This is a genomic window from Mucilaginibacter achroorhodeus (assembly GCF_007846095.1).
Lineage (GTDB): Bacteria > Bacteroidota > Bacteroidia > Sphingobacteriales > Sphingobacteriaceae > Mucilaginibacter > Mucilaginibacter achroorhodeus.
Genome location: NZ_VOEI01000008.1, coordinates 1 through 57671, shown reverse-complemented (window position 1 = coordinate 57671; position 57671 = coordinate 1). Strand labels below are relative to the sequence as shown.

The following is a 57671-nucleotide window of genomic DNA, read 5'->3' as shown; positions in this document are numbered from 1 at the left end:
ATTACGAATTTGCAGCGCGGCTTATCAATTTGGGCGTTCACAAAAAAAGGATAAAGATGGTAGCAATATGTTATCATCTGTTTCACAAGCAAACATCAAGGGCTAATTATTATCCAAACGAGGTGATCTATCGCAGAACAGTAGATGAAAAACTGGTTTATTGCGATGATGGTTATGCGCAGGTGTAAAGTGTGATAGCAAAGATTATTACAAATAGTATCAGCTTAATGATCTTCCACCTGTTTAGCCTGTAAGGCTGCGGATTTTGTTTGCGAAAACTGCCGTCTATTCGCTTGCTAAAATCAATAAAATGAAGGTTTAATAGTACCAAGGTAAGCTTGCCTGCTTCCATTACATTTTTATGCCACATCATTTGCAAAGCCACAACCGGATCTAAGGTTTTACCTACTTTAAAAGCTTTATAATAGTTAGTGAGGTATTCTGCCAATACTTGGGCTATAATTGCTGCCAAAAATATTGCGACAGGTAATTTTAAGAACGCACCTGGTATTGCAGCCAAAGCCAAGAGCAGCAGTGTTTCTGTGGTATTAGTGAAGTCGTAAAAAGTGTACAATTTTAAAGGGTACAATCTTGCCGCTTCGGCGGCACCGGCACCGTACCTGAACATTCGCTTGGTTTGCATTTTACCATTATCCCACCACGGATGGTTTACCACAGCAGAGGGTACAGCAATGTATTTTTGTAAATTATTTTCAAACGCGTTCCTGAAAAGCAGCTCCATATCCTCGGTGCTTTTTTTTAACTCCAGTAAAAATCGCCTGGATGCCAATAGCTTCCTGTTGAGCATAATGTTTGCGGTGGCAGACCAATACATTTCCGGCTCATGTAGCGCTAATTGAAAATGTGTGGATACGCCATTGATTTTAAGTGCTTTTGTAACAGCATTAATAACCTGCGGGAAATATGTTACACCTACAAAGCCAAGTGCATCGTTAGTTAGTGAAATAGCATTTGAATAGGCTATAAGCAGATCGTTTTTAGGCGTAACATCATCATCGAGCAACAATATCCAGTGGCCAAATCCTGCATCTATGCCCTTGTTTCGGGTAGCTGAGAACCCGATATTTTGTTGATTGACGATAATATGTACATCATCCCGTTCACTTTCTGCAAGCAGTCTCGGCGTTAGTTGAACATTAGGATTATCAGCTATCAGGTAAAAATTAACTTCAAAACCTGCAGGCTTAATGAGCTGCAGTATAGGTAAAAGATATTGCTCATCCAGTCTGAATGATGGTATAACAACGTCTATACTTTTACTCATAAGGCAAAAGTAGCTTATAAAATACAACAATGAAAGGTGCAATTAATCTGATTATCTTTGCTCTTGCCTATGGAGAAGCATCCGTTGATAAGCATTATAATGCCGTTATTTAATTCCGAAAAAGTTTTAGAGCAGGCTTTAGTGTCAATTGAAACCCAGCAACACAAAAATATAGAGCTGATAGTTGTTGATGGCGGAAGCACCGACGGTACATCATTGATATTGGAACGGTATAAAAGTGTAATTACAGTACTAATTAAAGAACCGGACAATGGTATATATGATGCCATGAACAAGGGCATTAAAAGGTCTTCCGGCAAGTGGTTGTATTTCATGGGCGCAGACGACAGACTTTTACCGGGTTTCAGCGAAATTGCCGGGCAACTGACTGATGCGAATACACTGTACTATGGTGATGCGGAGGCAGAGGGGTATATGCTAAAAGGTACTTTTACAAAGTACAGACTGGCTAAATACAGCATCAACCACCAAACCATTTTCTATCCTGCCAAGATATTCGAAAAGTATACTTATGATTTTCGTTACAAAGTATTTGCCGACTATGCCCTCAATCTTAAGGTTTGGGGCGATGCTACAATTAGAAAAAAATATATCCCTGTAAAAATTGTTAAATATGATCTTACAGGTTTTTCCGCCTCTAACAAAGACGACTTATTTAAAAAGGAAAAACCGCTTATAATTCGTAAAAGTATGGGCTGGTTGATGTATTTAAGGTTTCTTTACAAACGGAATAAAGAACAAAGTAAAGGTGACAGTAATTTCTTTTAACTACTAATGCACATCCAAAATCGCAATTTATTTCGCTTAACTCGTTTTGTTTTATTAAAGCTGCCAAAGCTGTTCGCATTCTTTGCACGTTTTCGTAAACCGGCCACACGGCTGCTCATCATAAAAACAGATGCCATTGGCGATTATATCCTCTTCAGGAATTTTATTGAGTTAACGGCTAAATCTGAGAAATATAAAGGTTATAAGATCGACCTGATAGGTAATCAATTATGGCATGGTGTAACTGCCACGTGGGATGCGCCATTTCTTTATCAAACCTACTTTGTTAAACCCAATTCTTTTTATGAAGCTCCGCTGAAAACGCTTCGTTTTGGCTGGCGATTATTTCTGAATAACTACGATACGGTGTTACAGCCAACTTACACGCGCACCTTTATCACAGACGGTTTTGCAGCTCTGACTGCTGCCAGGGAGATTGTAGGATATATAAGCGATAATGAGGGGATTGTCCCACGATATAAGTCAAAAACCGATAGGTTTTACACAACAAAAATGGTATTACCTACCGGTGTTTACTTCGAGTTTCATCGCAATAAATTCTTTTTCGACACGGTATTGGGCCAGCCTTTGAATGTAAAGCAACCATATATTGATATACAAGCTGTTGCAAAAAAAGGGATTGCCATATTGCCCGGTGCCGGCGAATACCGCAGGGGTTGGGAGAGGCAAAAGTTTCTGCAATTAATTGAAAGGCTTATTGCAGTTGCAGATGAACCGATCTACTTAATTGGAGGCCCCGGCGAAAAAGATAATGGCGATTACCTGCACGCAAATTTGCCTGCTGGTAGTGTAGTTAATCTTATTAACACTACAACCTTGCCACAACTGATAGAAAGCATTGCAGCTTGCAGGTTACTTATCTCTAATGAAACAGGGGCTACCCATATCGCGGTAGCTACAAAAACACCTTCGGTTTGTATATTGGGGGGTGGGCATTTCGAACGCTTTGCTCCCTATCCGCAAGATGTTCATCCCGCTCCGGCATGCGTTTTTGAAAAAATGCCTTGTTACTATTGTAATTGGGATTGTATCTACAAGCCGCAGAAGCCTGATAATTATCCTTGCATTGCTGCCATTGAAGTAGAAAAGGTATGGCAGGCCGTAAAGCCGTTTTTAGCCCTATAATAGTTATTGGCTAATAACCGTTAACTTTGTATTTATTAATTTTTTGAATGAAGACATATTTCAGGTTGTTATCCTTTGCAAAACCAATTGAAAAATTTGCAATACCTTATATTATAACAACCGTACTTTCTATCATATTCAGCACACTTAATATTGCATTGCTGGCACCGTTACTTACCACGTTATTTGCAGAACACAGCAGCGTTGCTAAAGAAGTAAAGGTAGAACCTCACTGGTACGATATAATGGCAAGCTTTCGCTATTATATTGGCTATGCCATAAATACTTATGGCACCTGGGTAGCCTTGCAATTTGTATGCGGTACTATCGTAGTTTCGGCTTTGTTAGGCAACTTGTTCCGTTATCTATCGCAACGCACAATGGAAAACCTGCGTGTGCATACCTTACTAAATTTACGCCGCACAGTTTTCGATAATGTAATGAACCTTCACCTTGGCTTTTTTAGCAATGAACGCAAGGGGGATATCATTTCTAAGATAGCATCAGATGTACAGGTAGTTCAATATTCTGTTACCGGAACTTTGCAAGTGATATTTAAAGAGCCATTAACCTTAATTGCCTACCTGATTACGCTGTTTTTAATATCGCCAAGCTTAACTTTATACTCCTTCCTCGTTATCCCTATTTCGGCGTTTGTGATATCAAAAATAGTAAAGCGGCTTAAAGCCCAGGCTATTGCCTCGCAGCAAACCTATGGTAACATGATCAGTTACCTGGATGAAGCGCTATCAGGTATTAAAATAGTGAAGGCCTTTAACGCAACCGGCTTTATCAAAACAAGGTTCGATCAGGAGAATAAGAAATATTCGCGCATCACACAATCTATGGCTCGCCGGCAGCAACTGGCTTCACCGGTTTCAGAGTTTTTTGGGGTTACCATGGTGGCTTGTATCGTTTTGTACGGCGGTCATTTGGTGCTGAATAAATCATCTGCCTTAACACCTCCCGAGTTTGTAACTTTCATAGCACTGTTCTCGCAGGTTATGCGCCCGGCTAAAGCTATTTCAGATTCTTTTAGCAATATCCACTCGGGTATTGCAGCAGGCGAACGTGTGCTGAGCTTGATTGATGAAAAACCTGCAATCAATGATGCTCCTGATGCTGTTGAACTTAAAAGCTTTAACGACGCTATCAAATTTGAGGATGTGAGCTTTGCCTACCAGGACAAAACAGTACTAAAAAATATAAACCTTACCATACCTAAAGGTAAAACCGTGGCTTTAGTTGGTCCGTCAGGTGGTGGTAAATCAACCATGATGGATCTTATCCCGCGTTTTATGGATCCCAAATCTGGCAAAATAACGGTTGATGATAAAGACATAAAACAAGTCACTGCTACATCGCTAAGGAGCCTGATGGGCATTGTAAACCAGGAATCTATCCTTTTTAACGATACCATATTCAATAATATAGCTTTTGGTAAAACCGGGGTGACCAAACAAGAGGTAGAAGCTGCAGCCCGCATTGCCAATGCCCACAATTTTATCAGCGAAACAGAAAATGGTTACGAAACCAACGTTGGCGACAGGGGTACAAAACTATCGGGCGGGCAACGGCAGCGTATCTGTATTGCCAGGGCAGTACTGAATAATCCGCCATTGATGCTGTTGGACGAGGCTACATCGGCCCTGGATACCGAATCTGAAAAGCTTGTACAGGATGCACTTAACAATTTGATGAAAAACCGTACATCGTTAGTTATAGCGCACCGTTTAAGCACCATCCAAAACGCCGATATTATTGCAGTATTAGAAAGCGGGCAGGTAGTTGAGCAGGGCACCCACCAGCAACTAATGGGTAACAACGGCCTGTACCGTAAACTAATAGATATGCAAACCTTTGGCGAATAAAGTATGGTGCATGTTATTATAACAACAGCCAATATTGCCGATGCGTACCATAAGCGGCGAGGGCAGTATATAGAATCTATTGAGAGATGCCTTTCTTATCGCCATTATTTTGATTCGTATACAGTGCTGGAATGTGTATCAGATCATGAGGATTACCTGGACAACTATAATACCTACTATAGCGAACTTGGTAACCCTTATCATGATAAGGGTCATAACGAAGTGAGCCATCTTAAAGCTTTCTTGCAACAGTCGGGACTGCCGGATAACACTTCTATTATTAAAATATCAGGGAAATACTTGCTTACGGACAGCTACTTTTTTGACAGAGTTATTGAATTTCAGGCAGACTATGAAAGTATGTTTAAGAATGATAACGATGTTTACGTTGGCAACGGATATCATACCTTTTTATATTACGCTAAAAAAGGATTGCTGCTGGATGTAATTGAGAGCATTGATCTTAACGACGCTAATAACCGCCCCATCGAATGGGATTTTAAAGAGTTTTTGATGGTTCGAGATAATCACATCGAGATAGACCGCTTAGGGATTATGGCTCACCAGGGCGCTAATTCCGAAAAAATATTTTACGCATAAAAACTATACCTGCATATGTACCAAACCAGATCAGCAGTATTATTCATTGTCTTTAACCGGCCTGAAACAACAGCCCGGGTATTTGAACGTATTGCGGAAGCGAAGCCGGCCAGATTGTACATAGCTGCAGATGGCCCTCACGCTGATAAAGAAAGAGAGCGTGAGTTATGTGATAACACCCGAGCAATAGCGCAAAACGTCAATTGGCCCTGCGAAGTGAAAACGCTTTACCGTGATCATAACCTTGGTTGTAAAGAAGCGGTATCATCTGCCATTACGTGGTTTTTTGAACAGGAGGAGGAAGGCATTATTCTGGAGGATGACTGCCTACCCAATAACGATTTTTTCAGATTTGCGGACGAAATGCTGGAGCGATATCGTTTTGACGAACGCATTAGGCACATAGGCGGCGCTAATTTACAATTTGGTAAAAAATGGGGAGACGCCGGTTATTATTTCTCCAATATGACCCATGTATGGGGCTGGGCAGGGTGGCGCCGGGTTTGGAAGCATTACGATAAAGAGCTAAGCAGGTACGAGCCCGAAGAGGTAAGATCTCAGTTTGAGAATATTTTTGAGGATACATTTATTGTTGATACCTGGGTTGACATTTTTAAACAGGTAAAGGCGGGTAAAATAGATACCTGGGATTACCAGTTAGGTATCATGAATTTTTTCAATAATAGCCTTTCGGTGATACCTAATGTGAATCTGATAACCAACATCGGCTTCGGTGTTAGCTCAACACATACGCACAACGCTGAAGACAGAAACGCCAACGTACCTGCGCTCCCGTTGGGCGATATCGTCCATCCTAAATACATGGTACCTCAGAAAAAAGCTGATGAGGCTACGCTGATCTACGATTTTAACGTACTGGCGCGAAGAAGAAGGTATAATAAACCCAAGCGCCGTTTTAAACGCTGGGTTAAAAACTTATTTAAAAAACAAGCGCCCTAATATATCTTCAGGGCGCTTTGTTCTTATATAACGGATCGGCAATTAATTAAACTTAAATCCTAACCCCAGTTGAAATACCTGGTTCCTGTAATCTGGCAGTAATGAAACACCATCGGTGCGGTTACGGCTAAGGTCAATATTGTAACGGCCGCGTAGTTCTACATTGCGGTTAAGATCAACACTTATACCTATTACACCGGCAACATAGCTCTTATCGCCGCGGTTGTCATACTCATTTTCTACCACGCGGTTAAAGCCATCATCATAAATGTTTTTGGTTGATGTTTGGAAGGTTAACTGCGGGCCAATCAAAAAGTTAAAGCCGGGCACCACCTTAAACTTTGCCAGCAAAGGGATATCGATGTAGTTGGTGCGCTGCTTAAAGTTGCCATCCGTAGTTTCTGCCTGGTAACCTTTTTGCGAGAACAACAGCTCCGGCGCAAAGGCAAATGAGTAAGAAATAGGGATGTTAGATGTTAAACCTACGTGCCAGCCCGCTATGGTGCTTGTGCTAAAATCGGCATTGTAAGAGTCTACCGTATTTGAGAAGTTGGCACCCACTGCCACACCAATTGATGGGCGCATGTAATCGTTGTAAACCTGGCGGCGCTCGTAGCGCTGTGGTGGCGGCATACGCCTAACAACGCGGCGGCGTGGTTGCGGGTAGTACTGGGCACTTACTTCGCCGGCCATAAAAAGGCATAGTGCAATAAATAGTAGTTTTTTCATGGTTGCATATCTAAAGTTGATGACCTAACGGCTAAATGCCGGTGGGCAGCATATTGTTAATAATATCCTATAGAACGCAAAAGCAACAAAAGGTTTATTTGTTGATGGTTTTATATTTTGTATTGTTTAAAACCATTTAACCTTAATTGGTTTTAAACTACATTTGAACTGTAATGAAACCGAAACACATCTCAGCCTTCGTTTTTTCGCTTTTAATATCGGGTACGGCCTTTGCGCAGCGGCAGGGTTTTATCGAAACCATCACCAGCCAGAACAAATGGGTTGATTCGGTTTACAAAAAAATGAGCCGCAGGGAGCGTATCGGGCAGCTTTTTTATGTGCGTGCGCATACCAATAAGGGCCATGCCTATGAAGATTCGGTAGGCAAAGTGATACAGGACGAGCATATCGGCGGTTTGGTGTTTTTCCAGGGCGGGCCGGTAAGGCACGCCAACCTCATCAACAATTATCAAAAGCTATCTAAAGTGCCTTTGCTTGTGGCAATGGATGGAGAGTGGGGTTTGGGCATGCGGTTAGATTCATCCGTGTCATATCCCTACCAAATGACCTTAGGCGCCATACAAGACAACAATCTCATTTATAAAATGGGGCAGATGGTTGCCTATGATTTTAAACGATTGGGCCTGTACATCAATTTTGCGCCAGATATGGATATCAACAACAATCCAAACAATCCGGTTATCAATTACCGCTCGTTCGGCGATAATAAATACAATGTAGCGCAAAAGGGAATATCTTACGCCAAAGGCATGCAGGATGCAGGTGTTATAGTATTTGCCAAGCACTTCCCCGGGCATGGCGACACCAATGTTGATTCGCATTTTGATCTGCCGCAATTGCCATTCAGCCGCAGCCGTTTAGATTCGTTGGAAGAATATCCATTTAAACAGGCCATAGCTGCTGGGATCAGCGGTGTGATGATAGCACACCTTAACATCCCGGCACTGGACAGTACTAAAAATCTTCCTTCTACTTTATCACGACCGATAGTAACCGGGCTGCTGAAGGATTCGTTAGGTTTTAAAGGCATTGTTGCCTCTGATGCCATGGAGATGAAAGGCGTTACCAAGTACTTCCCAAAAGGAGAGGCGGACTTAAGGGCATTTTTGGCCGGAAATGATCTGATAGAGCTTTCTGAAAACTCACAGTTATCTGCCAAACTTATTCTTAAAGCTATTCGCAAGGGCAAGATCAGCAAGGAAGAATTTGAGGCTAAAATAAAAAAACTGCTGGCCGCAAAATATTGGGCCGGGCTTGATAAATATAAGCCAACATCACCTTATGGTATCATAGGCGATATTAACCGGCCTGCAGCCGCAGAGTTGATACAGCAATTGTGCGATGCTGCCATAACAGTTGTAAAAGGCGATGCGGCGACATTAAGGCAAAACCCTCTGCGTAAAACCGCGATCATTAGCATTGGAGTGGATAGGCCAACGGTTTTTGAGACCGAGCTTTCTAAGTGGTACCCTAACAGTATGATATACTTGGTAGGCAAAAACACACCTGTCGCACAGATACGCCAGGTACTGGCCTCCCTTAAAAAGTTCGACCAAACTTTTGTGAGCATACATGATACGCGTACCCGCCCGCAAAGTAAGCTGGATTACAGCAGCGATGTTAAATTGTTGATTGCGGAGCTCGCAGCCAGGCCTAATGTGGTTACCAGCGTATTTGCCAACCCTTACACCATTGCGGGCTTACCGGGTATTGAAAAAAGTGCAGGCCTACTTGTAGGTTATCAAAAGGATGATGCGATGCAACGGTCTGCAATAAAAGTAATTACAGGTGTGTTGAAGCCTACGGGAAAATTGCCGGTAACCATTAACACGTTTTTTACAACCGGGATGGGAATGAGGTTTTAGTAACTCCTGTTATTGCTTAGCCGCAACTTTAAAAGTTTCGTCGATGCTGTTTACCACTCTAAAGTAGGCGTTATTGCCCCACTTCAAACGGGCTGCCGTAGCTTTCAAAAGGTTTTTAATGGTAACCTTTGATATTAAAAGTTCCCGCGCGTCCATTTTTGGGATGGTTTGGTATGCGTATAAAATAAAATCTGTTAGCTCGTTGTCGCTAATGTTGTATTGTTTGATAAAACTATCCGCAGTGGCATATTTAGCCAGTTTGGGCTGCATCTTATCAAGCACATAGGCGCTAAATAGCAGGTGGTCGCTAAGGTCGCTTACCAACTGATTGCTCTGGATGGTATCTGCCGGTATAAAAATATCAGGCATAATTCCTCCGCGACTAAATACTTTCCGACCCTTAAGCGTGTGGAATGCCGAGCTGCCGATAAAAGCGCTATCACTTAAATTACTTCCTGCGTTTAACAATTCACCTTTGCGTATGCGGTTCGCTAATTCGTCATGATAACTGGCTATGCCGTTCTTGTAAGATTTTTGGATAGACCTGCCCGAGGGTGTATAATACCTTGCCACCGTAAGGTTAATAGCACTTCCATCACCAAACGGATACTGTTGCTGCACTAAACCCTTCCCGAATGAACGGCGGCCAACAATTGTACCCCTGTCCAGGTCCTGCATCGCGCCGGCCAATATTTCGCTTGCCGATGCCGAATACTCATCGATGATAACAGTAAGCTTGCCATTTTGATAACTGCCTGAATCCGTTGCAAAATAATCTGTGCGCGGTTCATGCACGCCTTTAGTGTAAACGATCAGTTTTCCTTTTGGTAAAAATTCATCAGCCAGGGCAGTTGCAGTGTTCAGGTATCCGCCGCCGTTACCTCTTAGGTCTAACACCAGTTTCTCCATGCCATCAACCTTTAAGTTGGTAAGCGCCTTTCTGAAATCAGTGTCTGTAGATGTGCCAAACTTGCTGATCTTGATGTAACCAACGCCATCGGTAACGTAAGCGGCATCAATACTGCTAACGGTAACCCTATCGCGCTTCACCTTAAAATCCTTTAGCCTGGCATTGTTATCGCGTTGGATGTTAAGCGTGATGAAAGTATCCTTTTCGCCACGGAATAATTTGCTGATGCGTGATGTTTTAAGCCTGGTTCCTGCAAAAGGTGCGTTATCTACCTTAACAACCTTATCGCCAACCATTATACCGGCCTTTGCCGATGGCCCGCCTGCGGTAACCTGTGTAACCACCAACGTATCGCGCAGCAGCTGGTATTCCAAACCGATGCCGGTGAAGCCTCCTTCCAGCTTTTCGTTGATATTACGAGCTTGCTGTACAGGCAGGTACAGCGAATGAGGGTCGAGGTTTTGCAGCAGGTCGTTAATGGTAACGCCCTCCATGCTATCAATGTTAACAGAATCTACGTATTGGTTCTGCACCAGATCAAGCACGCGGTTTATCTTGTTGGTACCGCTTAAACCCATCCTGCGGCCGCCAAGGTTGCCATCGCTTAAAAAAATGCCTATTAAAGCGCCGATAGTTAAAAGTAGGATGGTCCGGAAGATGATACCCGCAGTGTGCTTCATTGAAATTTTAACACGCAAATCTAATAATTAGCCGTCATCGGCAATAATTTATCTGCGCTTCTTTCCTTTAATGTTTTTTAATCAATTTTGTGGTGAAATTGTTGGCATAAAAGCCTCACCTAAATCCTCTCCAAAGGAGAGGATTTGGAACGAGCTCTTAAGAACCCTCTCCTTTGGAGAGGGCAGGTTGAGGCCCTCATAAAACATTACAATGGAAATAAGTACCGAGAAAGATTCCAGATATAACGGCTTGGAAAACATGTCTGCAGGCGAGTTGCTGCGCAATATCAATAACGAGGACAAGACCGTGCCACTTGCTGTGGAAAAAGCGTTGCCGCAGATAGAAAAGCTGGTTGACATTGTTGCTGACCGTATGCAAAACGGTGGACGCTTATTTTATATCGGTGCCGGTACCAGCGGCCGCTTAGGTGTAGTGGATGCATCAGAATGCCCGCCCACCTTTGGTGTTCCGTTTGATTGGGTGGTTGGCATTATTGCGGGCGGCGATACCGCCATACGCAAAGCTGTAGAATTTGCAGAGGATGACATTGAACAAGCCTGGAAAGATCTGCAGGCATTTGACACTAACGACGGCGATGTTGTGGTAGGTATTGCGGCATCGGGCACTACGCCTTATGTGATAGGCGGTTTGCAGGCAGCCAATGCCAACGGACTTGCAACCGGTTGTATTGTTTGTAATGCTGGCAGCCCGGTAGCAGCAGAAGCGCAATTCCCGGTTGAGGTGGTAACAGGCCCCGAGTTTGTTACCGGCAGCACACGTATGAAAGCGGGCACGGCTCAAAAACTTGTTTTGAACATGTTAAGCACCAGTGTGATGATCAAACTGGGCCGCGTAAAGGGTAATAAAATGGTGGATATGCAGTTATCAAATAACAAACTGGTTCATCGTGGTACCCGCATGGTAATGGCCGAAACCGGCCTGCCCGAAGCAGAGGCAGCGGAACTATTGAAACAATACGGCAGCGTACGCAAAGCGGTTGATGCGCACAGCCACAAGTAAAATTTGATAGCTAAGCTTTTTGAATTTTTACTTTTTACTTTTGGATATTAACAATGCACGATATAGAACCATATTACCGCTGGCGCGACGATTATATTGCCGCTGAGGACGAGAATTCACCGTTTTACAATACTGAATACAGTGAATTTGAGTTTGATAAGCAGGTGTATAATTATTTGCTGCATCCGCAATGGGACTCGTTTGGGTCGAGCACGCTGTACCTGAAGATATTATTTGTTGACTATGACCGCGGGTATTGTATAATTGAGTTTATAGGCGAATGGAACGACGCTATAAGCAACGACATTATGCTGATGAAGCGTGAGTTATATGACCTGATGGTAGACCAGGGCATTAACAAGTTTGTGCTTATCGGCGAGAATGTGCTCAACTTTCACTACTCTGATGACAGTTATTATGAAGAGTGGTTTCAGGAAGTGGAAGACGGCTGGATAGCCGGAGTAAACTTTAGGGAGCATGTGATCAATGAATTCAGGGATGCTAACATCGACTACTATATTAATTTTGGAGGCGAACTGGACGATTTTAACTGGCGTTCGTTAAAACCGCTGCAGGTATTTAAAAAGGTTGAAGAACAGTTACAACGGCGTTTGAATTAAACGTTTGGCAACAGTTGCATTCTAATAAAAAATTATACATTAGTACAATTAACATATCATTATAAATGGAAACCAAATCAACCGATTACGTTTACGATAACGTTATCCAGATAGAAGATGCAGACGCATCACGTAAGTTTATTGCGAAGGTTTTTGCCTGGATGTTTGTGGCATTGGGTATCTCTGCTGCATTCGCATTTTTATTTGCCGCTAACCCGCAACTGTCGTCTTTGCTACGCGATAGCGAAACACGCCAGAACACCATCTTTGGTACGGTAGCGATGTTTTTACCGCTTGTTTTCGTATTTGTTTCAAGCGCTGTTTTTTCGCGCGGTAGTTATTTCGCCCTTGCCCTGGTATTCATCGGGTTTTCAGCAGCTATGGGTATCAGCCTTAGTAACATATTTTATTTTTACCCAATTACCACTATCAGCGGTGTGTTTATCACTACATCAGTAGTTTTTGGTGCTATGGCCATCGGTGGATACATCACTCATCAGGACCTGACCAAATTTGGCGGGATAATGATCATGCTGCTTATTGGCATTGTGGTAGCATCTGTGCTTAATTTACTTATTTTCCGTAGTAGCGGGATGGATCTGATCATTAGCTACATCGGCGTTGCCGTGTTTACCGGCCTTACAGCATACGACGTGCAAAAGTTAAAACGCATTGGTGCAAGCGGCGAAGTTGATGGCGCTACCAAAAGCAAAGTGGCCTTAATGGGTGCGCTAACACTTTACCTTGATTTTGTAAACCTGTTCCTGATGCTGCTGCGCATATTTGGCGGCAACAGAAGATAACCAAAAGCATATTTAACAAAAAACGCCGGTGTGATTTTCACAGCGGCGTTTTTTGTTTATCGATACTTAGTTGCTTCTCAACTTAAGCAACACAACGTTTTCTACGTGTTGCGTATGCGGGAACATATCTACAGGTTGTATCTTAACGGTATCGTATTTTTCTTTCAGGATAAGCAGGTCGCGTGCCTGGGTGGCGGCGTTGCAGCTTACGTAAACTATCTTCTCGGCCTCAATCTCCATGAGGCGGGCAACTACGTCGGCGTGCATACCGGCGCGTGGCGGGTCGGTGATGATCACATCTGGCTTGCCGTGTTCCGCTACAAATTCTGGCGTTAGCACGTCCTTCATATCACCGGCGTAGAATTTGGTATTGGTGATGTTATTGATCTGTGAGTTTACCTTGGCATCTTCAATTGCAGATGGCACATACTCTACACCAACCACCTCGCGCACATGGCCTGCCACAAAGTTGGCAATGGTACCTGCACCGGTGTAAAGGTCATAGATCAGTTCATCGCCTTTAAAGCCGGCAAAATCGCGTGTTATTTCATAAAGCTTCAGCGCCTGTACAGAGTTGGTTTGATAGAACGATTTAGGACCTACCCTAAAACGTACCACGTTACCGTTTGCCGTTGGCATTTCCTCGTGGATAAACTCCGGGCCGCGCCATGCCTTTACGTCCTGGTCAAAAATGGTATCGTTCATTTTTGTGTTAACGATATACAGCAGGGAGGTGATCTGAGGGAAGGCTGCATCCACATAGTTCATCAGCAGGTCTATCTCATCCTGGGTAGCATGAGCAAACACAACGATAACCATGATCTCGCCGGTTGATGCCGTGCGGATGATGAGGTTACGCAGCGCGCCGGTATGCTGGCGAACATCATAATAGCTGATACAATTTTCTATGGCAAAAGCGTTGATGCTGTTGCGCAGATCGTTTGAGGGCTCGGTCTGCAGGTAGCAGTGATTAATGTTCAGGATCTTATCAAAACGGCCGGGAATGTGAAAGCCCAGGGCGTTCATATCCAATTTTTCGTCATCACGGTTCTCGCCATCAAACAACCAGCGTTTGTTTGAGAAGGTAAATTCCAACTTGTTGCGATAGTAGCGGTCTGCGGGTGAGGGAACGATGGGGTCCATGTGGCCAACTTCAATTTTAGCCAAACGGGTAAGCGCATCGCGCACAGCTTTTTGTTTGAACTGCAGTTGCGCTTCGTAAGTCATGTGTTGCCATTTGCAACCGCCGCAAGTACCAAAGTGCTCGCAAAACGCGGGCGTACGGTGCTTAGATGGCGTAATGAGTTTAGTGATCTTTGCCTCGCCGAAGTTCTTTTTACTGCGGTAGACCTCAACATCGGCAACATCACCTGGTACTGCTTTCTCAATAAACAATACCAACTCGTCGGCTTTGCCCACACCTTTGCCTTCTTCGGCAATATCAATAACGCTAACGTTCTCAAAAAACTTTGGCTTCTTTACAGATCTACTCATGAGGCTGCAAAGGTAAGTATTTTAAGATTTTTGAGCGCGCTTGGTTTCAAATGAACAGATCAAGCAACTTTTGCCAGAAGCTATCCACCTGAATATCCATCTCAATATCGAATTGCCTATCTATCAATTCTGAAAAGTCTTTTAATTCCTTACTCATGGCTGATATAATTTACTATGCAAACATAGTAAATTTATACCAAAAACCAAATTGGTATAGTGATTTAAAAATTAGTTATTGGTTACTTCTGTTTGACTTCCAACGTCAAGTTTATAAATACAAGAACCTAAAACGATGGGAGTGCTATACGAAACCATTATTTGAAACATAGATTCGTCCGTATGAAAAAGAGACCGCATAATCAATAAAAAAGTAGCTATAGTAAGCAGTGCTCCTATAGAGCCGATCAAAAAGCGTAGGTATTTGATTTTAATTAAGGGTATGGCAATAAGCATTTTTATCATGAAGAAAAATATTATCCAAGTGAAAAATGAAAATACTGTACCAAAGAATACGAAAAAGGCATATAGCCCCACCATACCATCGAACAATCTTGGCGAGTTCAATATAGCGCAGTTATTCAGCAAAGTGTTAACACAGAAAAAAATTAAAGGTGCTACAAAAACGCTGGTAAGCCAAACCTTTAGGCTGTAAGCAAAAACATTAAATCGCACTATTCTCATGCAAAAAATCTTTCAAAAGGCGCCCCGCTAATGGCTAACGGGGGCACCTTGGTGATTGGTTTAGGCAAACTCTACAACTAAAGGCGCAGTAATGACCTTTACTGTTTTATAATATTTATAGCGCATCTTGTGCACATAACTTTCAAATGTTAACCCGCCGGCTTTGAACAGGCGCTTGTGGCCGAACCATACCAGCGCCGATACGCCGTAAAAGAACCATCTGTACACCACCTTACGCCATGCTTTTGAAAAAGTACTTTTGTTGTCGAAGATGATGGCCAGCCGCTCGGTTTGGAAAGCAACATGCGGGGCTTCATCTATCAGGATATCGGTACAGATCTGTTTAAGCAGGCGGCATTGGGTAGCATCTTTTAAAGCCTGGTAAAATATCTGGGCGGTGCTCTCCACCACTATCACAGCCAGCGTCCAGATCTCCATGCTCGTGTTTAGGTAACGCACCTTGCGGAACAGCGTATCACCCCAGTCCTTCTTTATCCGATGCTCGCCTATCTTATCAATGTAACGACCAAGGTTATTACCATGCTTCTGCTCTTCCTTGATGAATAGGCGTACGGCGTCCACGTAATCAGGATCGCCCAAAGCATAGGCGTATCTGGTTGATGCCGCAATGAGGTGCTCTCCTTCTGATGTTTCGCCGAGCTGCCAGGCTTGTAACGAGGGCAGTATTTCCGCAATCTCATCCTTATTGATGGTTGGCGTTAAAGCCCAGTTTATTCTTTGGTGGCGGGCGTTTTCCTTGAAATGCCTTATCCAGTAATTGCTTGTATGCATAGGTGTAGTGTGATTTTAATGTTTATCCCAGTTGATCTTCCTTGAGAAATACATCAGCAGGGCAACGATGATAAACAAGGCGATACTGCCGATCATCAACGCAAGGTCTTCTAATTGGATGATCACGAAAATGAACACGTAAATGATTGACAGGATGACTGCGAACAGCGCGGCAGCGGCTTTATTCCTGAGCAGTGACGAAATGAATACCGACACCAGCCCGATGGTGGCGACAGAGGCTATAATGTAAGCCAGGTTATATCCCATTTGCTCAGAAAAAGAAAGCAGTAACGTATAGTATATAACCAATGCTGCACCTATCAAAGCATAATTAAACGGATGGATCCTGTGCTTGCGGATAACTTCGGTGAGGAATAGCGAAACAAAAGTAAGCAGCACAATTAAGATGGCATATTTACTGGTGCGGGTGATCTTCTGGTACTGATCTACCGGCAAGCGAAGCTTTAAACCGAAAGATGCATTGGTCAGCTTGTTCTTATCATTCAAAAGGTTATTATCAACCACCCACTGCTGCGGATAGGGGCGGTTATAATACAGCATCCGCCAGTTGGCCTTAAAGCCGGCGCTATCCATATGGCGCTCATCGGGCAGGTAACGGCCGTCAAAGCTTGGGGTGCTCCAGTTCCCTTTTACAGATACATCGGTAGTTTTACCCAGGTGCATAATGTGAAGTTCCTGGCTGCCTTTAAGATCAAGGGTGAAATCGAAGGTGAAACCGGCCTCCTTAACGGTAGCAAGGTTTAAGTTGGCCTGCAAACCACTATCAAAAACAGGGTGGGCGGTAAAAGAGGGCTCAGCAGTGAGGTGCTGGCCGGCCGCATTGATCACCGGATTATTTTTTAAACCCTTCAGGTCTGAAATGCTGAATTCCAAACGGGCCTTATCCCATAGTAGTTGATCGGGTGTTAAAGATAATGCGGCCAGATCGGGCTTGCCAAAGTTACCGCTCACTTTAACCTGCGAATTGTAAACCACTGCATCAAACATGCCCCGGTGCAGTTTATCGGTTTTTACGGCGGCGTCCATCTTCAGGTTCTCGGGCAGCAGATAAAGGTTTTCCGTTACTTCTTTAGTGACCTCTTTCTTATCATTATCGATGGCCTTGAAATACCTTTTGTACGGCACCACCAGTACCGGACCTTTAATGGTTTGGTCGCCCGACCAGCTATCGGCGATCTCCTTTACCACTTGTGATTGCCTGGCCGAGCGCTCAAATATCAGATCATTTATCAAGGCTGATGGTATCAACAGCACCAGTATCAAAAACCCAATAAAAATTAATTTAACTGTGACCGACTCCTGGAGCCAGTTCATAAATCCCCTAAAAGCGGATGGTTGTTCTTCGTTGATCATGTTTAAAAAGTACTTTGTATTTCAAAGTAAAAGGGCAAAAAAATAATTGCCTTATTTCTGTTGCTTAATAATTTGCTCTAAGGCATCCAAATGCTGCTTAAATGCAAGCTTCCCCTGCTCGCTGGCGGCATAGTTAGTGTTGGGCTTTCGGCCTAAAAATGATTTGTGCACAGTTATATATTGTTCTTTCTCTAAAGCCTTAAGGTGCGATGCCAAGTTACCATCGGTAACGTCCAGCAGCTCTTTAAGCGAGTTAAAGTCGTAGCGCTCGTTAACCACCAGTATGCTCATAATTTGCAAACGCAGGCGGTTCTCAAACGCTTTATCGAGTTTTTCAAATGGAAGTTTCACCGGTCGTATTTAAAGTACATAATGCTGCCGTAAACAATGTGCAGCAAACCAAACCCAATCACCCAAAATATTAAGCCGTATCCCGGCATAATTGCAGCCAGCAAACCTAACAATATATCAGAGATACCTAAATAGTGAATATCCTTGAAAGTGATACTGCTGGCATTTATTAGTGCAAGACCGTAAAAAATAAGCGAAGCAGGTGCAACCACACCAAAGTAGCCCCGCCAGATCAGTATCAGGATCAGCGCCCCGCCGGTAAACAACGGTACACACATGTTATATAGCAATTGCCTGCTGGTGCGCCCCCAAACGTTTTGGCCTTTTTGTTTGGCTTTGCGTAGCGTAAGGATAATTCCTGTTAATATTGATGCAACCAAAACGCCCAGGGCAATGCAGATAAGCTTGATCAAACGCTCCGACGAAGTTGATGCGTTTTCAAATACATATTCCCGGTAACTGAGAAAGCCGCCTGTGCCATAAACAATGGTATAAGCCCAGGCTGCACCTACCAGCGCGTAAATACCCGCCAGCACACCAGAGAGGCCGCTCAGCGAAATAAATTTTGACGAACGCTCCATCATGCTGCGGATAGAGGTCAGGTCGTTTTGAATATCGTTTTCTTTCACTTAAAAGTACTTTGATATTCAAAGTAAGTGTTTAAATAATTAGCTTCCAAATATTTCTTAAAAAATGCGATAAAATCAGCCAAAACATTTCCCCTATTGATTGGCTTAATTAATGCATATGAGCTGGTATGATGTTTTCCTAAAAGACCTCGACTTTACGTTTGCTATCGAGATAGTTGTGCGCACATTGATCATGTTCACACTTATACTGGTTATTCTTCGCTTAACAGGGAAAAAAGGCGTACGGCAGCTTTCGATATTCGAGGTGGCAATTATCATAGGTTTTGGCTCGGCCGCCGGCGACCCGATGTTTGTTAAAGATGTTGCCATTGTGCCCTCAGTTATTGTACTGGTGACTATATTGCTGTTGTACCGTAGTGTAACCTGGTTTGCTGCAAAAAATGAGCGTTTCGAATCTATTTTGGAAGGCGAGCCGCAATATGTGATAGAAGAGGGCATGTTTGTGCTTGATGATGACAACCTGAACTTTGCAAAAGATGAATTCCTGGCAGAACTGCGACAGCAAAGTATTGAGCACCTTGGTCAGGTACGAATTGCTATTTTAGAAACTACCGGCAACGTTAGCCTTTTTTATTACAGCGATGAAGATGTAAAACCCGGTATGCCGGTGCTGCCAAAGGTTTACGCCCAAAAAAGCACCGTAATTAACGCCGAAGGCGAATATGCGTGTACATACTGTGGTAAAGTAGCGTTTATAAAAGGAACAAGCAGCACATGCGGGCGCTGCAATAAGAATGAGTGGCTACAGGCAATTAACACCCTTAGGGTTTCTTAAACCTGTATAGCCGCCTTCACCAGATATGGCAATATCTCTTTTTGGAAAGAAACGAAATTCTTGCGCACGTCGCTATCACTTACAGAGGTGAATGCAAAGCTGAATACGATGTTCTTGCTGCATTTGATAAGGAAACGGATCCGTTGCTGATAGTTTTCACTGGGGCGGATGCCGGGGCCTTCGGTAAAGGAATGTACCAATAGTTCTTCCAGCTCGTTAGACAGGTTCTTCAAAAATTCCTGCGAGTTAGTACTTTCACGAATAAAATCCCAGCCGATAAATTCGTTGCACACAGTATAAGATAAGCGGCAGGTTTTCATGATAAGGTTGCTGAGGTGGGTTTCTTCGTCAACCTCGGCAGTTGTCGCCAAAAGCTCATCAACACTTACCTTAATATAGTCCATTAGCAATACGTGCAATACCGCTTCTTTGCTATCAAAATATTTGTAGATGGTGGCTTTGGCAATTTTTGCCCGCTTGGCAATTTCGTTTACACTTGTTTTATGGTAACCGAACTTACGGAACAGATCCTGCGAGGCGCGCTTAATGCTATCTTTAATTTTGTCTGCTTCCATTAATCAGTTTGAAACAAATATCTCAAATTGCGTGGTATTTACAAGATATGAGCGCAGGTATTTACTCGCGGGGGCCTTTACCGGGCTGCCATCTTCCAAAGAAAATTTAGAACCGCTGCATGGGTCGGTAGCGGTAAGGCCGTTATCATCGAGATTTACTGCACACAATTTTTCGGGCTGATAACTGCTGCAACGGTCATAAGCTACATAGGCGCCATCAAACCTGCGGTAGATAATAATACCGGCCACACCTACGCCGGATATAGTAACCGCCCCTCCGGCGGCAGTAAGCGCCTGCACCCGAGGGTCGGTTTTTGTTATCCTGAAGTTTACCGGTACACTGGGTACCACGCTGCCGGTTTTAGCGCATGAAAACAGAAGTATGCTTGTAAAAACCAGTATCAGCGCTTGCTTCATTTATATTATATCAGTTTGGAATTGTTTCAGGAAACGCACATCGTTCTCAGAGAACAAGCGCAGGTCGCGGATCACATATTTCAAGTTAGTGATACGCTCTATACCCATACCAAAGGCAAAGCCGGTATATTTTTTACTATCGATGCCGCAATTCTCTAACACGTTAGGGTCAACCATGCCGCAACCTAAAATTTCTACCCAACCGGTGTATTTACACATGTTACAGCCGGCGCCCTTGCATATCGTGCAAGAGATGTCCATTTCTGCAGATGGCTCGGTGAACGGGAAGTATGACGGACGGAAACGCACTTTGGTACCCTCGCCGTAAAGCTCCTGCACAAAGTGGAAAAGCGTTTGCTTAAGATCTGCAAAAGAAACGTTCTCATCCACATACAAACCTTCTACCTGGTGGAAGAAACAATGTGCGCGTGCCGAAATAGCCTCGTTTCGGTAAACACGGCCCGGCATAATAGCGCGGAACGGTGGTTTGCCATTCTCCATCATACGCACCTGTACCGATGAGGTATGCGTACGCAAGGCAATATCATCGCTGCCATCACCTTTACGGATAAAGAAGGTATCCTGCATATCGCGCGCAGGATGTTCCTGCGGGAAGTTAAGCGCCGAGAAGTTATGCCAGTCGTCCTCGATCTCAGGGCCTTCAGCCACAACGAAGCCAAGACGTTTAAAGATATCGATGATCTCGTTACGTACCAATGATAGCGGGTGGCGCGAGCCTACTTCGAAACCATCACCGGGCAAAGTAAGATCAAGGCCCAAGTCTTGAGTCTTAAGGCCGGAGTCCAGAGAATCTTTTAGTTCCGCATATTTTGCTTCGGCCATTTGCTTAAACTGGTTAAGCACTTTACCAAAAACGCGTTTTTCTTCGGGGCCAACAGTTTTAAATTCCTCAAAAAGGTCTTTTATCAAACCTTTGGTACCCAAATATTTTATGCGGAAAGCCTCCAGCTCATCGGCGTTAGCCGGCGAAAAAGCTTGAATATCGGCCGTATATTGATCTATTTTTTCTTGCATTATAGTTGTCTCAAAAATTGTTCGGCAGTTAATACCGGTATAGTTGCTTGTTTGTAGTCTTTAATGTTACGGGTGATGATGGCATCACAATTCGCTTTTATTGCGATGTGGTTTTCTATAGCATCTTCAAAATCTGAAAAGGAACCACTTACAGCGTTTTCAATAGCATCAAGTTCAAAAGGAAGAATATCTACCAGCTTTAAAAGCTGACTAACACCTTCTTTCGCAGCTTGTTTTTTAACCAGCTTAGTAAGTATATAATGAACGTTTGCAATTACAAGGGTTGATGTACTTAACCTAATTCCATGCTGCTGTTTTTCTACAATTAACATTTCAGCGTATATAGAAAATGGTTGCCTGTCCACTAACATATCTAATATAACATCACTATCTATAAACAGGTGTTTATAAGCCATGGCGCTCTTTCAAGTACTCCCACTTTAAATCTTTATAATCTACATCATCAGCTACCTTCCCCTTTAGTATACCTCTAAGTGCTTTAAGTTCCTCAGGTATTTCCATTGCTTTATATTTTTCCAGTAAAGGATCTTCTTTCTTTCTTTTCTTCGAGAAATCATTTAGAAGTTGCTTGAAAAGCTTTGACACACTTATGTTATCTTCTGAAGCTATTCTTTTAGCAAGCTCAACAGTTTGCTTATCAGAACTCAAGGTCAATTTTGTAGCTGCCATAACAATTGCTTATGTACGTACAAATATAATAAAACTATACGTAACTATTTCAACACACCCAACTCATTACCCACTTTGGTAAAGGCAGCAATGGCTTTATCCAGGTGAGCTACATCATGTGCGGCAGAGATTTGAACACGTATACGAGCCTTACCCTGCGGAACTACCGGATAATAGAAACCGATCACGTAAATACCTTCATCTAACATTTTAGCGGCAAACTCCTGCGCCAGTTTTGCATCGTAAAGCATTACAGGTACTATAGGATGCACACCGGGTTTGATATCAAAACCTGCAGCGGTCATTTTTTCGCGGAAGTATTTGGTGTTAGTTTCTAATTTGTCGCGCAGGTCGGTTGTTTCGCTCAGCATATCCAGCACAGCAATTGAAGCGCCGGTAATGGCGGGTGCCAATGTATTACTGAACAGGTAAGGCCTTGAGCGCTGGCGCAACATATCGATGATCTCTTTACGGCCCGATGTAAAACCACCGGATGCACCACCCAACGCTTTACCCAAAGTGCCGGTTATGATATCTATCTTACCCATTACGTTATGGTGCTCATGCGTACCGCGGCCTGTTTTACCCATAAAGCCGCTGCAGTGGCTCTCGTCAATCATCACCAAAGCGTTGTATTGCTCTGCCAGTGCGCAAATTTTATCAAGCTGAGCAATGGTACCATCCATAGAGAAAGTACCATCAGTAACTATAATGCGGTGACGAAGTTCCTGCGTAGCATTCAACTGTTCTTCCAGGTCGACCATGTCATCGTGTTTGTAGCGTTTGCGCTGTGCTTTACAAAGGCGTACACCATCTATGATAGAAGCGTGGTTCAACTCATCAGATATAATAGCATCCTGATCGTTAAATAAAGGTTCAAATACGCCGCCGTTGGCATCAAATGCTGCCGCGTAAAGGATGGTGTCTTCGGTGCCTAAAAACTCAGAAATTTTTTGCTCCAGTTGTTTATGAATATCCTGCGTACCGCAGATGAACCTCACTGATGACAGACCGTAACCATGCGTGTCCATAGCATTTTTAGCAGCTTGCACCACTTTGGCATTGCCTGATAAGCCCAGGTAATTGTTAGCACAAAAGTTTATCACTTCTTTACCGCCCTGCACCGTAATGTCGGCACCCTGCGGTGAGGTGATGATACGTTCCTTTTTATATAGCCCAGCCGCTTCAATGTCAGCAAGTTCTTTTTGTAAAACCGGTTGCAGTGTATTGTACATGATAAATGTATTTAAGATAGCAAAATTAGGAAATACGCATCAATTGGCGTTATCTGCATTGCTTTTAATAATTTATGTTGTAAAACAAACATTTAACACGCATTTATTATTATGTAGGAAAACCCCTCTATGAGAAAATACTTACTACTATTGATATTATGCCTAACTGTGGTAATTGCTGATGCTCAGCAATTTATGCTAAATGGCCGCATTACGGGCGATAAAGGTGAGCCGATTGGCTTCACATCAGTATACATCCGCAACTCAACATACGGAACAACTGCTAACGAGTTAGGCCAATATCAATTTAAGTTAGCGCCGGGTAATTACAACATTGTTTACCGTTTTGTAGGCTATCGCGAAAAGGTAGTACCCGTTAGTATAACCGACCACGACGAGCGCCTTAACGTGCAACTGGAGAATGAAGTATTCAGTCGTGATGATACTGCAACTTACAACCGTAAAACCGACCGGGGTATGGCCATCATGAGAGAGGTAATGGCTAACCGCGAGCGCCACATGAACGAATTTAAAAGCTACACCTGCCAGGTTTACATTAAGGGTGTGCAGCGTTTGACAAAGGCACCCAAGTCGCTAATGAGCAGCCCGGTCATCAAACAGCTCGATCTTGATTCGCTGGGCAGGGGAATTTTATACCAGTCGGAATCCTTATCTGAATTTAATTTACAGCGACCGAATAAGTTTAAGGAGATCACCATTGCTGCTAAAAGTACAGGTGGCAGCCCTGCCTTTAATTATAACAAGGCGTCAGACTTACAACTTAACATATACCAGAATATATTTTATATAGACGGCCTGCGTAGCCGTGGTTTTGTATCTCCTGTGGCTGATAATGCTTTTAAGTATTACAGGTTTAGGCTTGCAGGTACAACGGTTTCAAATAACCGTACCATTCATAAAATTGCAATACTGCCAAAGTCAAAGCGTTCATCAACCTTTAGAGGTTTCCTTTACATAGTAGATGGCGATTGGCGGGTTTACAGCGCCGACCTTTACCTTACCGAAGAGAACGATAATATTAACTTAATAGATACGCTATCTATCAGCCAGCAATACATCCCTGTTAAAGACAGCGTTTGGTTGCCGGCATCTATACAGTATGATTACAAAGGATCTGTATTAGGATTCAAATTTGCAGGATACTATGTAGGTATTTATAATAACTACAAGATAGATCAGACTTTTCCAGATGGTTTTTTCAATGGAGAAGTATTAAAAGTTGATACTGCAGCCAACACAAAACCATCGAGCTATTGGAACGCCATAAGGCCCGTGCCGTTAACGCCGCAGGAAATGCGCGATTACCGGAAAAAGGATAGTCTTTTTGCCTTGCAGCATTCCGATCCATACCTTGATTCAGTACAGCTGGAAAACAATAAATTTAGCTTGCCAAGCTATACGATATTTGGTTATGAGGCTAAAAATCGCCGTACCAAAGAATCATTTTACGTAGCGCCCCTGTATCAAAGTATTTATTACAACACGGTTGAAGGTTGGGGAATTGATGCACAGGTTAAATACACCAAGAAGTTTGACGACTTACGGTCTTTTAGTATTTCTCCGGAGTTTAAGTACGGTTTTTCAAGTAAACTGGCAAGCCCAATGATCCATAGCGAGTACCTGTTTGATCAATGGCATCGTGGCCGTGTTTTTACCAACTTTGGTGCAGATGTAATGGATTTAAGTAACGTAGGTACCAGATCATTATGGTTCAATACCCTAAGCTCTTTGCTGTTTGAGAACAACTATGTAAAGTATTATCGTAATCAATACGGTAACATAGGTTATGAGCGGGAACTTGCTAATGGTATTTTGTGGAGTTCGAGCGTTGAGTATTCTAATCGCAGGCAATTATACAATACGTCGTACCAGCACATATTTAATCCAAAGAATAAAGAATATACATCAAACAACCCGTTGGCTCCACCGGGTACACCTGCCGATGACAGATCTTTTTTATTTCCGGAGCATCAGGCATTTACTTTTAAAACATCGCTTGAGTTTACCTTTGGTCAACGTTATATTACCAGGCCTGATGGCCGTACGTTTGTACCGTCAAGATATCCAAAGATCGTGCTTAATTATCGCAAAGGTATAGACGGCGTTTTTGGTTCTGATGTAAATTACGATTTCGTGTCCATTAACATCAGTCAGGATCATATTCCGATCGGATTAACCGGTTATTCATCGTTCAGGATATCAGCAGGCGATTTCCTTAACCGCCGCAACCTTTACTTTATGGATTATAACCATTTTTCGGGCAACCAGGGTTTAACGTTTGACCCTACCGATCTGGCAAGTTTCCATTTCCTGCCGTTCTATCAATTCAGTTCAAACGATGCGTTTCTGGAGGCTCACTACCAACATAATTTTGCAGGTGCGTTCTTTAGCCGCATACCTTTTATGCGTAAGCTTAAACTCGAAGAGATTATAGGGGCCAATTTCCTAACAGAAAAGAATAACATGAACTATTCTGAGTTTTATGTTGGTATACAGCGGTTATTCTTCCGTGTAGACTATGGCGTATCCTTCACCGGCGACAAAAAGTATATCCAGGGTTTCAGGATATTTTATGGGATAAGATAGGGGGTGGTTAATTAGTTGATTTGTGATTGTTTATTAGTTTGCTTTCGATTACATGCATTTTTTATTTTGGATCAACCGATATCTGATCTCTAATTAACTGATCAACTAATCTCCAAAATATTTATCTTTGCGCCTCATTTAACACTGTTTGCAGCAGTATCAATGATCTTATGGCAAAGTATAACACACTACTGTACTATTGTTACTCAACAATAGAAAATGGCGAGCAATTTGCCGCCGACCACCTGAAATTTTGTAATGGATTAGGCCTTACCGGTCGCATAATAGTTGCTGATGAAGGTTTAAACGGCACTGTTTCCGGCACGCCCGAAGCTTGTAAAGCTTATATGGAAGCCGTGTTGGCTGACGAGCGTTTTGCTAAAACAGATTTTAAGGTGGATGAAGTTGATGAACCTTCGTTTGTAAAAATGCACGTTCGTTATAAATCGGAGATCGTCCATTCAGGCCTGCGCGATCCACAGATGATCGACCCCAAGAAACGTACTGGTGTGCACCTGGAGCCTAAGGAGTTTATGGAAATGAAGGATAGGGACGATGTGGTTGTGTTAGACGTAAGGTCTAACTACGAACACTCGCTTGGAAAATTCAAAAATGCCGTAACGCTTGATATTGAGAATTTCCGCGATTTCCCGGCTATGATCAATGAACTGGCGCAGTACAAGGATAAAAAGATATTGACCTATTGTACCGGTGGCATCAAGTGCGAAAAGGCTTCGGCTTTGCTTTTGCACGAGGGTTTTGAAAATGTTTACCAGTTGCATGGCGGTATTATTAAATACGGAAAAGAAGCAGGCGGGAAGGATTTTGAAGGCAAATGTTACGTGTTTGATAATCGCCTGTCGGTAGAAGTGAACAGTGTAAACCCAGTAGTTATATCAACCTGCAGAAATTGCGGTAAAACAACGCCGAAGATGATCAATTGCGCCAACCCCGAGTGCAATGAGCATTTTACCCAATGTGATGAATGCGGTGAGGCTCTGGAAGGCTGCTGCAGCGATGCTTGTAAAGCGCATCCGCGTAAACGTGTGTACGACGGTACCGGTTATTACGTTAAGGTTCCGCAGCCTGTTAATGTGGCAAAGAAAAACAAAGTTCAGCTTGCTGACTGATCATAAAACAGGAAAGGCTGCCCACAAAGGCGGCCTTTTTTCTTAATTGCTGTTAAGGTTTATCTTTGTGTCTTTTTAACGCACAAATTCATGCACAAACGCCTTTTGCTTTTTTGCCTTTCGGTAATGCTCAACGTATCAGCCTTTGCGGCCGATATTAAAAGCATAGGTGTGCCTTATGTGCAAAATTACAGCAAGTTTCAATATCAATCGGGCAATCAGAACTGGTCCATCACCCGCGACGAGCATGGTGTAATGTATTTTGGTAACGAGGGGTTGTTATCTTTTGATGGGCGTTACTGGAAGCGGTACCCTATGCCAAACGGCCTTATTGTACGTGCAGTTGCTGCCGATGGTAAAGGTAGGATATATGCCGGTGGCTTCGGCGAATTCGGTTACTGGCAGGCTGATGATAAAGGCTTTCTTAAATACCATAGCCTAACTGCCCTCATCCCAAAAAATGCCCAGCCTGTAAAGGAGGAGATATGGAAGATATATGTTGATAAAAACAGGGTGCTTTTTGAGGCCTTTGGCGGTATTTACATTTACGCCAACAATAAGGTCACGATTATAAAACCCGAAAAACCTTTCTTATTTCTGCTTAAAGCAGGAAACAGGTTTTTTGCGGAGGAGATAGGCACAGGTTTGTTTGAGCTTATAGATAACAAGTTAAGTTTTGTGAAAGGCAGCAACCTGCTGGCCAGCCGGGTGCTTACCATATTACCGTTTGGTAAAGACGGCAGGCTTTTAATAGGCACCGCAAAGGATGGTCTGTTTATTTACGATGGGCAAACTATAACTCCGTGGCAAAATCAGGCAAACGACTTTCTTAGGAACTATCAGCTTAACAACGGCATTGTGGTAATGGGCAAGTATTTTGCCTTTGGTACCATTTTAAACGGAGTGATTATAGTAGATGCCGCTGGCAACATGCTGCAGCAGATCAACAAATCAAGCGGGCTGCAGAATAATACAGTGCTGAGCCTGTACAGCGATAGTGAGCAGAACCTTTGGGCAGGGCTTGATAACGGCATTGATCGTATTGAGCTTAACTCCCCCATGTACTTTTACTTCGATAAAACCGGGCGGTTTGGTACGGTTTATTCAAGTATCATCTTCAATAACAAAATTTATTTGGGTACCAACCAGGGGCTTTTCTACAGCGATTGGTTGCCCGGAGGCAGCAATCAATTGCTGCACTCATTCAATTTTCAGCTAATCCCGGGTTCGCAGGGGCAGGTATGGGAGCTGTCTTTACACGATGGCCGCTTACTTTGCAGCCATAACGATGGTACATTCCAGGTAAACGGCAGTACCATCAACAAAATATCATCACTAAGCGGCGGCTGGACGATCAAAAAATTTGGTAACGACCAACTGATACAAGGCTGTTATAATGGTTTGATCCTTTTCAAAAAAGATGCTGCCGGCAATTGGGTGCTCGACCATAAAATTGAGGGCTTTACCGAGCCGTCGCGTCTTGTGGAGCAGGATAGCAAGGGCCAGCTTTGGGTTAGTCATGCATACAAGGGTGTTTATAAGGTTATTTTATCTGCCGACAAAAAACGGGTTGTTTCTCAAAAATTTTACGATAAACGCTCCGGCTTACCAAACAGCTATAACGTGGGTGTTTTTAACCTGGATAACAGGATAGTTTTTTCATCAGACTCCGGCTTTTACGTTTATGATGATATCACGGACAGATTTTACAAGTATCAACAGCTCAACAGGAAGCTTAACACCTTTGCATCATCAAATAAAGTTATCGCCGCAATAGGCAAAAAATATTGGTTTATAAACCACGGGCGGGTTGCATTGGCAGATCTGTCGGTACCCGGACAACTACGTATCGACTCAAACAGGTTTAGCATGCTTAACGGGCAGATGGTGCAAAATTATGAGAACATCAGCCTGATCAATAACCTGATCTATCTGATTAGTGTTGACGATGGCTTTGTGATACTGAATGACCGGGACGCGGTTGGTCGCAATACGGAACGTTTACCGGCAGTGTTGGTACGCCAGGTAGAGAACATCACTGATAAAACCGAAGCGATGACAGAGATGGGTACTGAGCAAAATGAAAGTATCACATACGGTAAAAATAATATCCGCATTTCTTACGCGCTGCCTTACTACAGGCAGGCCAGGGTGACTTACCAGTATTTTTTGGAAGGTTATTCAAAGCAGTGGAGCGAATGGAGCGCATCGAGCGCCAAAGAGTTCACTAATCTGAGTCAGGGCACTTACCATTTCAAGGTAAGGGCAAAAATAAATGACGAAAACGTTACCGGCATAACTTCCTACACATTTGACATAGCCGCACCCTGGTACTCCAGTAAACTGGCCTGCTTTATATATGTGCTGCTGGCCGTATTGCTGTACTACCTGGTAAGGCGCTACTACAGCCAGAAACTTCAGCGCCACCAGGCAGAGATACAGGAGAAATTACGGCGGGAACACGAAGAATTTTTACGACGTGAAGCAATTATTAATGAACAGCAAATTGTAACCATTAAAAATGAGCAGCTACAGGCCGATCTTGAAAGCAAAAGCCGTGAGCTGGCTAATTCTGCAATGAATATTGTGTACAAGAATGAATTGCTGCAAAAGATAAGCGAAGAATTGAAAAACCTTAAAGACAAGGAAGGAAAGCGTTTGCCCGAGGACCAGCTTAAAAAGATCAATAAAGTAATTGACGAGGGCATCAATGACAATCGCGATTGGAATATATTTGAGAACAGCTTTAACGAAGCCCATGAGAACTTCTTTAAGAAGCTGAAGCAAGATCATCCTGATCTTGTTCCCAATGATCTTAAACTTTGTGCTTATTTAAGGATGAATATGAGCAGTAAAGAAATGGCATCATTATTAAATATTTCTCTCAGGGGAGTTGAGATCCGCAGGTACCGTTTAAGAAAAAAGCTCAACTTGGAGCACGACAAGAACTTAACAGAGTTTCTCATAGAGCTTTAATACTACATCATTACCACACAAACACTTCTTAAAGCTTATTGTCAGGTCTACAGTCTGTGTAGTACGAGATAGACTATTATGGTATGTTTAAATTGTTGTTTTACAGTGTTTTATATTTTATTGATGTTAGGCATGAGCAAGTGAAAGAGTTTTGATGTATTAATGTGAAGTTAGATTATTTGCTTACCATTATTAATCTACCCAATTTCGACCCTGTACAAAACCAATTAACCAATTCTTAAAATTTTATTTTTCACCATGAAGAGAATTTTTACAATCTCGGGGTTACTCGTATTGTTTACTTTTTTCTCAACCGCCCTTTTTGCGCAAAACGTTACTGTAAGAGGTAAGGTTACAGATGCCAAAACAGGAGAATCTCTTATTGGGGTTACGGTTGCTGTAAAAGGTACTACAACGGGTGCTCAAACAGATGCCAATGGTGCATTTGCCTTAAGTGTGGCTTCCAACGCTACCCTCACCGTATCATATTTAGGCTATACGTCAGTTGATGTGCCTGTCAATGGCCGCAACAATATTAATATTACCTTACAAAGCGCTACTAATGAATTGCAGGGTGTGGTAGTAGTTGGTTACGGTACGCAACGTAAAGTTGACGTAACCGGGTCTATCGCTACTGTTAAAGGTGCTGATGTAGCCAAACAAGCTTCTCAAAACGCTATTAGCGGTTTGCAGGGTAAAGTTGCAGGTGTACAGATCACCAATGCCGGTGCGCCTGGTTCAACCCCTGATATTACAATCCGTGGTTTAGGTACCATCTATGGTAACACTAAACCATTATTTGTGGTAGATGGTGTGTGGTATGATAATATCGACTTCCTTAATCCGCAGGACATAGAGAGCTTTAGCGTGTTAAAAGACGCATCAAGTACTGCTATCTACGGTATACGTGCAGCAAACGGTGTTGTTTTGATCAGCACAAAACGTGGCGCTAAAGGCAAGCCGGTGATCAACTACAATGGTTTTGTGGGTATACAGTCTGTTACCAATCAGGTAAAAATGGCTAATGGTACACAATATGCAACTGCAGTTAATGAGTTATCTGCATTGAACGGTGGCCAGCCTATCTTAGCAAATCCTGCAAGCTATGGTAACGGAACTAACTGGTACAATGAAATACTCCGCAAAGCCTTTATGCAAAACCACCAGGCCTCAATAAGTGGCGGAACTGATGCTTATACTTACAATTATTCTTTCGGTTATCTTAATCAGGATGGTATCGTAAAAAGCAACAACTATGAGCGCTTTACGCTGCACTTGTCTAATGATTTCAAAATTGGCAAAGCGTTAAAGTTAGGTTATACTGCAAGCGGCGTATCCGATAATTCAAAGGATGCAAACGGCGATATATTCCATCAGCTTTATGCGGCAGCTCCAATAATTCCTGTTAAAAATCCTGATGGCAGCTATGGTGACCCTAACCCGCTTGGGCTTGGCGATGGCAACAACTTTAACCCGCAGGCTACTATTGACTTTTTCAACCAGCGTACTAAAAACCAACGCTTTACTTACAGCGCCTACGGCGAAGTAAGCTTCCTGAAACACTTTAAGTTTAAAACCAGCTTTGGCGGCGATATAAGCCAGCGCGAGGTTAGAAACTATACACCTATTTACCAGGCCACATTTAAACAGTTTAGCCAGAAAACTAACCTTAACGTAGATCATACCGAGGTGCGTAACTGGATCTGGGAAAACACTTTAACATACGATGTACAGGTTAAAGATCATAGGCTTACTGCTTTGTTGGGTTACAGCGCTTTGCAAAACAAAACACGCCAGCTAAATGCACAAAGGGATAACGTACCTTATACCGCAAGCGGTAACTTATATAATTCCTTCCCTGCCGATTCTACAGCCACTTACCTGGCAACTCCGGGCAGCCAGATATATACGCGTGCGCTGTCACAATTTGCTCGCGTTAACTACTCTTATAAAGATAAATACCTGTTAAATGCATCGGTTCGTCGCGATGGTGCTTCGCAGTTCTTCGGTAACAACACTTACGGTTATTTCCCATCGGTTGGTGCCGGCTGGGTGGTTACCAATGAGGATTTCATGAAAGATCAAAAGGTATTCAGTAACTTAAAACTTCGCGGTAGCTGGGGTAAAGTGGGTAACTCTGTTGTGCCTATCAATCCATCAGTACAGGTGATCGCAACAGACCCATACTTAACGGCAATATTTGGTAACCCACAGGTGCCATATCCGGGCGCAAGTATCAATACTGTAGTACCGCCTTCCATCGTTTGGGAAAAAACAGTTTCATCTGATTTTGGAGTTGAAGCAGGTTTCCTTGACAACAGGCTGAGCATAGAAGCTGATTACTACAACCGCGAAACACAGGATGCAATATTTGCCATACCGGTAGCCGGTTCGTTAGGTACGGTTAACAGTTCTATCATCGGTAACCAGGCTAACATCCGTAACCGCGGCTTTGAATTCCTGGCAACGTGGAGAGATAAGGGTTCTGAGAGCTTCTCATATAGCATCAGTGCTAACTTAGGTATTAACAACAACAAAGTATTAAACGTTATCACCGGTAATAACCCTATTTATCAGGGTGGCGATGGCATAGCCAACGGATCGCTTGCAACGCGCACGGTACAAGGCCAGCCAATTGGTCAGTTTTACGGTTATAAAGTTATCGGTGTATTCCAAACAGCTGCAGACGTAGCCAAAGGTAAACAGCCAAACGCGGCTCCTGGCGACTTTATTTATCAAGATACAAACGGCGACGGTAAAATTGATGGCAGCGACAGGGTAGCATTAGGTAGCCCGCTGCCTAAATACAACTTCGGCTTAAACACCTCTTTTAACTACAAAAGGTTCGATCTTGCTTTAGACTTCCAGGGTGTAGCTGCTGTAAGTGTGTATAATGCTAATGTTGCATACCGCTTCGGTAACGAAAACTTCACTGCCGATTTCTACAACAACCGCTGGCATGGTGAAGGTACTTCAAATACCTACCCGTCGGTAAATGTTGGTAAAACAGACAACGCCAAGCCAAATTCTTTCTATGTTGAAAGCGGCTCGTATGTGAGATTGCGTAATGCTCAATTAGGTTATACCTTCCCAAGTGCTGCGCTTACCAAATTCGGTGTGTCAAAAGTGCGCCTTTATCTAAATGCGCAAAACGCAGTTAACATATTTGGTTATAAAGGCTTCTCTCCAGAGATCGGCGGCGGCGTAGGCAGTCGTGGCATTGATGCTAACGTATATCCGTTATATGCTATATACAACTTTGGTGTTAACGTTACATTTTAAGTAAAATGATGAACAAGAATATAACAACTATGCGTAACGCCTTAATATTAGGGCTTATCGCTACATCTATAACATTCCAGGGCTGTAAAAAAAGCTTCCTGAATATTGATCCTGCCCAAAACCAGGCAGCAACCCAATTCTTTAAAACCCAGGACGATGCTACCAAGGCTGTGAATGCTATGTATGCTAACCTGCACGAGTGGAATAACATTGCTTTTGCGCCTATCGCGATAGAAAGCATGGGTTCTGACGATGTGGAGAAGGGTAGCAGTGCGAGTGATGCAACCTTCTTTAACAATTACCGCAATTTCACCGTTACGGCTGATGAAGGCCAGTTGGGGGGATTTTGGACAGGTCAGTATCAAACTATCAATTTTGCTAACCAGATATTAACAAACGTGCCGGGTATCACCATGGATGAGAACCTGAAGAACCGTTACCTGGCCGAAGCTAAATTTATCAGGGCGTATGCCTATTTCAGATTAGTGCGTGCATTTGGAGATGTTCCATTGCGCATAACGCTGCCGAAAGATGCATCAGAGTACAACCTTCCGCGCACACCAAAAGACCAGGTGTGGGCGCAAATAGAAAAAGACCTTACCGAAGCTGCTGCAGTACTTCCACAAAGCTATGCTGCTGTTGATATAGGCCATGCTACCAAAGGCGCTGCATTAACCCTGCACGCTAAAGCTGCATTGTACCAGAAAAAATGGGCTGACGTAGTTACCTACACCACCCAGGTAATGGGCATGGGCTATTCGCTGTTCCCTAATTACGAACAAATGTTCCGTACTACACACAAAAATAACCAGGAGTCTATTTTTGAGGTGCAGAATTTGCTTATTCCTAATAACCCGGCTGCCTCTAACTCGCAATATTCGCAGGTACAGGGCGTACGTGGTTCAGTCGGTGGCGGTTGGGGCTTTAACGTTCCAAGTGCTGATCTGGCAAGTTCATACGAAGCTGGCGACCCACGCCGTGATGCAACCATCATCTTCCGTGGAGAGACCACACCAGAGGGTGATGTTATACCGGCACAAGGTGATAACCCTATGTACAACCAAAAGTCGTACGTTCCTTTTAGCCTTTATGTATCCGGCTTTAACGAAGGTGCACAGCAAAATAAGATCGTTTTGCGCTATGCTGATGTATTGCTGATGAATGCCGAAGCCAATAACGAGTTGGGTAATCCATCAGCTGCTTTGGTGCAGCTTGAGCAGGTTCGTGCACGCGCACGCGCCGGCAACAATGCTATTCTGCCTCCGGTTACTACATTAGATCAAACTGCACTTCGTGCTGCTATTTATAAAGAGAGAAGATCTGAGTTTGCTATGGAGTTTGAGCGTTACTTTGACGTTATCCGCCAGGGCCGCGGTGCACAGGTATTTGGTGTACGCGGATGGACTGCGGGTAAGAACGAAGTGTGGCCAATCCCACAAACAGAGATCGATATCAGCGGTGGTACGCTTACACAAAACCCGGGGTATTAATAGCGCCGGATAATTTTTACAGGGCACTGCCCAACATTTGATTGAGTATAGGCTGCCGGTTAACCTGGCAGCCTTTTTTCTGACCGGCTATCAAAATCTCCAAAATGATAAAAAGCTTTTTTAAAGGTTTAGCGCTTGTTTTGTTGCTTTTGCATTTATCCTGCAAAAGCAACAAATCTCAGGCACCTGCGCCGGTCAAAACTTCCGGAATTGATTCAACCGATAAATTCCCGAGAATAAGTGACGAAGAATTGCTCAACCTGGTACAGAAACAAACCTTTAAATACTTTTATGATTTTGCTCACCCCATAAGCGGTCTTGCGCGCGAACGTAATACATCCGGGGATGTAGTTACCACGGGTGGCTCGGGCTTTGGCGTAATGGCATTGGTTGTGGCTGTTGACAGGGGCTTTATCAGTCGTGCCGATGGTTTGCTTAGGATGCAGAAGATAGTCGCTTTTCTCAAAAACAAAGCGGTTACTTTCCATGGGGCGTTCCCGCATTGGCTTAACGGTGCAACAGGGGCGGTGCAGCCATTTAGCGAACAGGACAATGGTGCCGACCTGGTAGAAACATCATTTTTAATGGAAGGCCTGTTAACTGCAAGGCAATACTTTAATGGTAACACGGCCGATGAAACTAATCTTAGGGCTGATATTAACACTTTATGGGGTGCTGTTGAGTGGGACTGGTTCAGACAAAACGGACAAAACGCGTTGTACTGGCATTGGAGTCCTGATAAAAATTGGGCTATCAACTTAAAGATACAGGGCTGGAACGAAGGACTGATCGCTTACGTGCTGGCTGCATCTTCTCCAACGCATAGTATACCAAAGATAGTTTATGACCAGGGCTGGGCCCAAAATGGCGCAATGCGCAATGGTTCTACTTTTTATGATGTTAAGCTTCCGATGGGGCCTGCTCTTGGCGGGCCGTTATTTTTCAGCCATTATTCATTTATGGGTATCAACCCCAACGGTTTAAGCGATGCCTATGCCAATTACCAGGAACAAAACAAAGCGCAAGCCCTTATCAACAATAAGTATTGCATAGCCAATCCTAAGGGGTATAAAGGCTATAGTGCCGATTGCTGGGGGCTTACAGCCAGCGATATTAATAATGGCTATACGGCAAGCTCGCCCACAAATGATGTTGGCGTTATTGCCCCAACTGCAGCCATATCTTCACTGCCTTACACGCCGGATGAATCTATGCGGGCTTTACGGTTCTTTTATTATAAGCTGGGTGATAAACTATGGGGCGCCTATGGCTTTTATGATGCCTTTAACCTTACTACAGGCTGGGTATCTAATTCTTACCTCGCGATTGACCAGGGGCCGATCATTGTGATGATCGAGAATTACCGAAGCCAGCTGCTTTGGAAATTATTTATGAGCTGCCCCGAAATAAAAACCGGGATGAGAAATTTGGGTTTCACCGGGCCTTCGTTATAATTAAACTTTACAATGAAATACAAATTAATTTTACCAATACTTTTGATCGCTGCGCTGAGTGCATCCGCTCAAAAAAAGGCTTCCACAGAACAGACTATCAAGCCGGTTGGCGTTATCAAAAATTTGAGCGACAGCGCTTTGCTGGATGTAGTGCAGCGCCAAACCTTCCGTTACTTCTGGGATTTTGGACACCCGGTGAGCGGTATGGCCCGCGAGCGTAGTAACAAGTCATTTGATTATGGCGATGAGGTGGTTACCACTGGCGGCACCGGCTTCGGCGTTATGGCGCTGATAGCTGCAGACCATCGCAAGTTCATCCCACATGAGCAGGCCGTTGACCGTATGGTTAAGATCGTTAACTTTTTGTTCAAGGCTAAAGCTTATCATGGTGCTTTCCCGCACTGGATGAATGGCGCAACAGGAGAAACCATACCGTTTGGGCGCAGGGATGACGGTGCCGACATTGTAGAGACCGCATACTTGTTCCAGGGCTTGATATGTACCAAACAATACTTTACTGCTGATACTCCAAAAGAGCGCCGCATACGCGACGTTATCAGCTGGATGTGGGGCGAACTGGAGTGGGACTGGTTCACCCGAGAAGGCCGCGACAACATCTACTGGCACTGGAGCCCTAACTACGGCTGGGCCATGAACTTCCCTATCCGTGGCTTTAATGAATGTCTGATCACCTACATATTGGGGGCATCGTCAGAAAACCATGCTGTAAAGCCCGAGGTTTACAGCCGCGGTTGGGCACAAAGCGATTTCTTTAAGAATGGAAAAACTTACTACGGCTACAAGTTGCCGCTTGGTTTCCCTTATGGTGGTCCGTTGTTCTTTTCACAATATTCATTTTTGGGGCTTAATCCGAAAGGCCTTAAAGACCAGTATGCAGATTACTGGGAGCAAAACCGCAACCATACTTTAATAAACCGTGCTTACTGTATCGATAATCCCAAAAAATACAAAGGCTACGGCGAAAACTGCTGGGGATTAACGGCGAGTGATAATTACGAAGGTTACAATGCACACGCGCCGGATAACGACCTTGGCGTTATCACACCTACGGCAGCATTATCTGCGTTCCCTTACACGCCGGAGTATTCTATGCAGGCACTGCGCCATTTTTATTACGATTTGGGTGATAAGATATGGGGTGAGTATGGCTTCACCGATGCTTTCAGCGAATCACATAACTGGTATGCAAAATCATACCTGGCAATAGACCAGGGGCCGATCATCGTGATGATAGAGAATTACCGCAGTGGCTTGTTGTGGAAGCTGTTTATGAGCAGCCCGGATGTGCAACGCGGTTTAGGCAAATTGGGTTTTGAGAGCCCTGCCATTGCTAAAAAGTAAACTGCTCATGGTAAAATTTTAAGCGCGCTTTTAAATATTTTAGGAATATTTAGATAGAAAGGCTTTAATTTACGTTAAGTATAACTTAACTACCTGTACAAATTCTATCTAAATGAGTATCAAAAAAATTAAATTGATAGTAATGCTGGGTATCACGTACCTGGCATTGCCTTTTTATACGCAAGCACAAATAAAGCAGGACCTCTCGGCTTTTGACAAAGGCACTTACGCCAGCAAAACAGATACCCTTCCTTACCGAATACTCTTTCCCCGGCATTTTGATGCTAAAAAGAAATACCCATTACTATTTGTATTGCACGGGGCGGGCGAACGAGGGAATGATAATACCGCCCAGCTCGCTTATGGTACGGGAATGTTATTAAATGATACCTTACGCGATAAATATCCGGCCATTGTAGTTTTGCCGCAATGCCCCAAAGATGGTTATTGGAGCAACGTAGATATCCAAAAAGATGATACCGGCAAACGCACCTTTCATTTTAAAGAAGGCGGTGACCCCACGCCGGCTATGCATGCACTATTAGGATTGGTTGACCAGTTTCTGGACAAACCTTACGTAAACAAAAAACAGGTGTATGTTGGCGGCCTGTCTATGGGCGGCATGGGAACGCTTGAGATATTGAGGCGTAAACCAAAAGTGTTTGCCGCAGCTTTTGCCATGTGTGGTGGCGATAATACCAACAACGTTGAGAAATATGCTAACCGCGTACCGTTATGGATATTCCACGGAGCTAAAGACACTGTTGTACCGATAGATCACTCTGAGGCGGTAGTAGCGGCTCTAAGAACAGCCGGTGCCGAGCCAAAGTTTACTATTTACCCAACGCTCGGTCATAACTGCTGGGACAAGGCATTTAGTGAACCCGATCTGATACCTTGGTTATTTTCAAACGTTAAATAATAACAAAGGCGACCGCTTAGCGGTCGCCTTTGTTATATCATGTCAATCAACTTAAAAGATCTCGTCTTTATCGGCTGTTGAATCAGATTTGCCGTCGTTATTAGTAACGTGGTTATCGGCATTAGAAGCGGTGTCAGGTTCGCTTTCACTCAGGTCGGCTTCATCAGCTTGTGTATCTGCTACTGTGCCATCGTTGTTAGTTACCTGTTCCGATTCCTCATTATTGGTGATCACTTCCCTTTCGGCTGCATTTACTTTAGGATCATTATCTGTGTTCTTTTTCGGAGATTTGTTGCCCGGTGTTGGGCTATCTGGCGTTTTCATAAGCTTAGTTTTAGAGAACAACGCACCGCTTTGGCGGATGTTTGAAAAGAATATTGATCGCATAATTGACTACCTCAGTCTGATCCGCCAGTCGGCGGATTTGATCCCTCCCCCCTGCTACAAGCAAAAGAGATATAGGAAGGATTTTCTTTCCCTCTTTACGCTTGTGTAGAGAGGGTCGACGAGCGTTAGCTAAGTCGGGGTGACTCAACAAAAAAGCCGGGCATATGCCCGGCTCAATAATTTAATTATCCACCGCTCATTACCTTGTGTAGCGGTTAATAATATCGATGATCACTTTATTTTCCTGCAATTGCGGCAGGTAATCGAATAGGATGTATCGTTTCTCCGGGTCTGCAGCCAAAGCCATCTCCAGTTGGTTAAGGGCCTCGTTGTATTCGCCTTTAGCAAACAGGTAAGCAACCATACGGTAATAAAGCTCTGCCGCATCGGGGTTGTTCTTTATTGCCTCTGCAATAACTTCAATGGCATCAACAAGGCGCTGCTGCTCGTATAATATTGATGAGTAATCCAACCACGCATCAACATCAAGCGGGTTAAGTTCAACCACTTTTTCGTACGCATGTTCTGCCTCTGTTAAATGGCCAAGTTTGTATTCCGCATCGGCTATGGCAAACCAGTAATCAGCATTCGCAATGTCCAGGTCGAGCGCTTTTTTGTAAAAGTGCAACGCCTCAAAATAGCGCTCTTCAAAATCAAGCGTAACACCAATACCAAACCATGCGTCAGCAAGTTTCGCATCCATTTTAACCGATTTCTTGTAGAAGGAACGCGCTTCGTCCATTTGCTCCAGCTTCTCGTAGCATTCGCCTATGGCGCAATAAGTATCGGCGTTAGGCTGCTCGTACTCAAAGGTTTGGCGGTAAACCTCAATTGCCTCAGCATATTTCTCCAGGTTAACCAAGGCGTTACCTTTATTAAAGTACGCTGATGCAAAGCTGTCTTTGATGAGGATGGCATAGTCGTAAGCGTCTATAGCTTTCTCAAACAGGCTAAGCTTGGTAAAGGCATTACCGAGGTTATACCAGGCTGCATAGCTGTATGGTTCATTATCGATGTATTGCTGATAAAACTGTACGCTTTCTTCCTGGTTGTCCATCACATCGTAACAGAAAGCCAGCTCATAAAGCGCATCCTGGTTCTCCATGTTCTGCTTAAGGCAAAGCTTAAGGTAGGTTATGGCCGTGTCATAGTCGCCCATGTTTTGATAAACGTAGGCTATGTGCAGTAATATCTCGTCGGTTTCCTCGGCAAGGTCAAGGGCCTTTTCGTAGTTCTCAAGCGCTTCGGTGTTGCGCTCCATACTCTCGTATAAATTACCTCGTATGATATAAATATCGGCATCACTGGCTTCTAACATAGCAGCCTTGTCCAGTGCAGCAAAAGCTTCATCGGGGCGGTTCATCACCACTAACAGTTGGGCTTGCTTTACCAAAAATACAGATGCAAACGGGTGCTGATTGCGCGCATACTCTGATACCTGCAGCGCTTTAGCAGGGTCGTTTTTTTCTATGTAGTAGTCGATAATGTTCTCAAATGCCTGGGCATCAAAAAAGTACTGATCATGATTTCGAATCATCTCTTCGTACCGCTCAACCGAAAACTTCGGGTCTTCGGAAAAGCCAAATTCAAATTCTTCTTCCATTCAAGTTTATTTAAGAGAACACTATTTTGCCGGTACAGGCGTCGGCCTCATCCGGTTTAAACTCATGTTTAAATTACAATATTAAGCCTCTCAAGGGCAATTAAGTTTTCAACATATGCACATTATTAACAGCTGTTAATACAAATGCCTGATTGATAAATAATAAGCGTTTGTGCCGGCAGTGGATGAGTGTTGTGATTGCCCTAAAAGATTTTCTAACTTTGACAAAAGTACCTATTATGAGCCTACCTATAAAAGATGTTCTCAATCATTTACATATAAACGACATAAACCCATCGTTTAGTACAGGTAATAGCTGGTGTAATACCGGTGGTGGTACTGTACAGGATATCCATTCGCCTGTTGACGGCCAAAAGATAGCTTCTGTTACATTTGCTACCGAAGAAGAATACAACCAGGTGGTTGATACCGCTATTAAAGCGTTTAAAACATGGCGACAAATCCCTTCGCCCAAACGTGGCGAAATTATAAGGCAGATAGGCGAGCAGTTGCGCGCAAACAAGAAACAACTGGGTACTTTGGTATCATACGAAATGGGCAAAAGCCTGCAGGAAGGTTACGGCGAAGTACAGGAGATGATTGACATCTGCGATTTTGCTGTAGGCTTAAGCCGCCAATTGTATGGATTGACTATGCACAGCGAGCGCCCCAACCACCGCATGTACGAGCAATATCACCCATTGGGTGTGGTAGGCATTATTTCCGCCTTTAATTTCCCGGTAGCGGTATGGAGCTGGAATGCTATGCTGGCCTGGGTATGTGGTGACGTTTGCGTTTGGAAGCCATCAGAAAAAACACCTCTCACAGCAATTGCCTGCCAACGCATTGTGCAGGAAGTATTTAGCCGTAACGGTGTTGATGAGGGCGTTAGCTGCCTTGTAATTGGCGATCATAAAATTGGTGAGCTAATGAGTAATGATACACGCGTACCGTTGATATCTGCAACAGGCTCTACCCGCATGGGTAAAGCGGTTTCGGCTGCAGTTGGTGCACGCCTCGGTAAAAGCCTGCTGGAGCTGGGCGGAAATAACGCGATTATCATTACCGAAAATGCCGACCTGGATATGGCACTTATTGGCGCTGTATTTGGTGCCGTGGGCACTGCCGGGCAGCGTTGTACCACAACACGCCGGTTAATTATCCACGAGAGTGTTTACGATGCCTTTAAACAAAAGCTGGTAAATGCGTATGGTCAGATAAAAATAGGGAACCCGCTTGATGAGGCTAACCATATGGGGCCGCTGATAGATGCCGATGCGGTTGCAGCTTACCTGGATTCGATAGAAAAATGTAAAACAGAAGGCGGCCATTTTATTGTTGAAGGCGGCAGGTTAGAAGGTGAAGCTTACCGATCAGGATGCTATGTAAAACCTTGTATTGCGGAGGTTGAAAACCACTACAAAATTGTGCAGCACGAAACATTTGCACCCATTTTATATTTGATAAAGTACAAGGATATAGATGATGCCATAGCGCTGCAGAACGGTGTGCCGCAAGGGCTGTCATCTGCTATTATGACCAACAGCCTGCGGGATGCAGAAAAATTCTTATCCTCCGCGGGATCTGATTGTGGCATCGCTAACGTTAACATAGGCACATCAGGTGCGGAGATCGGTGGCGCATTTGGCGGTGAAAAGGAAACCGGCGGCGGCCGTGAGAGCGGTTCTGATGCATGGAAAGTATACATGCGCAGGCAAACGAATACTATAAACTATTCTAAAACGTTGCCTTTAGCGCAGGGCATTAAATTCGACCTGTAATTTTAATTGAAACACTTAAATTTAAATATGCACCAGATCTGCAAGAATCTCACCGGCGCATTAGTAGGCGCTGCTCTATTAATAAACCTTAACGCAAACGCACAAGTTGCACCAAAACCAGCGGCAGAGTTGCCAAAAAGCTGGCACCTTATGGACCTTAATACCGACGGTTATTTCGGTATCAGCCTTAACCAGGCATACCAGTTTGTAAAGGGCAAAAAAAGTAAGCCGGTTGTAGTTGCAACTATCGATAGCGGTATTGACACCGCACAGGCAGATCTTAAACCCGTACTTTGGATAAACACCAAGGAGATACCGGGCAATGGTATCGATGACGATAAAAACGGCTATGTTGATGATATACACGGCTGGGACTTTTTAGGTGGCCCCGGAGGCAAATGTGATTTTACCGAAACTACGGAGGAAGTTCGCGAGTACAACAGACTGAAAGGCAAATACGAGAACCTTACCAGCGCACCTGCAGGCAGCGAAAAAGAGTTTGCTTATTGGGAAAAGGTAAAACTTACCCGCACCGAAACTGTGAACAAATCATCGGAAGAGTTGAAACAGTTACAGCCTATACTGAATGCTTTGATGGCAAGCAGCGGATACGTGAAACGTGCGCTGAACCTAAAATCGGACGGGACATTTAAAAAGTCTGATCTGGCAAAGATCACTACTGCCAATGATACCGTTACCCAAAGCAAAAACGTTTGGACATCTGTATTTGAGCAGGAGGGTGGTGATGAAACGAATGCGAAGATCATTAATGACCTAAGTGAGTATCTGCAAAAACTTAACAACGACGTTAACCCTGACCTTGATGCCCGTAAGCGCATAGTAGGTGATGACCCTAACATGCAGGACGGAAAGCCTTATGGTAACAACATCTTAAAGTTTGCTGATGCTGAACACGGTACCGGCGTAGCAGGCCTGATAGGCGCTGTACGCAATAATAAGTATGGTATTGATGGTGTGGCCAGTAACGTACGCATTATGGCCATTAAAGCGGTTCCTAATGGCGACGAATACGATAAAGACATTGCCAATGCGATCCGCTATGCGGTTGATAACGGTGCCAGAGTAATTAACATGAGCTTTGGTAAAAAGTTATCGCCACATAAAGCATGGGTTGATGCCGCGTTTAAATACGCAGCTGATAAGAACGTATTGTTGGTGCAAGCTGCCGGTAATGATAACCAGGATGTAGACGTAAAACCGCAGTTTCCGAATGATACTTTTGAGGATGGTTCTGTGACTGATCTGGATAACGTGATCAGTGTTGGTGCTTCTGCAGCCCGGAAAGACGCAGAACTTGCCGGCTCTTTTAGCAACTACGGGAAAAAGAATGTAGACGTATTTGCGCCGGGTGTAAAGGTTACTTCTGTAAACATGGATGCAGAATTTAATACTGCTGATGGTACCAGCTTCGCGTCACCGATAACTGCCGGTGTTGCAGCTTTGATACTGGAATACTATCCAAACCTGAGTGCTAAACAAGTGAAACAAGCTATCCTGGGTTCGGCTACGCCACTTACTGGTATGATGGTACTGAAACCGGGCAGCAAAACTGATAAAGTTGATTTTACCACGCTTTCAAAAACAGGTGGTATTGTTAATGCTTACAAAGCTTTGGTACTGGCATCTAAAATGACACCTGAAGCAGGTAAGTAAGAGCATCGAAACAAGATAAAATAAATAAACAAGGCCCGACTGCAGTCAGTCGGGCCTTGTTTGTTAAGAGCTTTTGCTTAGCTAAATAATGGCCACAAAAAAAGCGATGAGATGCATCTCACCGCTTTTGCTTTTAACTTCAGTCTTCAGACTTATATCAACAGCCTTACAGGCTCTTCTAATAATGATTTAAGCGTTTGCAGGAATGCTGCAGCTGTTGCACCATCAACCACACGGTGGTCGGCGCTTAGTGTAACCTTCATAATGTTACCAGCCACTACAGCACCGTTCTTAACAACAGGTACTTGTTGGATACCGCTAACCGCGAGGATACAAGCATTTGGTGTGTTAATGATGGCAGTAAACTCGTCAACACCAAACATACCTAAGTTTGATATGGTGAAGGTTGAGCCTTCCATTTCTGCAGGTTGTAATTTTTTAGATTTTGCTTTACCGGCAAACTCTTTTACTTCGGCAGAGATGTGGCTTAATGATTTACCATCGGCAAATTTGATAACCGGTACCAATAAGCCCTCATCAACCGCAACGGCTACACCTACGTGTACGTGTTGGTTGGTACGGATGGTATCGCCCTGGAACGATGAGTTAATTGCAGGATGCTGGCGAAGGGCAACAGCAACAGCTTTAACCACAAAGTCGTTAAATGATATTTTAACCGGGGCAATGTCGTTCATTTTAGTACGCGCAGCAATTGCCTGGTCCATATCTATAGACATGGTAACGTAGAAATGCGGCGCGGTAAACAAACTTTCAGATAAGCGGCGGCTGATAGCCTTACGCATTTGCGTAACCGGTCTTTCGCTGAATTTCTCTTCGCCGGTAAATGTTGGCAAAGTGATCGGCGCTTTATCTGCAGCAGGGGCAGATGCACCTTGTGCGGCCGGAGCGCTTTCTGCAGGTTTTGCAGAAGGAGTAAAGCCTTCAACGTCTTTTTTGATGATACGGCCGCCATCGGCAGAGCCTTTAACATCATTAAGGTTGATGCCTTTTTCTTTAGCGATCTTACGTGCTAACGGAGACGCTTTAACGCGGCTGTCATCAGCAGTTGAGCCTTGTGCTTCGTTTGAAGCAGCGTGGGCAGAAGCAGCTTCGGCAGCAGGTTTTTCTTCCTGCGTTGCAGGAGCTGATGCCTGGCCATCGGCGCCATCAGCATTATCCAGTAAAGGCTGTATATCAGTACCTTCTTTACCAACAATGGCTATAATATCGTTTACTTTAGCAGCTTCGCCTTCTTTAACACCAATGTAAAGCAGGGTTCCCGCTTCATAACCTACTACTTCCATTGTTGCCTTATCGGTAGCAACATCAGCTAATGAATCGTCAGCTTTTACTTTATCACCAACCTTAAAATTCCATTTTTCAATGGTACCCTCGGTCATGGTATCGCTAAGCAAAGGCATACGTATTACCGTAGCCGGGATGCTTGATGTATCTACTTTTGGTTTTGCTGACGCAGATTTCTCTGCAGCTGCAGCAGGTTTCGACTCTTCAGCTGCAGCAGGTTTTTTATCTTCGGCAGGTTTTTCTTCCTTGGCAGGTGCAGTATTGCCTTCGCCTTCTAAAAGCGCTTTATAATCTTCACCCTCTTTACCTAAAACGGCAATAACGGCATCAACCGGGGCAGCGCTACCTTCTTGTATACCTATATACAAAAGCACACCATCCTGGTACGATTCAAAATCCATGGTAGCTTTATCAGTTTCGATCTCAGCCAAAACATCGCCGGATTTTACTTTGTCGCCAACCTTTTTATGCCATTTAGCTACCACACCTTCGGTCATGGTATCGCTCATTTTAGGCATTTTAACTACTTCAGCCATATATTGTGATGAATTTTGTTAATGTGATCAAATAAATTTGTTAGTCGCGGATGTAAGGATAATCCTGCTGAACGTAAACATCAGTGTATAATTCTGATGCCTCTGGCCATGGCGATTCCTCTGCAAATTTTACGGCCTCTTCTACCTGGGCCTTAATTTTCGCGTCTATCTCTTCAAACCACTTCTCATCAGCATAACCGTTTTTCTCGATAGCAAGTTTGGTGATCTCGATAGGGTCTTTGGCTTTGTAGCTTTCAAGCTCTTCCTTGGTGCGGTACTTTTGCGGGTCGCTCATTGAGTGGCCTTTGAAGCGGTAAGTGCGCATTTCAAGGAAGGTAGGGCCTTCGCCGCGGCGTGCGCGTTGCACAGCCTCGTCCATAGCGTTGTGAACAGCTACCGGATCCATGCCATCAACCGGTGATGAAGGGATACCGTACGGAAGGCCTAATTTATAAATATCAGTTTGTGCAGTAGTGCGCTCTACAGATGTACCCATTGCATAACCATTGTTCTCGCAAATAAATATAACAGGCAGTTTCCAAAGGGCAGCCATGTTAAATGTTTCTGTTAAAGCACCCTGGCGAACGGCACCATCACCCATGTAGGCAATGTTTACGTTATCGGTGCCTTTAAATTTTTCGGCAAATGCAATACCTGCACCCAGTGGCACCTGGCCGCCCACAATACCATGGCCGCCATAGAAATGGTTTTCTTTGTCGAACATGTGCATTGAACCGCCTTTACCTTTTGAGCAGCCTGTTGCTTTACCATACATCTCTGCCATAATAGCATTTGGCGATGTACCTTTTGCTAAAGCGTGTGCGTGATCGCGGTAAGCAGTGATCATGCTATCCTCATGGCGGATAACAGACATGGCGCCGGCTAAAACAGCTTCCTGGCCAATATAAAGGTGACAGAATCCGCGTATCTTTTGCTGACCGTATAATTGACCGGTCTTCTCTTCAAATTTACGCATCAGTAGCATAGACTCGTACCACATCAGGTAGGTGTCTTTAGTTATTTCGATTGAACTCATTTATCAATTAAGGTTGCTATGAGAAAGTGCAAATCTAATTATATCCTGCAAATAACCGAAACTGCAACAAATTTGTTGTTTAAAATTGACACTTTGTGTGGTTGTGACGCGTTGGGCAAATTTGTTGTTGCCAAAATTCTCAAAATATACTTTGGATAACAGACATTTAGCCACTAAAGGTATGCTGTAATAATGGTTAAACACATAATATTCTTTTCAGAAAAAAATTATGCGTACATATTATTTGTGTAACTGATTTTACATGAAACTCGTACAATAATTTTACCGTACAATGAGTTTTGTTAACAGGTGTTTAAAAATATTTACTTAAACGATTTTCAAATATAATTTGGATAATTGGATTAAATGGATAGTTTTGTACCCAACAATAGACATACTGTCCAGTTTAAGAAACATTTGTCGCCCTAATTCGACAAACCAAAGTGATTAAATGAAGAAAATTACAATTGCTATTGCACTATTTTTGAGCACATTAGCTGCTCAAGCTCAAACAAAAAGCGTTCCAACTCCGGCAGCCGATGCTGCAGAGCAGGAGAGTTTAGCAAAGGATTACCTTTCTCAAATTATGGGTGTTGCGGTTTCTGCAACCTCAAATATGAAGCTTTTCCATTTTGTGTACGATTGGATCGGAACTCCGTATCGTTTCGGTGGTAGCTCTCGCAGGGGTATCGATTGTTCGGCCTTTACAAAGCAATTATACAGCGACGTATTTAATATGTCTATCCGCCGCAGCTCTCGCGATATTTTCAGCATGGTGAGCCCGGTTGGTAAAGATGATCTTAAAGAAGGTGATCTGGTATTCTTTAAAATACACAGCCGTAGCATTTCGCACGTAGGTATTTACCTTGGCAACGGCAGGTTTGCACACGCATCATCAAAAGGTGTAGCTATCAGCAACCTTGATGAAGCTTACTACAGCCGCTACTTTTACAAAGGTGGCCGCATATTAGAATCATTTAAGAACGAGTTTACTTCTTCGGCATCAGCTGACGATAAATTCGATGAAAAGCCGACTAACTAATTAAATATACCTAAATTGAATTCCAAATCCTTTCATAACCATGAAAGGATTTTTTTATGCCCATATATGAACTACCGGTTAGTAATTTATTTGGCATTAATTGCACTTTTTTCTGCTTGTGGCCAGCGCTCCGCAAGAAAACAATCTGCAGATGTTGTTAACCGTACAGCTAAAGATATTAAAGCAGATACAAGTTCATCTGGTACAGATAGCCTAATTACCATTGTGGCAGTTGGTGATATTATGTTGGGTAGTTCATACCCCGACAGTACAGGTTTGCCGCCTGATGATGCAAAAGGCACTTTTAAATACGTGATCAAAGATCTTAAGGACGCCGATATTGCGTTTGCCAATTTGGAGGGCGTGCTGCTTGATACCGGCGCCCCGGTTAATTATAAACTCAAGTTTAAACACGCACCGTATTTATTCAGGATGCCGGAGCGATACGGGAGTGTGATAAAAGCTGCCGGCTTTAACCTCATCAGTGTTGGCAATAACCACTCTAATGATTTTGACCTGGCTGGCCGCAAAAGCACTGTGAAGGTTTTAGATAGTTTGGGGTTAGCTTTCGCGGGGTTTAAAAGCCAACCTTTAAAGGAGTTTACTGTAAATGGTGTTAAGTATGGCTTCTGTGCCTTTTCGCCGAATGCGCAAACGGTATCATTACTGAATATAAAGCACGCACAAAAAATCATCAGTAAGCTTAAGGCGAACAATGATGTTGTGATCGTATCGTTTCACGGTGGAGGCGAAGGTGTAGGCTATGAACATGTTAAAGATTCTGTAGAATTATTTAAAGGGGAGAACCGCGGAGATCTTGTTCAATTTAGCCATGCCGCAGTCGATGCAGGTGCAGACCTGGTGATAGGCCACGGCCCGCATGTAGCCCGTGCAATGGAACTGTATAAAAACAAGTTGATTGCTTACAGCCTTGGTAATTTTGCAACTTACAAAGGTGTTAGCGTAAGCGGCATATGCGGACTGGCACCATTGTTAAAAGTGAAGCTAAATAAAATGGGAGAGTTTGTGACAGGGCAGATAAAATCATACCGGCAAGACCACTTTGCCGGTGTAAAGCCTGATACTTTTTTCCGCGCAGCGCGAAAGATAAAGTCACTTACTGAAACTGATTTTTTGCAGCCCGGCATCAGCATATCCGATACCGGGACTATTACTCGTGTAAAATAAAATTTATGCTTCGTCTTTGGTGTTGCGGATAAGGCTGATACCCGTTGAAAAAAAGATAATAGATATTACACCGATAACAATAAGAGTAGTTGCGGCACCGGTATGTTGTATTATTTGCACGCCTGTGTAGATCAATCCGATGATTCCCAGTACGGTTAATACAGTTCCGAAGGTACGTTTTAGGTTCATTGTTGTTTCAATTAATTTAATGTTACCACACATTAACTAAATTTCAGTACACATTGTTTTATAGGGATTTATGTAGGCATTGCTTTTTTTATTATCATAAATATGTAACTTTCCCCAATCTCGATGTACTATTTTCTAAAACGTGTACGTTAGAGATGGTGTAAGTGCCTCGCATTTACATTGTGATAAGGTTTAGGTTGAAAGTCCCCTGGCAGCGAGTGCCGGGGGCTTTTGTTTTTAGGCCTTTAGTATCTTCAGCAAATACCCCATCTTAGCCCCCAATATTTATGAGCGTACTAAAAGAGCAGTTACATCAAGCCTGCGTTGCGTATGTGCAACAACGAATACAGGCAGCAACCGAAGCTATTGAGCAGGCACAGCAAGCACAAACCGATGATACCAAAAGCAGCGCAGGTGACAAATATGAGACCGGCCGCGAAATGGCCCAGCAGGAAAGTAACCGCAATGCCGCCCAACTGGCAGAAGCTAACAAGCTGATGGTAGCCCTTAACAGGATATCAACCAACGGCAATTTGTTAACCGCTGAAGCAGGAAGTGTGGTTGCTACAGATAACGGCAGCTTTTATTTAGCAGTAAGCGCAGGCATACTATCAGTTGATGGAAAAAGCTACTTTGCGGTCTCAGCCGCGTCTCCCATTGGCTTACATATCAAGGGTAAAACAGCTGGTGAAAAGTTCAGCCTAAATGGCAAAGACTATAATATCCTCTCGGTGGAATAGTAAATATGCCCGTAAAGCACTTATTTTCAAAAAATAAAAACATTTAGTTTAATAATTATTTGTACAAGTGATTACTTTCTATTCTATATTTGGAGAAAACAAAACTTAATGCCGGGCTACGAACCGGTGTGCTAAATTAAATTTTTAATGAACATATTCGTTGGAAGCCTTCCGTACTCTTTACAGGAAGCAGATTTACAAGAGCTTTTTGAAGCTTATGGTGAAGTTACCACCGCAAAAATTATTATTGACAGAGAATCAGGAAGAAGCAAAGGCTTTGGATTTGTTGAAATGTCGGACGATGAAGCTGCTCAAAAAGCGATCGCTGGCTTAAACGGATCACAAGTTGCTGGTCGTTCTATCGCGGTTTCACAAGCAGAGAACAAAAAGCCTGCAGGTGGCGGTGGTTTCGGCGGCGGTAATCGCGGTGGCGGTTATGGCGGCGGCAACCGTGGCGGCGGTTACGGCGGCGGTGGCAACCGTGGCGGTGGCGGCGGTTACAGCGGCGGTGGCAACCGTGGCGGTGGCTACTCAAAAGATAACGGCAGAAGCGAAGATCGCTGGTCATAATATTAAAAGAAGTTAAGGCATCGGTATAGCACCGGTGCCTTACTTATTTGCACGCTATTGAACAATGGCGTGATTTTTTATGCGCTATTGTGGCGGCATGGCCTGTGGTTTGCGCTTTTTGAAAGTGCAGGCGCCGTAAGGTTAGTCGCTTTGATAGTTTTTTTTATTTTTGTGAAAAATTTAATACGATGAGCGAACTCGTTAAGAAACAAATAAATGATGCAAAAGCTTTAATGGAAAAAGCTATTGCCCATGCTGATAGCGAAATGAACAAGATACGTGCAGGTAAAGCAAGCCCTGCCATGCTGGATGATGTTATGGTTGAGTACTACGGTACACCAACCCCGCTTAGCCAGGTTGGCAGTGTGAACACGCCTGACGCACGTACCATTGTTGTGCAGCCATGGGAAAAATCACTTTTGCCGGCTATCGAGAAAGCTATTAAAGATGCTAACCTGGGTGTTAACCCACAAAACGATGGTGTTATCATCCGCATCAACGTACCACCACTTACCGAAGAACGCCGCCGTGACCTGGTTAAAAAAGCCAAGGGCGAGGCCGAGAACGGTAAGATCGCTATCCGCAACATCCGTAAAGATGCTAACGAGAAAATTAAAAAATCTAAGGCTGACGGTGTATCAGAAGATGAGATAAAAGTAGGTGAAGCTGAAGTTCAGAAACTGACAGACGCTTACATTGTAAAGGTTGACCAGCTAACTGAAGCTAAAGAAAAAGATATCATGACTGTTTAATTCAGAACGGTTATTATAATTAAAAAGGGATGGGCTATTATAGCTCGTCCCTTTTTTGTTGAAGCTATTTGGTTTTGCCGACAAATAACCGCATTGTCATATTAAAGGAGCTGATGTAAATGCAGACTGGCCTTTACTTATTTTTGCATTCGAAAAAATGAATATACTTATCAGTTACTTAAAAAAGCACCGCTGGATAGTTGTCCTGGCGTTGTTTTTAGCAGCCATGAACATCGGTTTTTCGCTGCTTGACCCATATATAACAGGTCACATCGTAGATAACGTTATCGAAAAACATGGCAAGTTGCAGGAAAGCGAATACTTACATCGGGTATTAATGTACGTGGGCTTAGCTATAGGCGTTGCTATGATATCCCGTATAGCCAAAAACTTTCAGGATTATTTTACTAATATCATTACCCAAAAGGTGGGTGCAGAAATGTATGCCGATGGTTTAAAGCACTCTTTAGAACTGCCTTACCAGGTGTTTGAAGACCAGCGCAGCGGCGAGACCTTAGGCATTTTGCAAAAGGTACGTTTAGACTGCGAGAAGTTTATCACCCAATTCATCAGCATCCTATTTGTTTCTATCATCGGGATGGTGTTTGTAATGGTGTATTCGGTATCTATAAGTTACCAGGTGCTACTGGTTTATTTTGCCGCTATACCTATCATCTCTTTTGTAAGTATGGCCATGAGCCGCCGTATTAAACGTATCCAAAAGAATATCGTAGCCGAAACCACCGCATTGGCAGGTTCAACAACAGAATCGTTAAGAAACATTGAGCTGATTAAAAGTTTAGGTTTGGCCAAGCAGGAAATAGCCCGTTTAAATACCACCACCTACAAAATATTAGACCTTGAACTAAAAAAGGTAAAGTATGTGCGCAGCATGAGCTTTGTGCAGGGCACAACTGTGAACCTGGTGCGCAGCGCTATGGTGGTAGTTTTGCTGATGCTTATTTTTAGAGGAAATATTTCCGCAGGGCAGTATTTTACCTTCCTCTTTTATTCATTCTTCCTGTTTAACCCTTTACAGGAATTGGGGAATGTTATTTTAAGCTGGCGTGAGGCTGAAGTTTCGTTAGGTAACTTCAAAAAAATATTAAGTACGCCGATCGATAAAAAGCCTGAGAAACCTGTGTTGTTAGAAAGAGTGCATAAGCTAACCTTTGCCGATGTGAGTTTTAAGCATCTAACCGCTAACCGAAACGCATTGAATAATATAAGCTTTAATGTAAATACAGGTGAAACTATTGCTTTTGTTGGTCCATCCGGATCCGGTAAAACTACGTTGGTAAAACTGTTGGTTGGCTTGTACCAACCAGGCAATGGCGACGTGCTTTACAACAATATACCGAGTAAGGAAATAGACCTTGATCAGCTTCGCGAAAAAATAGGCTTTGTTACCCAGGATACGCAATTGTTTTCCGGCACAATACGTGAGAACCTGCTGTTTGTTCGCCCTGATGCTACGGATGAGGAATGTTTGATCGTGTTGCAACGTGCGGCCTGCCAAACACTCATGGCCCGTGCTGATAAAGGCTTAGATACCGTGATTGGTGAGGGCGGCGTAAAAGTTTCAGGTGGCGAAAAGCAACGTTTATCCATTGCCCGCGCCCTGCTGCGCAGACCGGATATCCTGGTGTTTGACGAGGCTACTTCATCATTGGATTCCATTACAGAGGAAGAGATCACCCATACCATTCGTGATGTATCAGTGTTGAACGATCATATCACTATCCTTATCGCCCACCGCTTATCAACCATTATGCATGCCGATTGCATTTACGTATTGGAGAAAGGTAACATTGTAGAAGCAGGCAAACACCATGACCTGTTAGACCAAAAAGGCCTGTACTACGCTATGTGGCGCCAGCAAATAGGTGAGAAGCATACGGTAGATGCGTAGATGACGGATTAATACACTGTAATATTTCGAACGAGCTGCGACGAAGAGAGCCGGAACAAAGTGTAGCTTATCGAAGATAAATCTTCTGAGGCGTTACTTACATCCCAGAAGATTTGTCTTCATACCTCGTTCCAAATGATGTTTTTTGAAGTTTTTAAGTCCTTATTAGTCGTCCCGTGAAAATTTCACAGTCAGTTTAACCACCTCGGGTTTACCATTAAGATTACCAAACCAGTTAGGGCCATTTTGTACCAGGTCAATGGCTTTCTTGTCAGCTGCGGGGCTAAGGCTTTTCAAAACATTAACGTTGCTGATCTGCCCGTTCGGTTCAAAAGTGATACTTAGTTGTACATTACCTGCTTTTTGGCTTTCGCCTACAATCGCTTCTCGTTTCAGATATTCTTGATAAGCTTTCCATCCGGTTTTAGGTTCTGCTTTCGAGCCGCTACGCTTGGCATTTGTAACAACCACTACTTCGCTCAAGGTTGCTGCTGATTCATGTAACGCCACTTTAACACTATCGCCGGGTTTTGCAGGAAGCACTTTTTTATCAAAGCCGATAAAATTGTAAACCACTTGGTCTTGTGGGGAAACATCGTGCAAGGTAAAACGGCCATTGGCATCAGTAGTAGTGCCAATGCTTTTGCCTGCAATCTGCACGGTAGCACCGGGTATCGGCGCGCCTGCATCATCTGTAATTTTGCCGCTGATATTTGTAGGTAAGTTAGCTGCCATCAGCGCTGCAGTTGCCCTTGCCGATTGCCGGTCTCTTTCTTTATACGTAACGCCTTCTGCTTTACTCCTCAGCATGGTAACTGCCGATGGTTTTTTGTTTATGGCGATATTGGCACCGCCTAATATAGTGTCCTGACGCTTGCCGGCACTATATCCATAGTTAGCAGAATCCATCTTGACCGGGGTTTGAGCAGTGTAGTTATAATATCCTTGCTGAACAATTCCTGCTGACGAATCGGCTTGTTCGATCTTTAGACCGGGTTGTATGGCTACCTCTCTCAAACTTCTTGGGGTAGGTAACCTCTGGTTAGTGTAACTGTGTTTCTCAGTAACAATTGGCGCTGATATGAACCTTTTGTTGGTTTGTTTTGCTGTCGGGGTAGATGGCTCTACAGGAGCTGAGAGCTTGGCAGGCTGATTGACAGCAGTAAGTGTTGTTGGTTTATCGGGGTTATCACGCATAAATAATAAACCCGCAACCACAAAAAAGCCGATGACCGATGCGGCAACAGCCATAGTGCTCCATGGTAAAATTCTGCGCACCTTGGTCTGTGTACGTTGCTGCAGTCGTTCTCTCAGGGTTTCGAGGTTCTGCTCCTGATCAGCAGATGCGGCGTAGCCATCCAATGCATCGGCCAGGAAAGGGTCGTCCTGTGCCTCACGCTCCAGTTGGTGCATGGCTTTGCTTTCCAGCTTACCTTTAAGGTAGTCCTGTATCTGCGATATGTCGGCCCTTTTATCTTTCACTATTTTTCTCTAAACAGATCTTCAAATTGCGTTTGCCGTTCTGTATATAACTTTTTACTTCGTTCATGCTGTAGCCGGTTTCGTCGGCAACTTCTTTATAGCATTTCTCGTCAAGATAAAACAACTTAACGCTTTGCTGCTGTGCAGGCGTAAGTTTTTCCAGGCAGCGTTCAAGCGCCTGCATGGCTTGTTCCCTGTCTTCAGTATCAGGATGCAAAACCGGGGTAAATTCCATAAAGTCATCAAGCTCTACGGTCTCCATTTTTTTGCTGGCGCGTAACTGCATTAAACAATGGTTACGGCTAAGCACATACAGCCAGCTCCTAAAATGCTTTATATCATGTTGATGCACCTTTCGTGCCAACTCCTCAAAAATGGCCATTACGGCATCCTGCGAGGCATCCTCATCCTTTAAGTATTTAAGCGCCACACCATAAACCAGCGGCATATAACGCTCATACAGCTTACCCAGCAACTTAAGGTCGTGGCTATCGCGATAGCTTTTTAGCAGCTGCTCGTCGTCGGTATCTTCTGGTTTGTTGGGCCGGTTAAAAAACTTCATTAAGACAGATGCTGCAAAATAATTTTTTTAAATGGCTTATGGAAATCTCTTGTACGCTGCATCCTACAACAAAAAACCGATGGAATTATGAAAAAGTTAATGATCGTCCTAACCCTTTTTGTGTCGCTTGCGGCGTTTAAACGCGATACCAGCACACGCACTATTACCGGTACTGTAACTGATGCCGGTGATGGCCAAACGCTGCCAGGCGTTACAGTTTCTGTGCTGGGATCAAAAATTGGAACTCAAACCGATGGAAACGGCAAGTACAAGCTGAACGTACCGGCCAATGCTAAAACCATCAGCTTTGCCTTTATCGGCTTTCAAACCAAACAAGTTGCCATTGGCAAAAGCAACGTTATTGACGTGAAACTTAAGGCAACAGCTACTCAATTGAGCGAAGTGGTTGTAAAAGCTTATCAGCCTCAAAAAAAAAAGTCTTTTACAGCAAGCATGGCCGTTGTAATGACTGACAAAAAATTAAGCGGCCGAGTTGCAGGCCTATCCATCTCAAGGGCTCAGGTGGTAGGGAACAACGGCTATTATAATTACAATGTGCCCGCGCCTGTAGCCGATAATGAAAGCTACAAAGGCTTGACCGAAAACAAATTTACAAACTCGGTAAACGAACCGCTTTCAACTTTTTCCGTCGATGTGGATGCAGCATCATACAGTAACATTCGCAGGTTTATTAACGGCGGGCAAATGCCTCCTGAGGATGCCGTGCGTGTTGAGGAGATGATCAACTATTTTAAATACGACCTTGCCGGCCCTAAAGATAATGAGCCGGTAGCCATCCATACCGAACTGTCATCAGCTCCGTGGAATCCTAAACACCGCCTGTTGCGCATTGGCTTAAAGGCAAAAACAATCCCTACCAACAACCTCCCTCCGTCAAACCTGGTGTTTTTGATAGATGTATCGGGCTCTATGAGCGATGCTAATAAATTACCATTGGTGCGGTCGTCACTTAAAATGCTGGTAGATCAGCTTCGCCCGCAGGATAAGGTTGCCATGGTGGTTTATGCCGGCGCGGCCGGTGTTGTGCTGCCATCAACAAGCGGCGATAAAAAAGAGACCATCAAAAATGCCATTGATAACCTTCAGGCAGGCGGCTCAACTGCAGGCGGTGCGGGCATAAAACTCGCTTATAAAATTGCTGCCGAAAACCTGATGAAAAAAGGTAACAACCGAATTATCCTGGCTACCGATGGCGATTTCAACGTAGGCGCATCAAGTGATGAGGATATGGAGAAACTGATTGAGAAAGAACGCGAAAGCGGTATCTCATTATCTGTTTTAGGTTTTGGTATGGGTAACTACAAAGACAGCAAAATGGAAACACTTGCCGATAAAGGCAATGGAAATTATGCGTACATAGATAATGCCACCGAGGCCCAAAAAACGTTGGTGAGCGAGTTTGGGGGCACCTTATTTACAGTTGCCAAGGATGTAAAGCTGCAGATAGAGTTTAACCCCGGCAAAGTACAGGCTTACCGCTTGTTAGGGTATGAAAACCGTGTGCTGGATAAAGAAGATTTTAACGATGATAAAAAAGATGCAGGCGACATGGGCAGCGGCCATACGGTTACCGCATTCTATGAAATAATACCGGTGGGTGTTAAGGATGGTTTTGCAGCAAGTGTTGATCCACTGAAGTATCAGAAAGTACAGCAGGTTAAGGCAGATCTTAATCCGTCTGCCGAAATGATGACCATCAAATTCAGGTATAAAGAGCCTACTTCATCAGCGAGCAAACTTAGCCAGGCTGTGGTGTATGATAAGTCGGTTGACTTTAAGCAAACCTCAAGCGATTTTAAATTTGCTTCGGCAGTGGCAGAGGTGGGTATGTTGCTGCGCAATTCTAAATTCAAACAAAAAGCCAGCTTTGACCATGCCATTGCCACCGCACGCGAAGGTAAAGGCAGCGACAATGAAGGCTACCGCGCCGAGTTTATCCGCCTGGCAGAAAGCGCAAAGGCTCTAAGCACGTCGAACGCTATTGCAAAGGTGGACGATGAAGACTAATTAAGCCCGCTGACCTGTCAAATAATTAGTGTTCACGTTCACGCCATGAACGTTTGTGAACACCTTGAATGCTGACCCGTCCTGGAAAAAGTTTACAGATTAATGAATTAATACTGCGGTGAATTTACACTTTATCATTTAATACTGATGGATGTTGATCCTTCATTTTGTTCAATCATTCATGATAGCCTCCTTTCTGTGTGGTTTCCGGTAATAGTTCTGCCATTTTCGTTTCAGCTCACCGGTTTTCAGGTGGGCTTGCTCGGGTGTCATCATTTCAATGCTGCTGTGC

50 protein-coding genes (1 of these 50 running past the window's edge) are annotated in these 57671 nt (G+C 43.7%); 29 read left to right on the top strand and 21 right to left on the bottom strand.

The window, feature by feature from the left end:
- Window positions 1-188 carry the end of a glycosyltransferase family 2 protein gene (locus tag FPZ42_RS18140; protein ID WP_146273285.1) on the top strand. Its footprint begins 604 nt before the window's first position, so the window shows 188 of its 792 coding nt (coding positions 605-792); its start codon lies off the left edge, out of view; the stop codon is at window positions 186-188.
- On the opposite strand, the gene FPZ42_RS18135 is transcribed toward FPZ42_RS18140, so the two are convergent.
- Window positions 173-1285 (bottom strand): glycosyltransferase family 2 protein, encoded by a 1113-nt coding sequence (locus FPZ42_RS18135; protein WP_146273284.1) that lies wholly within the window; start codon window positions 1283-1285, stop codon window positions 173-175. The two genes, FPZ42_RS18140 and FPZ42_RS18135, sit on opposite strands and share 16 nt — an antisense overlap.
- 69 nt (window positions 1286-1354) lie before the next feature.
- Here FPZ42_RS18135 and FPZ42_RS18130 point away from each other — a divergent pair, with 69 nt between their 5' ends.
- Genes FPZ42_RS18130 through FPZ42_RS18110 form a run of 5 tightly spaced genes read left to right on the top strand, consistent with a single transcriptional unit; the run spans window position 1355 to window position 6651 of the window.
- Window positions 1355-2074: a glycosyltransferase family 2 protein gene (locus tag FPZ42_RS18130; protein WP_146273283.1), complete on the top strand. Its 720-nt coding sequence runs from the start codon at window positions 1355-1357 to the stop codon at window positions 2072-2074.
- A gap of 6 nt (window positions 2075-2080) precedes the next feature.
- Window positions 2081-3220 (top strand): glycosyltransferase family 9 protein, encoded by a 1140-nt coding sequence (locus FPZ42_RS18125; RefSeq protein ID WP_146273282.1) that lies wholly within the window; start codon window positions 2081-2083, stop codon window positions 3218-3220.
- Window positions 3221-3267: 47 nt separating this feature from the next.
- Entirely contained in the window at window positions 3268-5091 is a 1824-nt protein-coding gene (locus tag FPZ42_RS18120; protein ID WP_146273281.1) for an ABC transporter ATP-binding protein, read from the top strand.
- A gap of 3 nt (window positions 5092-5094) precedes the next feature.
- Complete coding sequence (locus FPZ42_RS18115) at window positions 5095-5691, top strand: hypothetical protein (RefSeq protein WP_146273280.1); 597 nt, start codon at window positions 5095-5097, stop codon at window positions 5689-5691.
- Between the two features lie 15 nt (window positions 5692-5706).
- Window positions 5707-6651: a nucleotide-diphospho-sugar transferase gene (locus tag FPZ42_RS18110; RefSeq protein ID WP_261382343.1), complete on the top strand. Its 945-nt coding sequence runs from the start codon at window positions 5707-5709 to the stop codon at window positions 6649-6651.
- A gap of 42 nt (window positions 6652-6693) precedes the next feature.
- Here the strand turns inward: FPZ42_RS18110 and FPZ42_RS18105 are convergent, their stop codons facing one another.
- The gene (locus tag FPZ42_RS18105; protein WP_146273278.1) at window positions 6694-7380 is read right to left on the bottom strand and encodes a porin family protein; all 687 of its coding nucleotides are present in this window, start codon (window positions 7378-7380) and stop codon (window positions 6694-6696) included.
- A gap of 173 nt (window positions 7381-7553) precedes the next feature.
- On the opposite strand from FPZ42_RS18105, the gene FPZ42_RS18100 reads away from it, so the two are divergent.
- On the top strand, window positions 7554-9266 hold the full coding sequence (locus tag FPZ42_RS18100; RefSeq protein WP_146273277.1) for a glycoside hydrolase family 3 protein: 1713 nt from the start codon (window positions 7554-7556) through the stop codon (window positions 9264-9266).
- A 9-nt stretch (window positions 9267-9275) separates the two neighbouring features.
- Here FPZ42_RS18100 and FPZ42_RS18095 read toward each other — a convergent pair whose 3' ends face one another.
- Window positions 9276-10856 carry a S41 family peptidase gene (locus FPZ42_RS18095; RefSeq protein WP_146273276.1) on the bottom strand — a complete coding sequence of 527 codons (1581 nt, stop codon included), beginning with the start codon at window positions 10854-10856 and terminating at the stop codon, window positions 9276-9278.
- A gap of 211 nt (window positions 10857-11067) precedes the next feature.
- On the opposite strand from FPZ42_RS18095, the gene murQ reads away from it, so the two are divergent.
- From murQ to FPZ42_RS18080, 3 genes are all read left to right on the top strand, one after another.
- Window positions 11068-11877, top strand: coding sequence for an N-acetylmuramic acid 6-phosphate etherase (gene murQ / locus FPZ42_RS18090; protein WP_146273275.1), 810 nt, complete (start codon window positions 11068-11070; stop codon window positions 11875-11877).
- A 53-nt stretch (window positions 11878-11930) separates the two neighbouring features.
- Window positions 11931-12497, top strand: coding sequence for a hypothetical protein (locus tag FPZ42_RS18085; protein WP_146273274.1), 567 nt, complete (start codon window positions 11931-11933; stop codon window positions 12495-12497).
- A 65-nt stretch (window positions 12498-12562) separates the two neighbouring features.
- Window positions 12563-13300 (top strand): Bax inhibitor-1/YccA family protein, encoded by a 738-nt coding sequence (locus FPZ42_RS18080; protein ID WP_146273273.1) that lies wholly within the window; start codon window positions 12563-12565, stop codon window positions 13298-13300.
- Between the two features lie 66 nt (window positions 13301-13366).
- Here FPZ42_RS18080 and rlmD read toward each other — a convergent pair whose 3' ends face one another.
- The gene (gene rlmD, locus FPZ42_RS18075; RefSeq protein WP_146273272.1) at window positions 13367-14794 is read right to left on the bottom strand and encodes a 23S rRNA (uracil(1939)-C(5))-methyltransferase RlmD; all 1428 of its coding nucleotides are present in this window, start codon (window positions 14792-14794) and stop codon (window positions 13367-13369) included.
- 460 nt (window positions 14795-15254) lie between these two features.
- Here rlmD and FPZ42_RS18070 point away from each other — a divergent pair, with 460 nt between their 5' ends.
- Window positions 15255-15446 (top strand): hypothetical protein, encoded by a 192-nt coding sequence (locus FPZ42_RS18070; RefSeq protein WP_146273271.1) that lies wholly within the window; start codon window positions 15255-15257, stop codon window positions 15444-15446.
- Window positions 15447-15535: 89 nt separating this feature from the next.
- Here the strand turns inward: FPZ42_RS18070 and FPZ42_RS18065 are convergent, their stop codons facing one another.
- The 4 genes from FPZ42_RS18065 to FPZ42_RS18050 are packed head-to-tail and all read right to left on the bottom strand — an operon-like array spanning window position 15536 to window position 18621.
- The gene (locus tag FPZ42_RS18065; protein WP_146273270.1) at window positions 15536-16267 is read right to left on the bottom strand and encodes a ferritin-like domain-containing protein; all 732 of its coding nucleotides are present in this window, start codon (window positions 16265-16267) and stop codon (window positions 15536-15538) included.
- Between the two features lie 15 nt (window positions 16268-16282).
- Complete coding sequence (gene creD, locus FPZ42_RS18060) at window positions 16283-17641, bottom strand: cell envelope integrity protein CreD (protein ID WP_186458822.1); 1359 nt, start codon at window positions 17639-17641, stop codon at window positions 16283-16285.
- Window positions 17642-17692: 51 nt separating this feature from the next.
- The gene (locus FPZ42_RS18055; protein ID WP_233524474.1) at window positions 17693-17992 is read right to left on the bottom strand and encodes a winged helix-turn-helix domain-containing protein; all 300 of its coding nucleotides are present in this window, start codon (window positions 17990-17992) and stop codon (window positions 17693-17695) included.
- On the bottom strand, window positions 17989-18621 hold the full coding sequence (locus tag FPZ42_RS18050; protein WP_146273269.1) for a hypothetical protein: 633 nt from the start codon (window positions 18619-18621) through the stop codon (window positions 17989-17991). The genes FPZ42_RS18055 and FPZ42_RS18050 overlap by 4 nt, the downstream gene beginning before the upstream one ends.
- A gap of 118 nt (window positions 18622-18739) precedes the next feature.
- Here FPZ42_RS18050 and FPZ42_RS18045 point away from each other — a divergent pair, with 118 nt between their 5' ends.
- The gene (locus tag FPZ42_RS18045; RefSeq protein WP_146273268.1) at window positions 18740-19417 is read left to right on the top strand and encodes a DUF421 domain-containing protein; all 678 of its coding nucleotides are present in this window, start codon (window positions 18740-18742) and stop codon (window positions 19415-19417) included.
- On the opposite strand, the gene FPZ42_RS18040 is transcribed toward FPZ42_RS18045, so the two are convergent.
- From FPZ42_RS18040 to kbl, 6 genes are read right to left on the bottom strand one after another with little or no spacing between them, the layout of a single operon-like run.
- A complete protein-coding gene (locus tag FPZ42_RS18040; RefSeq protein WP_146273267.1) occupies window positions 19414-19992 on the bottom strand; it encodes a TetR/AcrR family transcriptional regulator in 579 nt (192 codons plus the stop codon). The two genes, FPZ42_RS18045 and FPZ42_RS18040, sit on opposite strands and share 4 nt — an antisense overlap.
- Window positions 19993-19995: 3 nt before the next feature.
- A complete protein-coding gene (locus FPZ42_RS18035; RefSeq protein ID WP_146273266.1) occupies window positions 19996-20409 on the bottom strand; it encodes a Rieske (2Fe-2S) protein in 414 nt (137 codons plus the stop codon).
- Window positions 20410-21444 carry a phenylalanine--tRNA ligase subunit alpha gene (gene pheS / locus FPZ42_RS18030; RefSeq protein WP_186458821.1) on the bottom strand — a complete coding sequence of 345 codons (1035 nt, stop codon included), beginning with the start codon at window positions 21442-21444 and terminating at the stop codon, window positions 20410-20412. It lies immediately after the preceding gene.
- Window positions 21444-21860, bottom strand: a complete 417-nt coding sequence (locus FPZ42_RS18025) for a PIN domain-containing protein (protein ID WP_146273264.1) — start codon at window positions 21858-21860, stop codon at window positions 21444-21446. The genes pheS and FPZ42_RS18025 overlap by 1 nt, the downstream gene beginning before the upstream one ends.
- The gene (locus FPZ42_RS18020; protein WP_146273263.1) at window positions 21850-22134 is read right to left on the bottom strand and encodes a DUF6364 family protein; all 285 of its coding nucleotides are present in this window, start codon (window positions 22132-22134) and stop codon (window positions 21850-21852) included. Before FPZ42_RS18020 ends, FPZ42_RS18025 begins: the two co-directional genes overlap by 11 nt.
- A 44-nt stretch (window positions 22135-22178) precedes the next feature.
- Entirely contained in the window at window positions 22179-23369 is a 1191-nt protein-coding gene (kbl, locus tag FPZ42_RS18015) for a glycine C-acetyltransferase (protein WP_146273262.1), read from the bottom strand.
- Window positions 23370-23498: 129 nt separating this feature from the next.
- Here kbl and FPZ42_RS18010 point away from each other — a divergent pair, with 129 nt between their 5' ends.
- The 8 genes from FPZ42_RS18010 to FPZ42_RS17975 all read left to right on the top strand — a co-directional run bounded on the left by FPZ42_RS18010 (window position 23499) and on the right by FPZ42_RS17975 (window position 38592).
- Entirely contained in the window at window positions 23499-25976 is a 2478-nt protein-coding gene (locus FPZ42_RS18010; protein ID WP_146273261.1) for a DUF5686 family protein, read from the top strand.
- A gap of 170 nt (window positions 25977-26146) precedes the next feature.
- Window positions 26147-27106, top strand: a complete 960-nt coding sequence (gene trhO, locus FPZ42_RS18005; protein ID WP_146273260.1) for an oxygen-dependent tRNA uridine(34) hydroxylase TrhO — start codon at window positions 26147-26149, stop codon at window positions 27104-27106.
- Between the two features lie 90 nt (window positions 27107-27196).
- Entirely contained in the window at window positions 27197-30082 is a 2886-nt protein-coding gene (locus FPZ42_RS18000; protein ID WP_146273259.1) for a ligand-binding sensor domain-containing protein, read from the top strand.
- A gap of 258 nt (window positions 30083-30340) precedes the next feature.
- Complete coding sequence (locus FPZ42_RS17995) at window positions 30341-33364, top strand: SusC/RagA family TonB-linked outer membrane protein (RefSeq protein WP_146273258.1); 3024 nt, start codon at window positions 30341-30343, stop codon at window positions 33362-33364.
- A gap of 29 nt (window positions 33365-33393) precedes the next feature.
- Window positions 33394-34854: a RagB/SusD family nutrient uptake outer membrane protein gene (locus FPZ42_RS17990; RefSeq protein ID WP_261382342.1), complete on the top strand. Its 1461-nt coding sequence runs from the start codon at window positions 33394-33396 to the stop codon at window positions 34852-34854.
- A 104-nt stretch (window positions 34855-34958) separates the two neighbouring features.
- Window positions 34959-36308 (top strand): glucoamylase family protein, encoded by a 1350-nt coding sequence (locus tag FPZ42_RS17985; protein WP_146273256.1) that lies wholly within the window; start codon window positions 34959-34961, stop codon window positions 36306-36308.
- A gap of 12 nt (window positions 36309-36320) precedes the next feature.
- Window positions 36321-37670 (top strand): glucoamylase family protein, encoded by a 1350-nt coding sequence (locus tag FPZ42_RS17980; protein ID WP_146273255.1) that lies wholly within the window; start codon window positions 36321-36323, stop codon window positions 37668-37670.
- 112 nt (window positions 37671-37782) lie between these two features.
- Entirely contained in the window at window positions 37783-38592 is an 810-nt protein-coding gene (locus FPZ42_RS17975; RefSeq protein WP_146273254.1) for a carboxylesterase family protein, read from the top strand.
- Between the two features lie 51 nt (window positions 38593-38643).
- On the opposite strand, the gene FPZ42_RS17970 is transcribed toward FPZ42_RS17975, so the two are convergent.
- Together FPZ42_RS17970 and FPZ42_RS17965 are read right to left on the bottom strand one after the other, a co-directional pair.
- Window positions 38644-38979: a hypothetical protein gene (locus tag FPZ42_RS17970; RefSeq protein WP_146273253.1), complete on the bottom strand. Its 336-nt coding sequence runs from the start codon at window positions 38977-38979 to the stop codon at window positions 38644-38646.
- Window positions 38980-39178: 199 nt separating this feature from the next.
- Window positions 39179-40582, bottom strand: a complete 1404-nt coding sequence (locus tag FPZ42_RS17965) for a tetratricopeptide repeat protein (protein WP_146273252.1) — start codon at window positions 40580-40582, stop codon at window positions 39179-39181.
- Window positions 40583-40821: 239 nt separating this feature from the next.
- Between FPZ42_RS17965 and amaB the strand changes: the two genes are divergently transcribed.
- Both amaB and FPZ42_RS17955 read left to right on the top strand, forming a co-directional pair.
- Window positions 40822-42363 carry an L-piperidine-6-carboxylate dehydrogenase gene (gene amaB / locus FPZ42_RS17960; RefSeq protein ID WP_146273251.1) on the top strand — a complete coding sequence of 514 codons (1542 nt, stop codon included), beginning with the start codon at window positions 40822-40824 and terminating at the stop codon, window positions 42361-42363.
- Between the two features lie 27 nt (window positions 42364-42390).
- Window positions 42391-44037, top strand: a complete 1647-nt coding sequence (locus FPZ42_RS17955) for a S8 family serine peptidase (RefSeq protein WP_146273250.1) — start codon at window positions 42391-42393, stop codon at window positions 44035-44037.
- A 152-nt stretch (window positions 44038-44189) separates the two neighbouring features.
- On the opposite strand, the gene FPZ42_RS17950 is transcribed toward FPZ42_RS17955, so the two are convergent.
- Both FPZ42_RS17950 and pdhA read right to left on the bottom strand, forming a co-directional pair.
- Window positions 44190-45878, bottom strand: coding sequence for a pyruvate dehydrogenase complex dihydrolipoamide acetyltransferase (locus FPZ42_RS17950; RefSeq protein WP_146273249.1), 1689 nt, complete (start codon window positions 45876-45878; stop codon window positions 44190-44192).
- 40 nt (window positions 45879-45918) lie between these two features.
- A complete protein-coding gene (gene pdhA, locus FPZ42_RS17945) occupies window positions 45919-46914 on the bottom strand; it encodes a pyruvate dehydrogenase (acetyl-transferring) E1 component subunit alpha (RefSeq protein ID WP_146273248.1) in 996 nt (331 codons plus the stop codon).
- A 451-nt stretch (window positions 46915-47365) separates the two neighbouring features.
- Here pdhA and FPZ42_RS17940 point away from each other — a divergent pair, with 451 nt between their 5' ends.
- Window positions 47366-47956 carry a C40 family peptidase gene (locus tag FPZ42_RS17940; protein WP_146273247.1) on the top strand — a complete coding sequence of 197 codons (591 nt, stop codon included), beginning with the start codon at window positions 47366-47368 and terminating at the stop codon, window positions 47954-47956.
- A gap of 66 nt (window positions 47957-48022) precedes the next feature.
- The gene (locus FPZ42_RS17935) at window positions 48023-49144 is read left to right on the top strand and encodes a CapA family protein (RefSeq protein WP_146273246.1); all 1122 of its coding nucleotides are present in this window, start codon (window positions 48023-48025) and stop codon (window positions 49142-49144) included.
- Between the two features lie 3 nt (window positions 49145-49147).
- Here FPZ42_RS17935 and FPZ42_RS17930 read toward each other — a convergent pair whose 3' ends face one another.
- Window positions 49148-49333 carry a hypothetical protein gene (locus FPZ42_RS17930; RefSeq protein WP_146273245.1) on the bottom strand — a complete coding sequence of 62 codons (186 nt, stop codon included), beginning with the start codon at window positions 49331-49333 and terminating at the stop codon, window positions 49148-49150.
- A 287-nt stretch (window positions 49334-49620) separates the two neighbouring features.
- Here FPZ42_RS17930 and FPZ42_RS17925 point away from each other — a divergent pair, with 287 nt between their 5' ends.
- From FPZ42_RS17925 to FPZ42_RS17910, 4 genes are all read left to right on the top strand, one after another.
- Window positions 49621-50073 (top strand): 3-oxoacyl-ACP synthase, encoded by a 453-nt coding sequence (locus FPZ42_RS17925; RefSeq protein ID WP_146273244.1) that lies wholly within the window; start codon window positions 49621-49623, stop codon window positions 50071-50073.
- Window positions 50074-50220: 147 nt separating this feature from the next.
- Window positions 50221-50643, top strand: a complete 423-nt coding sequence (locus FPZ42_RS17920) for an RNA recognition motif domain-containing protein (RefSeq protein ID WP_146273243.1) — start codon at window positions 50221-50223, stop codon at window positions 50641-50643.
- Window positions 50644-50831: 188 nt separating this feature from the next.
- Window positions 50832-51395: a ribosome recycling factor gene (gene frr, locus FPZ42_RS17915; protein WP_146273242.1), complete on the top strand. Its 564-nt coding sequence runs from the start codon at window positions 50832-50834 to the stop codon at window positions 51393-51395.
- 157 nt (window positions 51396-51552) lie between these two features.
- Complete coding sequence (locus FPZ42_RS17910; protein WP_146273241.1) at window positions 51553-53307, top strand: ABC transporter ATP-binding protein; 1755 nt, start codon at window positions 51553-51555, stop codon at window positions 53305-53307.
- 165 nt (window positions 53308-53472) lie between these two features.
- Here FPZ42_RS17910 and FPZ42_RS17905 read toward each other — a convergent pair whose 3' ends face one another.
- The gene (locus FPZ42_RS17905) at window positions 53473-54789 is read right to left on the bottom strand and encodes a carboxypeptidase-like regulatory domain-containing protein (RefSeq protein ID WP_146273240.1); all 1317 of its coding nucleotides are present in this window, start codon (window positions 54787-54789) and stop codon (window positions 53473-53475) included.
- Window positions 54779-55351 carry an RNA polymerase sigma factor gene (locus FPZ42_RS17900; protein WP_146273239.1) on the bottom strand — a complete coding sequence of 191 codons (573 nt, stop codon included), beginning with the start codon at window positions 55349-55351 and terminating at the stop codon, window positions 54779-54781. The genes FPZ42_RS17905 and FPZ42_RS17900 overlap by 11 nt, the downstream gene beginning before the upstream one ends.
- Window positions 55352-55438: 87 nt before the next feature.
- Here FPZ42_RS17900 and FPZ42_RS17895 point away from each other — a divergent pair, with 87 nt between their 5' ends.
- A complete protein-coding gene (locus tag FPZ42_RS17895; RefSeq protein ID WP_146273238.1) occupies window positions 55439-57379 on the top strand; it encodes a vWA domain-containing protein in 1941 nt (646 codons plus the stop codon).
- Window positions 57380-57671: the final 292 nt, after the last annotated feature.

Coding starts and splice junctions, on each gene's coding strand:
- FPZ42_RS18135 (WP_146273284.1), bottom strand. CDS start 1,285: ATGAGTAAAAGTATAGACGTTGTTATACCATCATTCAGACTGGATGAG.
- FPZ42_RS18130 (WP_146273283.1), top strand. CDS start 1,355: ATGGAGAAGCATCCGTTGATAAGCATTATAATGCCGTTATTTAATTCC.
- FPZ42_RS18125 (WP_146273282.1), top strand. CDS start 2,081: ATGCACATCCAAAATCGCAATTTATTTCGCTTAACTCGTTTTGTTTTA.
- FPZ42_RS18120 (WP_146273281.1), top strand. CDS start 3,268: ATGAAGACATATTTCAGGTTGTTATCCTTTGCAAAACCAATTGAAAAA.
- FPZ42_RS18115 (WP_146273280.1), top strand. CDS start 5,095: ATGGTGCATGTTATTATAACAACAGCCAATATTGCCGATGCGTACCAT.
- FPZ42_RS18110 (WP_261382343.1), top strand. CDS start 5,707: ATGTACCAAACCAGATCAGCAGTATTATTCATTGTCTTTAACCGGCCT.
- FPZ42_RS18105 (WP_146273278.1), bottom strand. CDS start 7,380: ATGAAAAAACTACTATTTATTGCACTATGCCTTTTTATGGCCGGCGAA.
- FPZ42_RS18100 (WP_146273277.1), top strand. CDS start 7,554: ATGAAACCGAAACACATCTCAGCCTTCGTTTTTTCGCTTTTAATATCG.
- FPZ42_RS18095 (WP_146273276.1), bottom strand. CDS start 10,856: ATGAAGCACACTGCGGGTATCATCTTCCGGACCATCCTACTTTTAACT.
- murQ (WP_146273275.1), top strand. CDS start 11,068: ATGGAAATAAGTACCGAGAAAGATTCCAGATATAACGGCTTGGAAAAC.
- FPZ42_RS18085 (WP_146273274.1), top strand. CDS start 11,931: ATGCACGATATAGAACCATATTACCGCTGGCGCGACGATTATATTGCC.
- FPZ42_RS18080 (WP_146273273.1), top strand. CDS start 12,563: ATGGAAACCAAATCAACCGATTACGTTTACGATAACGTTATCCAGATA.
- rlmD (WP_146273272.1), bottom strand. CDS start 14,794: ATGAGTAGATCTGTAAAGAAGCCAAAGTTTTTTGAGAACGTTAGCGTT.
- FPZ42_RS18070 (WP_146273271.1), top strand. CDS start 15,255: ATGAAGAAAAATATTATCCAAGTGAAAAATGAAAATACTGTACCAAAG.
- FPZ42_RS18065 (WP_146273270.1), bottom strand. CDS start 16,267: ATGCATACAAGCAATTACTGGATAAGGCATTTCAAGGAAAACGCCCGC.
- creD (WP_186458822.1), bottom strand. CDS start 17,641: ATGATCAACGAAGAACAACCATCCGCTTTTAGGGGATTTATGAACTGG.
- FPZ42_RS18045 (WP_146273268.1), top strand. CDS start 18,740: ATGAGCTGGTATGATGTTTTCCTAAAAGACCTCGACTTTACGTTTGCT.
- FPZ42_RS18040 (WP_146273267.1), bottom strand. CDS start 19,992: ATGGAAGCAGACAAAATTAAAGATAGCATTAAGCGCGCCTCGCAGGAT.
- FPZ42_RS18035 (WP_146273266.1), bottom strand. CDS start 20,409: ATGAAGCAAGCGCTGATACTGGTTTTTACAAGCATACTTCTGTTTTCA.
- pheS (WP_186458821.1), bottom strand. CDS start 21,444: ATGCAAGAAAAAATAGATCAATATACGGCCGATATTCAAGCTTTTTCG.
- FPZ42_RS18025 (WP_146273264.1), bottom strand. CDS start 21,860: ATGGCTTATAAACACCTGTTTATAGATAGTGATGTTATATTAGATATG.
- FPZ42_RS18020 (WP_146273263.1), bottom strand. CDS start 22,134: ATGGCAGCTACAAAATTGACCTTGAGTTCTGATAAGCAAACTGTTGAG.
- kbl (WP_146273262.1), bottom strand. CDS start 23,369: ATGTACAATACACTGCAACCGGTTTTACAAAAAGAACTTGCTGACATT.
- FPZ42_RS18010 (WP_146273261.1), top strand. CDS start 23,499: ATGAGAAAATACTTACTACTATTGATATTATGCCTAACTGTGGTAATT.
- trhO (WP_146273260.1), top strand. CDS start 26,147: ATGGCAAAGTATAACACACTACTGTACTATTGTTACTCAACAATAGAA.
- FPZ42_RS18000 (WP_146273259.1), top strand. CDS start 27,197: ATGCACAAACGCCTTTTGCTTTTTTGCCTTTCGGTAATGCTCAACGTA.
- FPZ42_RS17995 (WP_146273258.1), top strand. CDS start 30,341: ATGAAGAGAATTTTTACAATCTCGGGGTTACTCGTATTGTTTACTTTT.
- FPZ42_RS17990 (WP_261382342.1), top strand. CDS start 33,394: ATGCGTAACGCCTTAATATTAGGGCTTATCGCTACATCTATAACATTC.
- FPZ42_RS17985 (WP_146273256.1), top strand. CDS start 34,959: ATGATAAAAAGCTTTTTTAAAGGTTTAGCGCTTGTTTTGTTGCTTTTG.
- FPZ42_RS17980 (WP_146273255.1), top strand. CDS start 36,321: ATGAAATACAAATTAATTTTACCAATACTTTTGATCGCTGCGCTGAGT.
- FPZ42_RS17975 (WP_146273254.1), top strand. CDS start 37,783: ATGAGTATCAAAAAAATTAAATTGATAGTAATGCTGGGTATCACGTAC.
- FPZ42_RS17970 (WP_146273253.1), bottom strand. CDS start 38,979: ATGCGATCAATATTCTTTTCAAACATCCGCCAAAGCGGTGCGTTGTTC.
- FPZ42_RS17965 (WP_146273252.1), bottom strand. CDS start 40,582: ATGGAAGAAGAATTTGAATTTGGCTTTTCCGAAGACCCGAAGTTTTCG.
- amaB (WP_146273251.1), top strand. CDS start 40,822: ATGAGCCTACCTATAAAAGATGTTCTCAATCATTTACATATAAACGAC.
- FPZ42_RS17955 (WP_146273250.1), top strand. CDS start 42,391: ATGCACCAGATCTGCAAGAATCTCACCGGCGCATTAGTAGGCGCTGCT.
- FPZ42_RS17950 (WP_146273249.1), bottom strand. CDS start 45,878: ATGGCTGAAGTAGTTAAAATGCCTAAAATGAGCGATACCATGACCGAA.
- pdhA (WP_146273248.1), bottom strand. CDS start 46,914: ATGAGTTCAATCGAAATAACTAAAGACACCTACCTGATGTGGTACGAG.
- FPZ42_RS17940 (WP_146273247.1), top strand. CDS start 47,366: ATGAAGAAAATTACAATTGCTATTGCACTATTTTTGAGCACATTAGCT.
- FPZ42_RS17935 (WP_146273246.1), top strand. CDS start 48,023: ATGAACTACCGGTTAGTAATTTATTTGGCATTAATTGCACTTTTTTCT.
- FPZ42_RS17930 (WP_146273245.1), bottom strand. CDS start 49,333: ATGAACCTAAAACGTACCTTCGGAACTGTATTAACCGTACTGGGAATC.
- FPZ42_RS17925 (WP_146273244.1), top strand. CDS start 49,621: ATGAGCGTACTAAAAGAGCAGTTACATCAAGCCTGCGTTGCGTATGTG.
- FPZ42_RS17920 (WP_146273243.1), top strand. CDS start 50,221: ATGAACATATTCGTTGGAAGCCTTCCGTACTCTTTACAGGAAGCAGAT.
- frr (WP_146273242.1), top strand. CDS start 50,832: ATGAGCGAACTCGTTAAGAAACAAATAAATGATGCAAAAGCTTTAATG.
- FPZ42_RS17910 (WP_146273241.1), top strand. CDS start 51,553: ATGAATATACTTATCAGTTACTTAAAAAAGCACCGCTGGATAGTTGTC.
- FPZ42_RS17900 (WP_146273239.1), bottom strand. CDS start 55,351: ATGAAGTTTTTTAACCGGCCCAACAAACCAGAAGATACCGACGACGAG.
- FPZ42_RS17895 (WP_146273238.1), top strand. CDS start 55,439: ATGAAAAAGTTAATGATCGTCCTAACCCTTTTTGTGTCGCTTGCGGCG.